Source organism: Nonomuraea turcica (assembly GCF_030718205.1).
In the GTDB taxonomy this organism is placed as follows: Bacteria; Actinomycetota; Actinomycetes; order Streptosporangiales; family Streptosporangiaceae; genus Nonomuraea.
This window is the reverse complement of sequence record NZ_JAUZQF010000009.1, coordinates 109,891-165,565: the sequence shown is the minus strand read 5'-3', so window position 1 is coordinate 165,565 and position 55,675 is coordinate 109,891. Positions and strand designations below refer to the sequence as shown.

54 protein-coding genes and 5 pseudogenes (2 of these 59 running past the window's edge) are annotated in these 55,675 nt (G+C 69.3%); 25 read left to right on the top strand and 34 right to left on the bottom strand.

The features are described 5' to 3' along the window. Both Q9G87_RS23985 and Q9G87_RS23980 read right to left on the bottom strand, forming a co-directional pair. A protein-coding gene (locus Q9G87_RS23985; protein ID WP_305918690.1) for a thiolase family protein crosses the window boundary here: on the bottom strand, positions 1-1,173 show its 5' portion. Its footprint begins 6 nt before the window's first position; only the first 1,173 of its 1,179 coding nucleotides appear in the window; it begins with the start codon at positions 1,171-1,173; the stop codon falls past the left edge of the window. A 20-nt stretch (positions 1,174-1,193) separates the two neighbouring features. Continuing rightward, a complete protein-coding gene (locus Q9G87_RS23980; protein WP_305918689.1) occupies positions 1,194-2,345 on the bottom strand; it encodes an acyl-CoA dehydrogenase family protein in 1,152 nt (383 codons plus the stop codon). Positions 2,346-2,448: 103 nt separating this feature from the next. Between Q9G87_RS23980 and Q9G87_RS23975 the strand changes: the two genes are divergently transcribed. Next, complete coding sequence (locus Q9G87_RS23975; RefSeq protein WP_305918688.1) at positions 2,449-3,120, top strand: TetR/AcrR family transcriptional regulator; 672 nt, start codon at positions 2,449-2,451, stop codon at positions 3,118-3,120. A 1-nt stretch (position 3,121) separates the two neighbouring features. On the opposite strand, the gene Q9G87_RS23970 is transcribed toward Q9G87_RS23975, so the two are convergent. The 4 genes from Q9G87_RS23970 to Q9G87_RS23955 form a co-directional block, all read right to left on the bottom strand. Continuing rightward, positions 3,122-3,886, bottom strand: coding sequence for a crotonase/enoyl-CoA hydratase family protein (locus Q9G87_RS23970; protein WP_305918687.1), 765 nt, complete (start codon positions 3,884-3,886; stop codon positions 3,122-3,124). A gap of 26 nt (positions 3,887-3,912) precedes the next feature. Beyond that, positions 3,913-4,755: a 3-hydroxyacyl-CoA dehydrogenase family protein gene (locus Q9G87_RS23965; RefSeq protein WP_305918686.1), complete on the bottom strand. Its 843-nt coding sequence runs from the start codon at positions 4,753-4,755 to the stop codon at positions 3,913-3,915. A 32-nt stretch (positions 4,756-4,787) separates the two neighbouring features. Next, the gene (locus Q9G87_RS23960) at positions 4,788-6,116 is read right to left on the bottom strand and encodes an amino acid permease (RefSeq protein WP_305918685.1); all 1,329 of its coding nucleotides are present in this window, start codon (positions 6,114-6,116) and stop codon (positions 4,788-4,790) included. 295 nt (positions 6,117-6,411) lie between these two features. Beyond that, positions 6,412-7,947, bottom strand: coding sequence for an ISL3 family transposase (locus Q9G87_RS23955; protein ID WP_452449834.1), 1,536 nt, complete (start codon positions 7,945-7,947; stop codon positions 6,412-6,414). Between the two features lie 8 nt (positions 7,948-7,955). Between Q9G87_RS23955 and Q9G87_RS60750 the strand changes: the two genes are divergently transcribed. Beyond that, positions 7,956-8,306, top strand: a complete 351-nt coding sequence (locus Q9G87_RS60750) for a TniB family NTP-binding protein (protein ID WP_371825817.1) — start codon at positions 7,956-7,958, stop codon at positions 8,304-8,306. 73 nt (positions 8,307-8,379) lie between these two features. Here Q9G87_RS60750 and Q9G87_RS23950 read toward each other — a convergent pair whose 3' ends face one another. The 5 genes from Q9G87_RS23950 to Q9G87_RS23930 form a co-directional block, all read right to left on the bottom strand. After that, a complete protein-coding gene (locus Q9G87_RS23950) occupies positions 8,380-9,072 on the bottom strand; it encodes a type 1 glutamine amidotransferase domain-containing protein (protein WP_305918684.1) in 693 nt (230 codons plus the stop codon). Positions 9,073-9,134: 62 nt separating this feature from the next. Continuing rightward, positions 9,135-9,794: a TetR/AcrR family transcriptional regulator gene (locus Q9G87_RS23945; protein WP_305918683.1), complete on the bottom strand. Its 660-nt coding sequence runs from the start codon at positions 9,792-9,794 to the stop codon at positions 9,135-9,137. 67 nt (positions 9,795-9,861) lie between these two features. Continuing rightward, positions 9,862-10,635: an SDR family NAD(P)-dependent oxidoreductase gene (locus tag Q9G87_RS23940; RefSeq protein ID WP_305918682.1), complete on the bottom strand. Its 774-nt coding sequence runs from the start codon at positions 10,633-10,635 to the stop codon at positions 9,862-9,864. 36 nt (positions 10,636-10,671) lie between these two features. Continuing rightward, positions 10,672-12,237 (bottom strand): AMP-binding protein, encoded by a 1,566-nt coding sequence (locus Q9G87_RS23935; RefSeq protein ID WP_305918681.1) that lies wholly within the window; start codon positions 12,235-12,237, stop codon positions 10,672-10,674. Further along, entirely contained in the window at positions 12,234-13,037 is an 804-nt protein-coding gene (locus Q9G87_RS23930; RefSeq protein WP_305918680.1) for an enoyl-CoA hydratase/isomerase family protein, read from the bottom strand. Before Q9G87_RS23930 ends, Q9G87_RS23935 begins: the two co-directional genes overlap by 4 nt. A gap of 48 nt (positions 13,038-13,085) precedes the next feature. On the opposite strand from Q9G87_RS23930, the gene Q9G87_RS23925 reads away from it, so the two are divergent. Continuing rightward, complete coding sequence (locus Q9G87_RS23925) at positions 13,086-13,895, top strand: enoyl-CoA hydratase/isomerase family protein (protein WP_305918679.1); 810 nt, start codon at positions 13,086-13,088, stop codon at positions 13,893-13,895. Positions 13,896-14,089: 194 nt separating this feature from the next. Here the strand turns inward: Q9G87_RS23925 and Q9G87_RS23920 are convergent. From Q9G87_RS23920 to Q9G87_RS23880, 11 genes and pseudogenes are all read right to left on the bottom strand, one after another. Next, a pseudogene (locus Q9G87_RS23920) lies at positions 14,090-14,326 on the bottom strand (LuxR C-terminal-related transcriptional regulator); the annotation flags it as partial. Between the two features lie 205 nt (positions 14,327-14,531). Then, positions 14,532-14,825 (bottom strand): hypothetical protein, encoded by a 294-nt coding sequence (locus tag Q9G87_RS23915; RefSeq protein WP_305918678.1) that lies wholly within the window; start codon positions 14,823-14,825, stop codon positions 14,532-14,534. A 58-nt stretch (positions 14,826-14,883) separates the two neighbouring features. Further along, a complete protein-coding gene (locus Q9G87_RS23910; protein ID WP_305918677.1) occupies positions 14,884-15,084 on the bottom strand; it encodes a CocE/NonD family hydrolase in 201 nt (66 codons plus the stop codon). 16 nt (positions 15,085-15,100) lie between these two features. After that, complete coding sequence (locus Q9G87_RS23905; RefSeq protein WP_305918676.1) at positions 15,101-15,979, bottom strand: alpha/beta fold hydrolase; 879 nt, start codon at positions 15,977-15,979, stop codon at positions 15,101-15,103. Between the two features lie 28 nt (positions 15,980-16,007). Then, positions 16,008-16,823 carry an oxidoreductase gene (locus tag Q9G87_RS23900; protein ID WP_305918675.1) on the bottom strand — a complete coding sequence of 272 codons (816 nt, stop codon included), beginning with the start codon at positions 16,821-16,823 and terminating at the stop codon, positions 16,008-16,010. A 75-nt stretch (positions 16,824-16,898) separates the two neighbouring features. After that, complete coding sequence (locus Q9G87_RS23895; protein WP_305918674.1) at positions 16,899-17,102, bottom strand: hypothetical protein; 204 nt, start codon at positions 17,100-17,102, stop codon at positions 16,899-16,901. Positions 17,103-17,175: 73 nt separating this feature from the next. Next, positions 17,176-17,352: pseudogene (locus Q9G87_RS60745) on the bottom strand (TetR family transcriptional regulator); the annotation flags it as partial. A 142-nt stretch (positions 17,353-17,494) separates the two neighbouring features. Further along, the gene (locus tag Q9G87_RS23890; protein ID WP_305918673.1) at positions 17,495-18,064 is read right to left on the bottom strand and encodes a TetR/AcrR family transcriptional regulator; all 570 of its coding nucleotides are present in this window, start codon (positions 18,062-18,064) and stop codon (positions 17,495-17,497) included. A 177-nt stretch (positions 18,065-18,241) separates the two neighbouring features. Beyond that, positions 18,242-18,496 (bottom strand): hypothetical protein, encoded by a 255-nt coding sequence (locus tag Q9G87_RS60740; RefSeq protein WP_371825811.1) that lies wholly within the window; start codon positions 18,494-18,496, stop codon positions 18,242-18,244. Between the two features lie 126 nt (positions 18,497-18,622). Next, positions 18,623-19,498, bottom strand: coding sequence for an MIP/aquaporin family protein (locus Q9G87_RS23885; protein ID WP_305918672.1), 876 nt, complete (start codon positions 19,496-19,498; stop codon positions 18,623-18,625). Next, positions 19,482-21,356: a glycoside hydrolase family 15 protein gene (locus Q9G87_RS23880; protein WP_305918671.1), complete on the bottom strand. Its 1,875-nt coding sequence runs from the start codon at positions 21,354-21,356 to the stop codon at positions 19,482-19,484. The genes Q9G87_RS23885 and Q9G87_RS23880 overlap by 17 nt, the downstream gene beginning before the upstream one ends. Between Q9G87_RS23880 and Q9G87_RS60735 the strand changes: the two are divergent. Next, positions 21,340-21,543 (top strand): annotated as a pseudogene (locus Q9G87_RS60735) (hypothetical protein); the annotation flags it as partial. The gene Q9G87_RS23880 and the pseudogene Q9G87_RS60735 overlap by 17 nt on opposite strands. A gap of 3 nt (positions 21,544-21,546) precedes the next feature. Here Q9G87_RS60735 and Q9G87_RS23875 read toward each other — a convergent pair. After that, positions 21,547-22,110: a YkgB family protein gene (locus Q9G87_RS23875; protein ID WP_305918670.1), complete on the bottom strand. Its 564-nt coding sequence runs from the start codon at positions 22,108-22,110 to the stop codon at positions 21,547-21,549. A 1,774-nt stretch (positions 22,111-23,884) separates the two neighbouring features. After that, on the bottom strand, positions 23,885-24,751 hold the full coding sequence (locus tag Q9G87_RS23870; protein WP_305918669.1) for a sensor histidine kinase: 867 nt from the start codon (positions 24,749-24,751) through the stop codon (positions 23,885-23,887). 251 nt (positions 24,752-25,002) lie between these two features. Between Q9G87_RS23870 and Q9G87_RS23865 the strand changes: the two genes are divergently transcribed. Next, positions 25,003-25,695, top strand: coding sequence for a TetR/AcrR family transcriptional regulator (locus tag Q9G87_RS23865; RefSeq protein ID WP_305918668.1), 693 nt, complete (start codon positions 25,003-25,005; stop codon positions 25,693-25,695). A gap of 589 nt (positions 25,696-26,284) precedes the next feature. On the opposite strand, the gene Q9G87_RS23860 is transcribed toward Q9G87_RS23865, so the two are convergent. Together Q9G87_RS23860 and Q9G87_RS23855 are read right to left on the bottom strand one after the other, a co-directional pair. Beyond that, positions 26,285-27,556 carry a cytochrome P450 family protein gene (locus Q9G87_RS23860; protein ID WP_305918667.1) on the bottom strand — a complete coding sequence of 424 codons (1,272 nt, stop codon included), beginning with the start codon at positions 27,554-27,556 and terminating at the stop codon, positions 26,285-26,287. Between the two features lie 294 nt (positions 27,557-27,850). Continuing rightward, entirely contained in the window at positions 27,851-31,978 is a 4,128-nt protein-coding gene (locus tag Q9G87_RS23855) for a phospholipase A2 (protein ID WP_305918666.1), read from the bottom strand. Positions 31,979-32,196: 218 nt separating this feature from the next. On the opposite strand from Q9G87_RS23855, the gene Q9G87_RS23850 reads away from it, so the two are divergent. From Q9G87_RS23850 to Q9G87_RS61355, 3 genes and pseudogenes are all read left to right on the top strand, one after another. Then, positions 32,197-33,255 (top strand): amidohydrolase family protein, encoded by a 1,059-nt coding sequence (locus tag Q9G87_RS23850; protein WP_305918665.1) that lies wholly within the window; start codon positions 32,197-32,199, stop codon positions 33,253-33,255. 59 nt (positions 33,256-33,314) lie between these two features. Then, positions 33,315-33,767: pseudogene (locus tag Q9G87_RS61360) on the top strand (Clp protease N-terminal domain-containing protein); the annotation flags it as partial. Between the two features lie 66 nt (positions 33,768-33,833). Next, positions 33,834-34,025 (top strand): annotated as a pseudogene (locus tag Q9G87_RS61355) (Clp protease N-terminal domain-containing protein); the annotation flags it as partial. Between the two features lie 14 nt (positions 34,026-34,039). Here the strand turns inward: Q9G87_RS61355 and Q9G87_RS23840 are convergent. Beyond that, on the bottom strand, positions 34,040-34,702 hold the full coding sequence (locus Q9G87_RS23840) for a response regulator (RefSeq protein WP_305918663.1): 663 nt from the start codon (positions 34,700-34,702) through the stop codon (positions 34,040-34,042). Next, complete coding sequence (locus Q9G87_RS23835; protein WP_305918662.1) at positions 34,699-35,826, bottom strand: sensor histidine kinase; 1,128 nt, start codon at positions 35,824-35,826, stop codon at positions 34,699-34,701. The genes Q9G87_RS23840 and Q9G87_RS23835 overlap by 4 nt, the downstream gene beginning before the upstream one ends. A 219-nt stretch (positions 35,827-36,045) precedes the next feature. Between Q9G87_RS23835 and Q9G87_RS23830 the strand changes: the two genes are divergently transcribed. After that, the gene (locus Q9G87_RS23830) at positions 36,046-36,513 is read left to right on the top strand and encodes a DUF6223 family protein (protein ID WP_305918661.1); all 468 of its coding nucleotides are present in this window, start codon (positions 36,046-36,048) and stop codon (positions 36,511-36,513) included. Positions 36,514-36,834: 321 nt separating this feature from the next. Here the strand turns inward: Q9G87_RS23830 and Q9G87_RS23825 are convergent, their stop codons facing one another. After that, on the bottom strand, positions 36,835-38,043 hold the full coding sequence (locus Q9G87_RS23825) for a cytochrome P450 (RefSeq protein WP_305918660.1): 1,209 nt from the start codon (positions 38,041-38,043) through the stop codon (positions 36,835-36,837). Between the two features lie 158 nt (positions 38,044-38,201). Then, positions 38,202-38,699 carry an FBP domain-containing protein gene (locus tag Q9G87_RS23820; protein ID WP_305918659.1) on the bottom strand — a complete coding sequence of 166 codons (498 nt, stop codon included), beginning with the start codon at positions 38,697-38,699 and terminating at the stop codon, positions 38,202-38,204. A 72-nt stretch (positions 38,700-38,771) separates the two neighbouring features. On the opposite strand from Q9G87_RS23820, the gene Q9G87_RS23815 reads away from it, so the two are divergent. Continuing rightward, positions 38,772-39,350: a TetR/AcrR family transcriptional regulator gene (locus Q9G87_RS23815; protein ID WP_305918658.1), complete on the top strand. Its 579-nt coding sequence runs from the start codon at positions 38,772-38,774 to the stop codon at positions 39,348-39,350. Positions 39,351-39,394: 44 nt separating this feature from the next. Here the strand turns inward: Q9G87_RS23815 and Q9G87_RS23810 are convergent, their stop codons facing one another. Beyond that, complete coding sequence (locus Q9G87_RS23810; RefSeq protein WP_305918657.1) at positions 39,395-40,297, bottom strand: LysR family transcriptional regulator; 903 nt, start codon at positions 40,295-40,297, stop codon at positions 39,395-39,397. Between the two features lie 70 nt (positions 40,298-40,367). On the opposite strand from Q9G87_RS23810, the gene Q9G87_RS23805 reads away from it, so the two are divergent. After that, positions 40,368-41,081: a CTP synthase C-terminal region-related (seleno)protein gene (locus tag Q9G87_RS23805; RefSeq protein WP_305918656.1), complete on the top strand. Its 714-nt coding sequence runs from the start codon at positions 40,368-40,370 to the stop codon at positions 41,079-41,081. 190 nt (positions 41,082-41,271) lie between these two features. Here Q9G87_RS23805 and Q9G87_RS23800 read toward each other — a convergent pair whose 3' ends face one another. Continuing rightward, a complete protein-coding gene (locus Q9G87_RS23800; RefSeq protein ID WP_305918655.1) occupies positions 41,272-41,721 on the bottom strand; it encodes an SRPBCC family protein in 450 nt (149 codons plus the stop codon). Positions 41,722-41,789: 68 nt separating this feature from the next. On the opposite strand from Q9G87_RS23800, the gene Q9G87_RS23795 reads away from it, so the two are divergent. Genes Q9G87_RS23795 through Q9G87_RS23785 form a run of 3 tightly spaced genes read left to right on the top strand, consistent with a single transcriptional unit; the run spans position 41,790 to position 43,196 of the window. Further along, entirely contained in the window at positions 41,790-42,131 is a 342-nt protein-coding gene (locus Q9G87_RS23795; protein WP_305918654.1) for an ArsR/SmtB family transcription factor, read from the top strand. Further along, positions 42,121-42,717, top strand: a complete 597-nt coding sequence (locus Q9G87_RS23790) for a TIGR03086 family metal-binding protein (RefSeq protein ID WP_305918653.1) — start codon at positions 42,121-42,123, stop codon at positions 42,715-42,717. The genes Q9G87_RS23795 and Q9G87_RS23790 overlap by 11 nt, the downstream gene beginning before the upstream one ends. Then, positions 42,714-43,196, top strand: coding sequence for an SRPBCC family protein (locus Q9G87_RS23785; RefSeq protein ID WP_305918652.1), 483 nt, complete (start codon positions 42,714-42,716; stop codon positions 43,194-43,196). The genes Q9G87_RS23790 and Q9G87_RS23785 overlap by 4 nt, the downstream gene beginning before the upstream one ends. Positions 43,197-43,442: 246 nt before the next feature. Here the strand turns inward: Q9G87_RS23785 and Q9G87_RS23780 are convergent, their stop codons facing one another. Further along, a complete protein-coding gene (locus tag Q9G87_RS23780) occupies positions 43,443-44,114 on the bottom strand; it encodes a GntR family transcriptional regulator (protein ID WP_305918651.1) in 672 nt (223 codons plus the stop codon). A gap of 86 nt (positions 44,115-44,200) precedes the next feature. Here Q9G87_RS23780 and Q9G87_RS23775 point away from each other — a divergent pair, with 86 nt between their 5' ends. The 11 genes from Q9G87_RS23775 to Q9G87_RS23725 all read left to right on the top strand — a co-directional run bounded on the left by Q9G87_RS23775 (position 44,201) and on the right by Q9G87_RS23725 (position 54,996). Next, positions 44,201-44,740 (top strand): YbhB/YbcL family Raf kinase inhibitor-like protein, encoded by a 540-nt coding sequence (locus Q9G87_RS23775; protein ID WP_305918650.1) that lies wholly within the window; start codon positions 44,201-44,203, stop codon positions 44,738-44,740. 55 nt (positions 44,741-44,795) lie between these two features. Next, positions 44,796-45,080 (top strand): hypothetical protein, encoded by a 285-nt coding sequence (locus Q9G87_RS23770; RefSeq protein ID WP_305918649.1) that lies wholly within the window; start codon positions 44,796-44,798, stop codon positions 45,078-45,080. Positions 45,081-45,149: 69 nt separating this feature from the next. Further along, on the top strand, positions 45,150-46,448 hold the full coding sequence (locus tag Q9G87_RS23765; RefSeq protein ID WP_305918648.1) for an extracellular solute-binding protein: 1,299 nt from the start codon (positions 45,150-45,152) through the stop codon (positions 46,446-46,448). A gap of 7 nt (positions 46,449-46,455) precedes the next feature. After that, entirely contained in the window at positions 46,456-47,376 is a 921-nt protein-coding gene (locus Q9G87_RS23760) for a carbohydrate ABC transporter permease (RefSeq protein WP_305918647.1), read from the top strand. After that, positions 47,373-48,254: a carbohydrate ABC transporter permease gene (locus tag Q9G87_RS23755; RefSeq protein WP_305918646.1), complete on the top strand. Its 882-nt coding sequence runs from the start codon at positions 47,373-47,375 to the stop codon at positions 48,252-48,254. Before Q9G87_RS23760 ends, Q9G87_RS23755 begins: the two co-directional genes overlap by 4 nt. 18 nt (positions 48,255-48,272) lie before the next feature. Then, the gene (locus Q9G87_RS23750; RefSeq protein ID WP_305918645.1) at positions 48,273-49,655 is read left to right on the top strand and encodes a carboxylesterase family protein; all 1,383 of its coding nucleotides are present in this window, start codon (positions 48,273-48,275) and stop codon (positions 49,653-49,655) included. Next, positions 49,655-50,794, top strand: coding sequence for an ROK family transcriptional regulator (locus tag Q9G87_RS23745; protein ID WP_305918644.1), 1,140 nt, complete (start codon positions 49,655-49,657; stop codon positions 50,792-50,794). Before Q9G87_RS23750 ends, Q9G87_RS23745 begins: the two co-directional genes overlap by 1 nt. Before the next feature lie 59 nt (positions 50,795-50,853). Further along, a complete protein-coding gene (locus Q9G87_RS23740; protein ID WP_305918643.1) occupies positions 50,854-52,398 on the top strand; it encodes a GMC oxidoreductase in 1,545 nt (514 codons plus the stop codon). Beyond that, complete coding sequence (locus Q9G87_RS23735; protein ID WP_305918642.1) at positions 52,395-53,003, top strand: tRNA-specific adenosine deaminase; 609 nt, start codon at positions 52,395-52,397, stop codon at positions 53,001-53,003. The genes Q9G87_RS23740 and Q9G87_RS23735 overlap by 4 nt, the downstream gene beginning before the upstream one ends. Then, positions 53,000-53,944: a sugar phosphate isomerase/epimerase family protein gene (locus tag Q9G87_RS23730; protein ID WP_305918641.1), complete on the top strand. Its 945-nt coding sequence runs from the start codon at positions 53,000-53,002 to the stop codon at positions 53,942-53,944. The genes Q9G87_RS23735 and Q9G87_RS23730 overlap by 4 nt, the downstream gene beginning before the upstream one ends. Next, on the top strand, positions 53,941-54,996 hold the full coding sequence (locus tag Q9G87_RS23725; protein ID WP_305918640.1) for an isopenicillin N synthase family dioxygenase: 1,056 nt from the start codon (positions 53,941-53,943) through the stop codon (positions 54,994-54,996). The genes Q9G87_RS23730 and Q9G87_RS23725 overlap by 4 nt, the downstream gene beginning before the upstream one ends. Positions 54,997-55,259: 263 nt before the next feature. On the opposite strand, the gene Q9G87_RS23720 is transcribed toward Q9G87_RS23725, so the two are convergent. Next, on the bottom strand, positions 55,260-55,675 hold the 3' end of the coding sequence (locus Q9G87_RS23720; protein WP_305918639.1) for a carbon-nitrogen hydrolase family protein. The gene runs 454 nt beyond the window's last position; the window shows 416 of its 870 coding nt (coding positions 455-870); the start codon falls outside the window, past its right edge; it ends in the stop codon at positions 55,260-55,262.

Below are 55,675 nucleotides of genomic sequence, written 5' to 3'. Positions count from 1 at the left end.
GTGCTGGACGAGGACTGCAACGCCCTGCCCCGTGCCGACGCACATGGTCGCCAGGCCCTTTGTGGCGTTCGTGCGGTTCATGCGGTGCAGCAAGGTCGTGAGGATGCGTGCGCCCGAGCAGCCGAGTGGGTGGCCCAGTGCGATGGCGCCGCCGTCGGGGTTGACCTGGTCGGGGTCGATGCGCAGGTCCTGGAGGCAGGCGAGGGCCTGGGCGGCGAACGCCTCGTTGATCTCGGCTGTGTCGAGGTCGTCGATCGCCCAGCCGGCCTGGGTCAACGCCTTGCGGGTGGCCGGGATCGGGCCGAGGCCCATGACGTCGGGGTGCACGCCGGCGATCGTCCCTGCAACGTAGCGGCCCAGCGGTTCGAGGTCGGCGAGTGCCTGCTCGCTCACCAGCAGGAGTGCGGCGGCGCCGTCGTTCATGGGGGAGGCGTTGCCTGCGGTGACGGTACCGTCCGCGCGGAAGACGGGTTTGAGTGAGGCCAGGCGCTGGGGGCTGGTGTTCTCGCGGATGCATTCGTCGGCCGTCACCGTGACGCCGTCGGCGCGTTCGACCGGCAGGAGTTCGGCGTCGAAGGCGCCGGCACGGTGGGCGGCGGCGCGCTGGTGGCTGCGCAAGGCGAAGGTGTCCTGCTGGTCACGGGTGATGCCATGCCGCGTGGCGACCTCTTCGGCGGTCTCCCCCATGGACAGGACGCCGTGCAGGTCGGCCATCCGGGGGTTGGTGAGTCGCCAGCCGAGGCGTGTGTCGTGGGTATCGAGCGTTCGCGGGAAGGGTTCGTCGGGGCGGGGCAGCACGAAGGGGGCGCGGCTCATGGATTCGGAACCGCCGGCGACGACGACGTCCGCCTCGCCGGCGGCGACGGTGCGGGCGGCGATGATCACTGCTTCCATTCCTGAGCCGCACAACCGGTTGACCGTGGCTCCGGGGACGGTGTCCGGGAGGCCGGCGAGCAGGACGCTCATCCGCGCGACGTTGCGGTTGTCCTCTCCGGACTGGTTGGCGGCGCCCCAGTAGCCGTCGTCGATCCGGGCCGGGTCGAGTGCCTGTACGTCGGCGAGCAGGCCGCGCAGGACCGTGGCCGCCAAGTCGTCCGGACGGACGTTCGACAGCGAGCCGTGCAGTTTGCCGATGGGAGTTCGGCGGGCAGCGGCGAAGTAGACGGGACGCATCAGGAGTTCCTTTCACTGGCTCAGGTGAAGGCGGCGACGCCCGTCAGGGCCCGGCCGATCAGTAGCTTGTGGACCTGGCTGGTGCCTTCGTAGAGGGTCATCACGCGGGCGTCTCGCAGGTACTTGGCGACCGGGTATTCGTCGATGTAGCCATAGCCGCCGAAGATCTGAATAGCGTCGTTGGCGGCGCGCACGGCCGCCTCGCTGGCGTACAGCTTCGCCATCGAGGATTCTGTGGCGAACGGCAGGCCGCGGTCGATGTGGTCGGCGACCCGCCACACCAGCAGCCGGGCCGCGTCGACGTCCACCGCGATGCCCGCGAGCAGATCCTGCACGAGTTGGTGGGCGGCGATGGTTTTGCCGAACTGCTCGCGCTCTTTGGCGTACGCGACGGCCGCCTCCAGGGATGCTCGTGCCAGGCCCACGCATCCGGCTGCGACGGACATGCGGCCCTTGGCCAGCGCCGCCATGGCGATGGAGAAACCCTTGCCCTCAGGACCCAGGACAGCTGTTCGGGGCACGCGCACGGCGTCGAAGATCAGCTCGGCGGTGGGTTGTCCGCGCAGGCCGAGCTTGCCGTGCAATTCCCGGCGTTCGAGGCCGGGAGTGTCGGTCGGCACGAGGAAGGCCGTGATGCCCCGGTGGCCGGGTTCCCCGGTACGAGCGAATACCAAGGCGACGTCCGCCCAGGTGCCGTTGGTGATGAACATCTTGGAACCGCTGATCAGCCAATCCGCGCCGGCGCGCTCGGCCCTGGTCGTGAGCCCGGCCGCGTCGGATCCGCTGCCCGGCTCGGTCAGTGCGAAGCATCCCAGTGCCTGGCCGCTGGTGAGGGCGGGCAGCCATCGTTTCTTCTGGTCCTCGTCGCCGTAGGTGTTGATCGAATTGGCGACGAGGCCCAGAGAGACGGACACGATTCCGCGGACGGCGGAGTCGCCCCGGCCGAGTTCCTCCAACACCAGGGCATAGGCCAGATGATCGCCCGCTGAGCCGCCGTACTCCTCGGGGATCGTCAGGCCGAGAAATCCGAGGTCGCCGAGCCGGTCCACGATCGTCCGGTCGACGGATTCCGCGCGGTCCCAGTCACCGGCATGGGGAGTGATCTCGCGGGCGACGAATTCGGCAGCGAGTTGCCGTACGGCGATCTGTTCCTCGGACAGTTCGAGGTTCATCCCGTCCTCCAAAACTAGCAGTGCAAGTTTTGATTGCATCGTAATCCAGGTAAACTAGCGTTGCAAGTTTTCAAGGATGGCATCCAGGCGCAGGGAGAACGTCGTGGCGCGACCTCGTCAGCCGTTGCTGAGCCGGGAACGTATCGTGACCGCGGCTCTCGCCCTGGTCGACGCCGAAGGGCTCGACGCCGTCTCCACGCGGCGGCTGGCCACCGAACTCGGGGTTAGCGGACCGTCGCTCTACAACCACGTGGCCACCAAAGAGGAGCTGGTCGATTCCGTCGTGGACGCGGTGCTCAGCGAGGTCGACACGTCGATGTTCGCCCGGCTCGGTGGCGATGACCGTGACTGGCGCACGGCCTTGGCGGCCTGGGCGGAGTCCTACCGGGCTACGCTGGCCGCGCATCCCAACATCGTCCCGGTGGTGGCCAGGGGGCCCGGACGGCGTCCTCATGCGCTGCAGATCGCCGACGCCGTCTTCGGGGGGCTGGTCGCGGCCGGGTGGTCTCGCCGTGAAGCCACCCGGGTGGGAGCGCTCATGCGGTATTTCGTCACGGGTTCGGCGCTCGGCTCCTTCGCCGGCGGGTTTCCCGATGACGCGACCGTGTACGAGGGGAACTACGCGCACCTGGGGCAGGCGCATCTCCTCGCCGAGCGGCAGCAGGAGATCAACGAGAGCGCCTTCGCGGTCGGTCTTGAGTCCCTGCTCGACGGGCTTGAGCTGCGGTATCGGACAGTAACAGCAGGCGGTGACCCGTCGGAACGGGTCACCTGAGTCACTCCCCCGTCCACACCGGCGCCCGCTTCTCGGCGAAGGCGCGGGCGCCCTCCTGGGCGTCGTGTGAGGTGAAGATCGGGGCGATCAGCTCCCGCTGCCGGTCGAAGGCGACCTCCGCCGGCCACTCTCGTGACTCCACGAGGACCTGCTTGGTGACACGGACCGCCAGCGGCCCGTTCGCGGCGATCGCGGCGGCGAGCCGCCGGGCCTGCGCCAGTGCTTCTCCCGGCGAGGTCAGCCGGTTGACGAGGCCGAGCGCGTGGGCCCGTTCCGCGGGCAGGAAGTCGCCGGTCAGCGCCAGTTCCATGGCGACCTGGTACGGGATGCGTCCGGGGAGGCGCAGCAGCCCGCCCCCGGCCGCGACCAGCCCTCGACGTACCTCGGGGAGGCCGAACTGGGCGTTCTGGGCGGCCACCACGAGATCACTCGCCAGCACCAGCTCGCATCCGCCCGCCACGGCGTAGCCTTCGACGGCGGCGATGAGCGGTTTGCGCGGAGGCGCCTCGACCAGGCCCGCGAACCCGCGTCCTGGCACGTAGGGGCGTTCTCCGCGCAGGAACGCCTTGAGGTCCATGCCGGCGCAGAAGACGTCTCCTACGCCGGTGATGATGCCGACTTTCAGGTCCTGGCGGGCGTCGAGCTCGTCCATCGCGGCGGCGATGCCTTCGGCGACGGAGCTGTTGATGGCGTTGCGTGCCTTCGGGCGGTTGATGGTGATGACGGCGAGGCCGTCGGCGTACTCGGTGATCACTTCATCGCACATGGGTCTCCCATTCGGTTGGCTGCGGGTTATCGGCCGTTGGCTGCGCGGCTCGTCCAGGTGTAGAAGCCCTGTCCTGTTTTGCGGCCCAGGAGGCCGGCGGCGACCTTCTCGCGCAGCAGTCGCGGTGGCGCGAACCGGTCGCCGAGCTCACCGGAGAGGTATTCGGCGATGGCGAGCCTGATATCGAGCCCCACCAGGTCTGTCAGGCGTAGCGGGCCGATGGGGTGCCGGTAGCCCAGGACCATGGCGGTGTCGATGTCGTGCGGCTCTGCCACGCCCTCCTCCACCATGCGGATCGCCTCCAGGCCGAGCAGCACCCCGAGGCGGCTGGTGGCGAACCCGGGACTGTCGCGGACGACGACGGGGTGGCGTTGCCACCTCTGGCTCCAGCTCTTCGCCAGTTCCACGGTCCGCGACGCTGTCCGCTCACTGGTGACGATCTCGACCAGTGCCGACTTCGCGACCGGATTGAAGAAGTGCAGCCCGAGAAACCTGTCCGGGGCATGGACGGCCTGTGCCAGTCGGCCGATGGCGATGGAGCTGGTGTTGGTGGCGAGGATCGCATGGGGCGCCACCCTGCCGGCTGCGGCGAGCACGTCCGCCTTCAGCTTCGCGTCCTCCGCCACGGCCTCGATGACAAGGTCCGCTTCCGGCGGGGTGCGCGAGAGGTTCGTGGTCGTTTCCAGCCGGGCGAGCGCGTCGGCGTCGTCCGGCCACTCTCGGCGGACCCGTTCGGCCACCCGGCCGGCGGCCGCCTGGTCGACCTCGACCACGGTCACGGTGCTGCCCGTGGCGGCCATGAGGCCGGCGATGCCGCATCCCATGGTGCCCCCGCCGATGATCGTCACGTGACGCGGGTGATTCGTCATGTCTCCTTCAAGTGTTTGGCTGAAACCGCTGGTCACTGCGCCTTATCAGTCGCGAGAACGGACGCGGCCCTGGGCCGGAGCAGCCGCCGGAGGAGGTAGATCACCGCGATCCCGGCGGGCGCGACCAGCCCGAGCCCGAGCTGGCCACGCGTTTCGGGCAGGACGACCATGCTGACGGCGACCGCCACCAGAAGCCCCAGCGTGAACCAGCTCAGATACGGATGACCCCACATCCTGACGCGCAGCTCTCCACCCTCCTGCTCGACGAGTCTGCGCAGCCGTAGCTGAGAGATCGCGATCATGGCGTAGATGACCAAGGCGACACTGCCCGCGGCGTTGAGCAGGAACGCGAACACCGCCTCGGGGGCGAGGTAGGCCACCGCGACCGCCAGCCAGCCGGCCAGCGTGCTGAGCACGATCGCACGGATCGGCGTGCCGCGGGCCGTGGTCCTGGCCAGGGAGCGCGGCGCCTCACCTTGAGCGGTGAGAGCGAACAGCATGCGGGACGCGGTGTAGATGCCGGCGTTGAGCACCGACAGCACGGCGGTCAGCACGACGAGCTGCATGGCGACGGCCGCCCCCGGAACGCCGAGCCGCTCCAGGAGGGCGACGAACGGGCTCTCGCCCGGCTGGATCTCGGCATGCGGGATCAGCAACACGATGAGGCCGATCGAACCGACGTAGAAGATGATGACCCGCCACACCACAGTGGTGGCTGCCCTGACGACTGCCCTGACCGGGTCGGTGGCCTCCGCGGCGGCGATGGTGACGATCTCCGCACCGAAGTAGGAGAAGACCACCACGGTGATGGCGCTCAACACCCCGGCGGCGCCCATCGGGGCGAGCGGGCCGTCGCCGATGGCCAGAACGTGCGCCGGCTGTCCGGGCAGCACGCCGAACAACGCGGCGACCCCGATCGCCAGGAAGACCACGATCGCCGCCACCTTGACGGCGGCGAACCAGAACTCGGCCTCGGCGAATCCTCGCGCGGACAGCAGGTTGACCACGCTCATCACGCCCATGACGGCGGCGGAGATGACCCAGAGCGGAATGTGTGGAAGAAACTCGCCGATGATCTCGGCTCCGGCCACGGCCTCGAAGGCCACGACCACGACCCAGAAGTACCAGTACGTCCAGCCGATGATGAACCCGGCCCCATCTCCTAGGGCGAGCCGGGCGTAGTCCGAGAACGAGCCGACCGAGGGCCGTGCGGCGGCCATCTCGGCGAGCATGCGCATCACCAGGAGCAGGATCACTCCGCCCGCCGCGTAGGCAAGCGGAGCCAGCACGCCCGCCGTGTGGATGACGGCGCCGGAACCGACGAACAGCCCTGCCCCGATAACGCCTCCCAGCGCGATCATGGAGAGATGTCGAGGTCGCAGGGATCGCCGCAGCGCCTGTGGGGGATTCCAGTCGTTGTGGTGCGGCAAGGGTTCGCCTCCAGTAAGGCCGACCGCAGATGGGGGAAACGCGGGCGTGGGCAGCCTCGGCACGCGATGAGAGGGCCGCGGCTGCCCGGCGCTTGAGGCGGCAGCCTAATTGATTCGATCGATCGATACAATACTTTGCCAAGATCCGGCCATAGGAGCGTGTTCATGGCCGGGTCTGTCCAGTGATCGGCTCTGGCCCGTAATCGGTGGTGGCGTTGAGCGATCTTCACTGCAGCAGGATGCGGTGGCGCAGAAGGTCGAAGCCGGCACGGCCGTGCATCTGCCGCATGATCTTCTTCGTGCGGGTGTTGACGCCTTCGGTTCGGCCGTTGTGGTGCGGGAGGGTGAGGGCGGCGTTCACGGCGTCGCGGTCGAGTTCGATGCCGTTGGCGAAGCCGTGCAGATGGGGCAGATCCGCGGCTCGGACGGTGGTGATCCAGGCGGTGAGCTTGGTGTCGTTGCCTTCGGCTGGGGTGAGGAGTGCGGCGAAGCTGCGGACCAGGCGGGCAAGGGCGGTCAGTTCGGGACAGGCCGCGGTAAGTTCCTGCACCAGCTGGGTGTCGCTGTCGCGTAGCCGGTCGGGGTGGGTGAGCAGGAGACGGGCCAGGCGGCGCGGGGTGGTGACGGGCCGTTCTCCTTCGGCTCGGCCTTGGGTGATGTAGCGGTAGAGCAGGTTCAGGCTGCCGGTATAGCCGAGCTCTTTGATCTCGCGGAACAACTGCTGAACCGGCACGGCCGGGTCGGTGGCGCGCCGCTCGCGTAGGTGATCGCGGTAAGGATCGACGAGGGTGGGCCGGTAGCGCGGAGCACGGCGTAAGGCGTCCGGTTCGCGGGTGCGGGCATAGCGCTTGACTGTGTTGAGAGACAGATTCAGCCGGCGGGCGCACTCCAGCAGGCCGACGCCCTTGTCCAGCAAGTCGTGGATCTGCTGCCAGCGCTCGCGGGTGGTCTGTTCGCGCACGCCGGCGGGCCGGGGCGGGTTGACCGTGGCCCAGCAGGCGCTGTGGGAACGAATCTCAGCCAGGGTCTTGTCGCACAGGTTCGCCCACAGGTGCCACCGGTCGCTGACCTGCACCGCATCCGGCAAAGCACGTCGAATCGCCTCGCCGTAGGCGCCCGACCCGTCGCGGCACACGATCTCGACCCCCGGGTGGGAGCGCAGCCAGGCCTCCAGGGCGTCGGCACCGCGGCCGGGCAGGACATCGATCCGCTCGCCGGTCTCGGCGTCGGTGAGGATGGTGGCATACCGGTGGCGGCGCTTGAGCGCGAAGTCATCGACACCGAGCACGCGCGGGATCCGCAGCGGTGGCAGCGGCAGCCGCATCAGCAGGCGCAGTGCCGTGGATCTGGAGACCGTGACGGCCAGGACCGCCGAGAGCCGAGCGCCCGCCCGGCCGGCCAACTCGGTGACCACCGCGCCCAGTTGGCCGGTGAGCCTGCTTGTCCGACGCTGGTAGCGCTCGAGCAGCCCGGGCACTTGCTCACGAAACGTCTGCCGAGCACATTCCCACGCCGGGCAGAGCAGACGCCGTCCCTGTACCGAGATCACCACCCGCCGACCGTCGACCGGGACGTCGGCCACCGTCCGGCTGTAGTAGCCATGCACCCGGCCGGTCAGCCTCCCGCACACTGGGCATGGCACCGGCTTATCCCGAGTACGGGTCGTGACCCGAATGAGGTCGTCCTCGCCCTCCACACCCTCGATGACCAGGGCAGACAGGCCCGCAAACACCACATCCGTAAGATCGTCGATCTTCAGCACGGCCCAGCCTGATAGGTGTCACCCAGCGCCACCACCGATTACGGGCCAGAGCCGAAGACCGTACAGTCCCGAACAGCCCGCGGATCTCCCGGCGCCGGGCGGGTGATGTCGTTCTGGGCTACACCCGTGCCACCGAGGTGGCTGACCCAATCGAGACGTTGCTGGCCCGGCCGGAGAGTCAGCGGATGCGGAACCTGCGGCTATTCGTGTCCACCAACAACGGCAAGTCGGTGATCATAGAGAAGTTCCGGCGATCGCACCCACCGACCGCCCTGCAACTCGTGAATCGCCCTCTGAGGACGTGTTTCCGGCAGCTGGGCGACGGGGTTCCGGCTGGCGTGCGACAGGAGTTCCGATAGGTGTGCGACACCTCGGGGCGGCGTGTCGCGTGGCTTGGTTCGGCTCTTGGCTGTGGGTCGGCGCAACCTGGTCCTATGCGCACCGCGAGGCGAGTGCGGCCAGGAAGGCGCGCGAAGCTTCGTCGGCCGACCGCATGTTCTGCCCGGTGATCAGAGAGCCGTGGACCACGACGTGCGAGGTGAATTTGGCCGCCTCATCGAACTCGGCGCCCAGTTTCATGAGTCGGTCTTGCAACAAGAATGGCACGAGAGCGTCGCGTTCGAGTGCGGCCTCCTCCTGGTTCGTCAGTGCCGTCACCCTCCGCCCCTCGACAAGTGGTCGGCCGCTCACCGGATCGGTCCCGCACAATGCGGCAACACCGTGGCACACCGCGACAACGGGCTTGCCCGCGTTCAGCGCCGCGGCGATGAGGCCACCGACCACGAGATCATCGGGGAAGTCCCACATTCCGCCATGGCCACCCGCGAAAAAGAGGCCGTCGTAGTCAGTCGATGCCGCGTTCCGCAGGGGCAGCGACGCACGCAGTAGCGCTCGCGCGTCGACATCCTCATTCAACCTCCGCAAAGCCACCGTCTCGACGCCCTCGCCGAAGCTCAAAGGATCGACCGGCGGGTCGCCACCAAGTGGTGATGCGACGACAACCTCGACACCAGCCTCCTTCAGTGCGTAGTACGGCGACGCAAACGTCTGCAACCCCACGCCCGTCGCCTGCCCTGTCGAGCCCAGTTGCCCGTGAGACGTCAGGATGACGAGAACTTGTGACACCTGATGATCTCCCTTCCGCGCTGCAAAGAACACTCTCGCCACCAACCAGCGTGCTCCCGCGATCAGCTCACCAGGAACCGCGTAGGTTCGCCGATCTCCAGGTCCACGCGCCGCACGGGGCGACCCTCGCGTGCGGCGCGAACCATGGCCAGGCCCCCGTCGGCGTAGCTGTGGCACAGCTCCGGCAGGGTGAGGTCGCCGCTGGGCTGGAACCAGTGGGACACCGCGGTGCACATCTCCAGCAGGCCGATGGTCAGCGCTTTGGGATGCGAGACGGTGAACACGCCCTCGGCGACGCCTCCTTCCACTGTGGTCCGCCACACGTTCTCGTAGGAGTCGCGCAGGCCCACCACGCGGTCGCGACGCTCACCGGACAGCGCCCGGATCTCGGTGTCGCTGACGATCTTCGCCAGCCGGTCGGTGACGTGTTCCCACACATGCTGCTCGATCAGCATCGCCAGGCGTCGGCAGGGTGTCTCCAGCGCCTGATACGCCTGGTCGGCGGCTTGTTTGAGCGGGGCGGTGCTGGTGAACATGATGTCCACCAGCAGGTCGTCCTTGCTGCCGAAGTGGTGGTAGAGCGAGGACAGGGTGACGCCGGCCTGTGTGGCGATGTCGCGGATGCCCGTGCCGTGGAACCCTCGCTCGGCGAAGAGGCTGATGGCTGCCGAGCGGATACGACGGGGCGTTTCCGCCGCATCGGCGGCGCGCGGGCGCGGCATCGTTCGGCTCCTACCTGACGAGACCATCTCGTGTGCTGAACCTACCGGATTGCGATCACTGCTGCCGTCACCCGGCCATCGTCAGGCCGCCGCTGACGGACAGGATCTGGCCGGTGACGTGTGCCGGGGACGCGGCGAAGAAGGCGACCGCCTCGGCGATCTCCTCGGGCTGGGCGAGGCGCCTGTCGGGGGTGGCGCGGACGATCGCGTCCATGGTGGCCGCGGCGCGCTCGTCCTGCTTGATCTCTTCGAGCAGGGGGGTGTCGGTGGGGCCGGGGCACACGCAGTTGACGGCGATGCCGTGGCGGGCGGTCTCCCTGGCGATGGACTTGGTGAAGGCGATCGTGCCGCCCTTGCACGCGGCGTACACCGCCTCGCCGGAGGAGCCGACGCGTCCGGCGTCGCTGGCCACGTTGACGATGCGGCCTCCGCCGCGTGCGACGAGCCAGGGAAGGGCGAGGTGAGTGGCGTTGAACACGCCCTTCAAGTTGATGTGGATGAGCTTGTCCCACAGCGGCGGCTCGGTGTCGGCGAATCGCTTCACGTGATCCCAGCCGGCGTTGTTGACCAGGATGTCCAGGCCGTTCAGCCGTGTGCAGGCCGCCTCCACGACCTCGTTCATGGACGCGTGGTCGCCGACGTCGGCGGTCAGCGCGAAAGCGTTGGGCACCTCGTCGGCGAGCGCCTGCGCGGCTGCGGCGTCGAGGTCGATGACGGCGACGGCGGCGCCCGACGCGGCCAGTCTGCGGACGATCGCGGCGCCGATGCCCTTCGCGCCGCCGGTCACGATCGCCGTGGCGTTGCCGAGAGCGGGGTGGTTGAGGGAAGAGGCGTTGGTCATTGTGGAACCCTTGTCGTCGGTGGCGGAAAGCGGTGGTCAGTCGCGCGTTTCGCGGTCGAAGGTGTGGGGGCCGGTTCCGCGTGACTTGAGCACGCGCTTTTCGATCTTCTCGGTCGGCGTCTTGGGCAGCGGACCGGTGAACTCGACGTAGCGCGGCAGCATGTGGCGGGGTAGCCGGTCGTCGCAGTAGGAGAGCAGGGCGCGGGTGTCCAGGCTCTCGCCCGGCCGAAGGGACACGACCGCCATCACGTCCTCTTCTGTGAGGTCGCTCGGCACGCCGAACGCCGCCACCTCCAGCACGGCGGGATGCCGGCTGATCACCGCCTCGATGTCCAGGGCGGAGATGTTCTCCCCGCGTCGGCGGATCACGTCCGCGCCCCGGCCGACGAAGTAGAAGTAGCCGTCGTCGTCCCGGCGGGCGAGATCTCCGGTGTGGAACCACAGGTCGCGCCACGCCTGGACGGTGACCTCGGGCATGCCGAGGTACTCGTTCAGGATCACGTGCGGCTCAAGGGGCCGGATGCAGATCTCCCCCACCTCGCCGGTCGGCAGCTCGAATCCGTCGGGATCCAGAACCTTGACGTCGAACGGGTGGACGGGACGTCCGCACGCCCCAGTGCGACGTGCCTCACCAGGACGGTTGTACAGCACGATCCCGGTGTCGCTGAGGCCGTACACCTCGACGAGCTCGACGCCGAACCTGCGCTCGAAGTCACCTGCCCACTGCGGGAGCGGGACGCCCCAGCCGAGCCGGGCGGGGTTGTCAGCGTCGTCGGGTGCGGGCTCCTGTTTGTCCAGCATGGTCAGCGTCGCGCCCATGAAGTCGAAGACGGTCGCCTGGAAGCGGCGCACCTGGTCCCAGAACCGCCGCACCGAGAAGCGCTCCACCAGTGCCGCGGTCGCGCCGAGCAGGAGCGCGGGGGCGACGGTGAAGATCGCGGCATCGGCGTGGAACAGCGGGAAGGGGCAGAACAGCACGTCGTCAGCGGTCAGACCGAGCTGCTCGGAGAAGACCTCCGCCTGCCGGAGCACATACCGGTGCGGCAGCACACAGGCCTTTGAGCGGCCGGTGCTGCCGGAGGTGAACAGCAGAATGCTGGGGTCTCCCGGACGGGTGTCGTGACGGGGTGCAGAGGACGCGGGCGCCGCCAGGTCCTCCCAGCGCCGGAAGGAAGCGGCATCGGCGTGGGCATCGGCCTGGCTGCGGACGAAGACCGCGCGCAGGTTCACCTCGTTCAGCAGCGCTTCCCCCAGCGCCGGCAGGAACTGTTCATCGACGATCGCGACCTCGGCCCTGGACGTCCGCAGGGCGGCCGCGATCCCATCGCCCAGCAGCGCCGTGTTCACCGGCGCCGCCACGGCCCCGATCCGGCCCAGAGCCAGCCAGGAGATGACGAACTCGACGCAGTTCGGCAGGACGAGAGCCACGCTCTGCCCCGCGCACACGCCGTCGTCCGCCAAGCCGGCGGCCACCGACTGGACTCGCGCGGCCAGTTGGCGGTAGGTGAGTGCGTCGTCCTCGACCCGCACTGCCAGGTGGTCGGGCCGGGTACGGGCGTGCTGGTCGACGAGGTCGCTGAGGGTGCGCACGTCTTCGATCATGACCGAGCCTCCCTTCGCGCCCGGCGAGCCTCGAACTCGCGCAGGTTAGTCTCGGCCACGTCGGTGCGTCGCGCCTCTCCGACCGTGACCGCCTCGCGTTCCAGCGCACGCAGCAGATCCTCATGACCGCCGTCGCTGATCAACCGCCGGGTCAGCCGGACGGCCTGCGCGCGGCTCGCCAATTCCGCACCGAGTGCGACAGCCCGGTCGAGGACCTGGTCACCGGGCAGGACCTCGCTGACCAGGCCGGCGGCCAGGGCCCACGTCGCGTCGTAGGTCCGTCCGGTGAGCAACATGTCGCGCGCACGTCCGTGCCCGACCAGGGACGGCAGCAGCACCGACGCCCCATTCGTGCACACCAGGCCCCAGGCCACCTCCGGGCAGGCGAATACGGCGTCCCGGCCGGCCATCCGCAGGTCGCAGGCCAGGGTCAGTTCCAGGCCGCCGCCCATCGCCGCGCCGTTGATCGCGGCGACACTCGGCTTGTCGGAGGTGAGCAGCACTCTCGTAACGCGTTGCAGCCCCTCGATGGTCTCGTCGAAGGTCTCGGTGTCGGTGCGGGCCGCCTCCGACAGATCGTCGCCCGAGCAGAACGCCGAGCCCGTACCGGTGAGCACGATGGCTGCCGTCTGGTCGTGCCCGTCCGCCTCGACGAGCGCATCGATGAGGTCGCACACCATCTGGCGGGACAGCGCGTTGCGCCTTTCTGGCCGGTTCAGCGTCACCACCGACACCGGCCCTTGATGGTGGAGCAGCACTCGTCCGGCGTGGCTGTCAGCGGCTGGGATTGGGAATTCCATTGACACGAATGTATTGTATCGATCGATCGATACTATGCAAGGAGGATCATGGACGGGTATCCGGAATACCAGCGGCTGGACCTGAGCTGGGTCTCGGAAGGTGTCCTGCGGATCACCATCAACAACCCCCGCCGCGCCAACGCTCTGGATGCGGTTGGCCACGGGGAGATCACCCGAGTCTGGCGCGACGCCGAGGCCGACCCACGGGTGCGCGCCGTCCTGGTGACCGGGGCGGGCCGCACATTCAGCGCGGGCGGGGACCTCGACTGGGTCCGCAGCCTGGCCGACGACCCGCAGGCCCGGACCGCCGGGCTCCGCGAAGCTCGCGAACTCGTGACCAACCTCATCGAGTTCACCAAACCAGTGGTGTCGGCGGTACGCGGGGCGGCGGTTGGAGCGGGACTCGTCGTGGCCCTGCTCGCTGACGTCTCTGTGGTCGCCAAGGACGCCCGGCTGATCGACGGCCACACAAAACTGGGCGTCGCCGCCGGTGACCACGCGGCCCTCGTCTGGCCGCTGCTGTGCGGACTGGCCAAGGCCAAGTACTACCTGCTCACGTGTGACCCGCTGGACGGCGCGGAAGCGGAGCGCATCGGCCTGGTCTCACTCGCGGTCGACGATAGCGAGGTGCTCGACAAGGCCACCGACGTCGCCATCCGGCTCGCGGGCGGTGCTCCCACCGCGTTGCGCTGGACCAAACAGGCGCTCAATTCCTGGTTGCGAACTGCCACCCCGCATTTCGACGCTGCTTTGGCGCTCGAATTCCTCGGGTTCGCCGGGTCGGAGGTGCAGGAAGGCATCGCCGCGCTCCAGGAGAAACGTCCCCCCGTGTTCCAGCCGGGCTCTCGGTCGGCATGAGGCGGGTTCACGGTTGAGAGTGGAGAGGTGGGGTGATCGCCGTTCGGGGGCTGAAGGCGAGCAATTGCACGCGAAGGTCGCCAGCGCTGGGAGCCTCGCCGCGCCTCCACCCCACGCCGGGCGAAACGATCACAGCTAACACTACGGGCCGCTGGCGCCCCGGCCTGGCTGGCATCGGCTAAGACGTGGGTGTCCACCGTGCGGACCGACAGCACGAGCCAGTCAGCGATCTCGGCGTTGGTAAGGCCCTGAGCGAGGAGGCCGACGACCTCCACCTGGCGTCCACGGGCATCAGCAACGAGAACTGGGTTCCCCTCCCGCCTCCGGCTTCGGGTCGATCGTCTCGCTGGTCGGAGACACACGCGCGAAGCACCGCTCGTGCGATCGCGCTGAGGGCCTGTCAGCGTAAATGGCGGTGATAGGCCAGCCATCGGGTTGGGTGAGCTGCTTGCGGCAGTCATCAACAATGCTGGCCGTCATTACGGCATGCCGTCATGACGTCATGATCAAGGATCTGGCGGGGGGCGGGCTAGGGGCACCAGCCGTTGTGTTGGCAAGTCGGCTCGTGGAACAGGTCCGCGGTCTGCTCTTCTTCGAGCAGCCGGGCGAGCACGAAGTCGGCGAGAGCACCGGCGCTCATGGGTCTTGATCCAAAGCCCCCTGAGCCGTGCTATCCGACGGAACATCTACCAACAACCGCCGTACCTGCTCGTGCGACATCCCCGCATGCTGACCGATCCGACGCAACCCCCAGCCTTCCCCCCGCGCGTCCGCCATCGCTGCCCTCGACGCCGCCGCGACCACGCTGTCCAGCATCACCCGCAACTCCGCGAGCCGCCGCAACCTGATCGCCGGAGCCAACCCAACCAGCTCGGCACAGAACCGCTCAACATCCGACCGGATGAACGCGACACCCTCGAACTCCGCCATCCAGCAAGACTGACCTGGTCAACCCACTGGCGTCAACAAATGTGACAGTAACCCCGGTTCACCGGAGGTTTCCTACTCGAGGGCCCCACTCCCCCTCAGAGGCGAAGCGGCCACGGGTGTCCTGTAGGACGACCATGAAGCCGCGCCTGGCCGCCGCCGCGGGGTCGAGCACCATGGCCACCATGGGCGACTGCTTGCCGTACGGCAGCCGGCTCAGCAGCACCGGCCACGGTCCCGTACCGCCGGGCCGGGTGATCACTCCGGTCTCGGGCCGGTCACGCCACCGCGTTCAACAGGTCGGCCAGCATGTCGGGCCGTTCCAGAGCAATGAAGTGGCCCGCTCCCGGCACCTGCGTGAAATCGGCGGCAGGCAGCAGCTCCTTGTTGGCCTCCCGGTCCGACCACCGGGACCAGTCCTTCTCCCCGTAAACGAGATGAATGGGGGCCTTGACCGCGGTGTAGCGCGCGCGGGCCGCGATGAGGCTGGGCAGGCTCTGGTATACGGCCCGGGCAACAGTCGGATAGCCGGGCCGGCTGCCCACCTGGAGGAGCTCGTCCACGTAGTCCGCCCGCAAAGCGGTCTTGTCCACCAGCCCGCCCCGCAGGATCCTGCGGAGGATGGCCTTGGGCTCCACCCCGGCGACCACCGGGCCCACCCCCGGAGTGAGAACACCGCCGACCACCACACGGGCGAGGAGACCGGACCGGGCGATTCCGCCGCGGTAATCGTAGGTATTCACCGCAACGACGCGCCGTACCCGCTCCGGCAGATCGGCCGCGGTGGTCAGGGCGAGCACCGCACCCATGGACTCCCCGACCAATGTCACGTCAGAGAGGTCGAGTTCGGCGAGGAGCCGTTCGACGCCCGCGCGCATCGCGGGCTCCTGGTACGACGCACCAGGCACGATCTCGGAGTAGCCCATCCCCGGGAGATCGAGGACGTACACGGTGTACTGGTCGGAGATCAAGGGGATGAGGAAGCGGAAGTGCTCGGCCTGCGTTCGCACGGTGTGCAGCAGGACCAGGGGGGCACCCGTGCCCGCCTTGAGGTAACGCAGCGTTCCCTCATGGCTGTGGCGCCTTCCGCGCGGGGCGATGGTGTGGCTGGTGGTCCCCGGAATATGGATCGTGGGACGCGCCTCTTGGCTGGGCATATCGCCGGCTCCCTGTGGCGGGCAGGAGTCAACCGGCCAGCTGGTTGAGCTTGCGGATCTGCTTGTCGAAAACCCGGGCAGGAGCGATGCGACGCAGTGTGCTTGCGCGTCCGGCCAGGGATCCGGCGGTGTAGCGCAGCTTCGGCTTCGGGTCGGTCGCTGCCTCGACGATCACCTTGGCGACGACGGTGGGGTCGTCGCCGTCCTTGATCGCTGTCTCCATCATGCGGTCGAAGGCGCGCCGTTGGTCCGCGTAGACCTGCAGGGGCGTGTCGGGCCGCGGGCTGTTGGCCTCGAATCCGGTGGTGGTGTAGGCGGGCTCGACGAGAAGCGCCCGGACGCCGTACTCGCGGACCTCGTGGTCCAGGGACTCGGAGTATCCCTCGATCGCATGCTTGGAGGCGGCGTAGGCGGCCATGTAAGGCGAGGGGAGGAAGCCGACCACGGAGGAGAGGTTGATGATGCGCCCGCGTCCTTGAGCGCGCATTCGGGGCAGGACGGCCTTCGTCATCCGCATCACCCCGAAGACGTTGACGTTGAAGAGGTCCTGGGCCTGCGCGACGGAGCTTTCCTCAACGGCACCGATCGCGCCCATGCCGGCGTTGTTGACCAGCACGTCAATCCGCCCGAACCGCTCGAACATCTGCTGGACCGCGGCGGTGACCGACTTGTCACTGGCCACGTCGAGGTCGAGGAAGGTCACACCGTCGAGCGGGGTGACGCGCGAGGTGTCACGGCTTGTGCCGACCACGTCGAAGCCCGCTTCGACCAGCGCGAGCGCGGCCGCTTTTCCGATGCCGGATGACGCACCCGTCACGAGTGCTACCGGCCGATTTGTCGCCATCCTGGACTCCCTAGCTCAGTGAGAAAACCGATCGGTTTCCCTCACTGTAAACCGACCGGTTTCCCCGGTGCAAGCTCAAACAGGAAACAGATCCAGGCGCGTCACCCTTCGTTCACGTTGCCCCGCCAGCAGAGGGGTCAGGGTGCGAGCGTCGCCGGGGCCAGACGCATCCACCCACGCCACGATGGCACGGGCGATGCTCTCGGAGGCTTCAGGCGCGGGCAGGTCCTGAGGGGCGGTGGCGGCGGTGGCGGTGACGCCGCGCAGGAAGGCCATCACGGCGGACAGGACGTCTGCCGGCCGCAACCCCGTCCGTACTGAAGCCCGGGGATTCGGCCTGCGCCTTCGCCGTTCAGGCGGCGGGAGGCCGGTCCTCGCAGTTCAGTTCGCTCAGGGCAGGTGCGGCGTGGCGGCGCCACCCGGCGGAGATCGCCTCCTCCAGCAGTCGGGTCTTGTCCCGGAAGTGGTGGTGGACGGCGCCGCGCGTGACCCTCGCGCGGGCGCCGATGGCCTCGTAGGTGGCCTCTTCCCGCCCGTGCCGGCGAACACCAGGATGGCGGCCTCCAACACCCGGGCACGGGTGGCCGCCGCCTCTTCAGCAGTGCGCTTCATTGATACATCGCGCGACCTCCGGGCTCTGGCCCTGCTGCCCGACCCGGAAAGGTGATGCGTCAGTGCACGCCTGCCGCATCGAGAAGGGTGACCACGGTGGGCGCGATGAGCCCTGTCAGGGTGTCGGCTCCGATCCCAGCACGGGCGCTGGCGCCGTCGAAGACCACGCTGAGCTGGCGGGCCAGCAGGTCCGGGTCGCTCGCCCCACCGTGCTCGGCCTCGGCACGGAAAAAGGCCATCAGGTTCCCCTTGACCCGGTGCGCCACCTGGCTCGCAGGGTGGCTCTGGTCCTTGAGCTCGATCTGCACAGCGAGGTACTGGCAGCCTCGGAACTCGGGCGCACCCGCCTGCACCTCCACCTGCTCGAAGACGTGCAGGATCCGCTCGCGGGGTGAACGGCCATCGTCCGCCTCAGGCAGGAGCTTCTTCACGAAGGCAGACGAGCGCTCCTCCAGGCTCGCTGCCAGCAGTTCGTCCTTGCTCTCGAACAGCTGGTACATGGAGCGCTTGGACACCCCCGCCGCCTTGCACAGCGCCTCGATGCCGATGCCGACACCGTTTCGGTAGGTGAGCGTGGCCGCCGCCTCCAGCAGTCGCTCTCGGGGACTTAGCCTCACTTCGGTGGTCATACTGCGAGGTTAACCCCATTCCTGCGAAATGAAAACCGATCGGTTTCCAGCGTGTGCTGCGGCGATACCCGCTGCTGATAGCCGCCGGGCACTTCCTCGCCGCCGCGTCACAGGGGAACGCGACGAGTTCGGCGGAAGCTCGTGGACCGCACACCACCTCCGGCAGACGGACACTCGTCACCCCCTGAAGCCTGGCCTGCGTCCGGAACGCCTCCTCGAACGCCGTCGCGCGATCAGTCGCGATCCCGACGTAGTCCACCTGCAGGTCCAGAGCCTGCCGGGCGAGCGTCTCCAGGTTGCCGCCCCCGGGCCGAGATCGCCTTGATGCAAGCGGGCGCGGTTGCGCTCGATCACATCGATCGCCTGGGTGCCGATGGATCCAGTCGATCCCAGAAGGACCAGGCTGCGGGGCTCGGGGAGGACAGAAGTCATGATCGGACGCTACTGGCCTATGAGGCGTGACGGCTAACAGGTGATATATCACCGTCGGTGATGCGCAGTGCCGCCAGGTGGGTGGCCAGGCCGCCGATTCCTTCCGGGGATATACGGCGATCGCCTTCATCTTCGGTGCTCCCTCCGTGAGCGATGGTGACGGGCGCCCGGTCGCCACCGGCCGAAACCGATGGGCGACAGAGCTGCGGAGCGGGTGCGGACGGGCCGCTGGATGCGGTCCTCGGGTGAGGTGTAGGCGCAGTTCAGGAAGCGGCATGGGTAGGCCTGGTCGTGCATGAGCTTCGCGCAGGCCACGGTCCCCCACAGGCGCCGGTGCAGCAGCGCCGCGGTGAGCGCGCCGAGTGTCGGTGCCACGAGGTATACCCACAGTCCCGTCCAGGTGCCGCCGACCAGCGCGGGGCCGATGCTGCGGGCGGGGTTCAGGCTGGTGCCAGACACCGGCGCCTCGGTGAACACCAGTACGGCCACGAGCGATGACGCGGCGGCCGCGGTGTACGGCATCAGGCGCGGGCTGTCGACGAAGGTGAGGATCAGCGTGAGGAGCAGGAACGTCATCACGGCCTCGGCGACCAGCGCGGTGGCCGCGCCGCCGAGCCCGGGTACAGTCGCGCCGACCCGCACGCTGGCCGCCGCACCGTCCCACACCAGAAGCGCCGCCAGCGCGCCGGTGCTCGCGCCCGCCACCTGCGCTGCGGCGTACTTCAGCGCCGAACCGGACGTCATCTTGCCCAGCACCCAGAACGCGGTCGTGACCGAGGGGTTCAGATGGCCGCCGCTGATCCGGCCAAGTGGCGAGTAGATAATCCCCGCCGCCGCAGTAGAGGTCAGGACGCCCGTCAGGAGCCTCCGCAGGTCCTCGTTCGGCACCGTATCGACGAGCGGCGAGCCGGGTGCGAAGCCTGCGACGGTCGCGCTGACGACGAGCAGTAGCAGGAGCGCCGTGCCGGCGAACTCGGCGGTGACCTCACGCCATCCGACCATTGCCGTTTCCCCGGCCCGCGCCGGCCGCCCCGCCGGCCCGCGCGGTCCGTTCGGCCTCGTCGATGGCCCAGGCGGCGTTGATGAGCCCGATGTGGCTGAACGCCTGCGGGAAGTTGCCGAGCAGCTCGCCGCTCCTGGGGTCGGCCTCCTCCGACAGCAGGCCCACGTCGTTGGTGTACGCGGCGGCTCGCTCGAATGCCTCCCTGGCCCGGCCGACCTGCCCGGACATGGCGAGCGCCTGCGCCAGCCAGAACGAGCACAGCAGGAAGGTGCCCTCCTCGCCAGCGAGGCCGTCGATGCCGTCCGCGGTGCGGTAGCGGTAGACCAGGCCCTGGTCGTCGGTGAGCCGGTCCGTGACGGCGTCGATCGTGGAAAGCACTCGCGGGTCACCCGCGGGAAGGAAGCCGACGATCGGCACCATGAGGGCGCTGGCGTCCAGCTCGTCGGAGCCGAAGGCCTGCGTGAACGCCCCCACCCGATCGTTCCAGCCCTCGCGCAGCAGGGTTTCGCGGATCTCGGCGCGGGTCCGCCGCCAGGACTCGACACGCTCCTGCGCCCGTAGGAGGCCGGCGAGGGCGATGCCGCGGTCCAGCGCCACCCAGCACATGAGCTTGGAGTACAGGAAGTGCCGCGGCTCCCCGCGTATCTCCCAGATGCCCTGGTCCTTTTCCATCCAGCGCTCGGCCGCGGTGTCGGCGCAGGCGACGAGGAAGCGCCGGACGTCGTCGTCGATGTCGCCGATCTGGTGTTCGAGGCGCATGGCCGCATCGAGTAGCTCGCCGTACACGTCGATCTGCCGCTGGTTCCACGCGTCGTTTCCGACGCGTACCGGTCGGCTGCCGCGCCAGCCGCGCAGGTGCGGCAGAGTGCGCTCGCTCAGGTCGTGCTCGCCGCGGACGCTGAACATGATCTGCAGCGCGCGGTCCTTGCCCAGGGATGGGGCGGCGGTGGTGAGGAAGGCGAAGAAGTCGCCCGCCTCGTCGGGGCAGGCCGCGACCCACAGGGCGCCCATGGTCAGTGACGCGTCCCGTACCCACGTGTACCGGTAGTCCCAGTTGCGCTCGCCGCCGGCCCATTCGGGCAGCGACGTCGTGGCGGCCGCGACGATCGCGCCGCTGGGCTGGAAGGACAGTGCCTGCAGCACCCGCCCGCTGTGGTGCACCAGGTCGCGCCACGGGCCGTCGTAGGCCTGGTGGAGGCTGGACCACGACTGCCAGGCGACGATCGTGTCGTCCAGCCGGGCCGCCAGTTCCGCCTGGTCCCACACCCGCGAGGGAGTCTCCTGCAGCGTCGAGTGGTGCATCCCGAAGTGCCGTGTCTCGCCCTCTCGCACCGTGAACACGCCGTATCCGCTGCAGTCGCCGATGCCGAGGGGGACCGGCGTGGTCAGCACGAGCCACTCGGCACCGCCGCGGGCGGTCACGCCGCCGTCGACGACGGACAGGATCGGGTAGATCAGGCCGTACTCCGGCCGGGGCCGGTACTCCATCTCCATCGGCACCTCGCCGCCGACGCCGGACACCCGTCGGGCGAGCAGGTGCGGCACACCGACGCCAAGCCGGTGGCCGCCGTCGTCCGGGCCGGTGAGCAGGGCGTCGGTGAGAACGACCGTGCCGCTCCCGGTGCGGAAGGTGGTCTCCAGCACCATCGTCTGCGGTAGGTAGCGGCGCGTCGTCTCATACGGGACGGCCGGGCGGATCGCCCAGTGCCCGGCCTCGTCGTCCAGCAGGCTGGCGAAGACGGACGGCCGGTCGAACCGAGGGAAGCACAGCCACTCGGCCGACCCGTCCCGGCTGATCAGGCCGGCGGAATGGCGATCGGACACCAACGCGAGGTCGGCGATGGGTGTGCTGCTCATCAGTGCTCCCGGCTGCCATTGGCATCAAGAACTGGTCGAACTGTCCGCACTGGATCCTGGCGATGTCGTCAATCCCGACGCCTTGTTTCCGACCGACCGGCCCAGCGGCACGACCCTGCCCGGACGGCTTACGATCGTGGGCAGCGGATACCAGGGCATCGAGTTCGCCTCAATCGACCGCGGGTTCGGTTCACAGGTCACCGTGTTCGAAGCCGCTCCGAGAATTCTGGGGCGTGAGGACGCCGGGCGGCATGACCGGCACATCCCTCACGGCTGGGTCCGTCCTACGGTCCGCGCCACCGGCGGCTTGCAGGGCGTCCGCGGCCGTCAGCAAGGAGGCTCCGAGGAGCACGACGTCCTTCACCAGGAACTGCCCCGCGAGGGACAGCTTCGGTTCCCCGCGGGTCTCTTGCCACGCCTCGGGCGTCGTAGCCAGGAAGCTGAGGGTGGTGGCGAACACGCCGACGGCGGCGAGGCTGCCGAGGGCTGACGCCCTCGGCGCAATCGGTTTTGCTCCGATCAGCGCGCCCAGAACGATTTCAGTGACGCCGATCAACCTAGCGACCTTCTTCTCCCCCAATCTGGCGATAAGCCACGAGAGTGGGGGGCTTGAGGTTACGAGGGGACGAATATTCTCTACCTCGTAGTCTTCAAATTTTATTCGCCCAATCTCCAGAAGGTTGATCGCAAGTCCATACCGAACGGTCGAAATCCCCACACTACGTACTATGTTTCCGATGCGGTGCATTTCCATGGAATCCTCCCCTAATACGTCGTTTATATCGCCCAGTGTAGGATTCGAAACATCAACCAACACTGAGCATCAGGTCATGCTTCACCATCGGTGTCGAGGCCACCGCCGATCACCGCTACGCGGTCGGCGACGACCACGCGGCCGGGCCGTGTCCGTGCGGCTGGTCCGGGACGTGCCCACGGGCAGCCCGTATGGTGACCAACCGACCCACCACCGCGCGGGCCGCGTGCTGGACCTGTGGCAGACGGGTCGGTAAGACTGCTGCTACCAGGTGCACGCGTTGCGTTAGTGCAGGTAAGCCCTCTTGCTTCGGGCCGAAACGGCCCGGAACTTCTAGGGGCGCAGACCAAGTAACGGTGAAGGGGACAGCCCCCTGGTCGCGGCGGGGTGCGCGCGAGGGTTCCGGCTCGAACATGGTGGGATAAGTCCGGCGCGATAATGCGATCTTCGGCGTTTTCGCAGGTCGCGTTGCTCGATATCCACCGGCTGCCCCTTCCAGCCGTACTTGGGCTGTGGGCCTACGTCTTACCCCAACCGGACCCCGCCGCCGGACGTCCCACCGACGCGGAAGTCCTGACCTCAACCTGCGAAGTCCGAGGAACAGGGAGCTGGACCGTCTCTGCCGGACCTGCAAGACTATGCCGCCCAGGACTGGTGACATGGTTGTCATGATGTGGGTGGAAGACGGGGTAGCCGTCCACCAGCTCCACACCTCTGACTGCGGCGACTATCTCGAGCGGCAGCTGTGGATGGAGATCGACGCCGAGCAGGTGCGCCAGGAGGAGGAGCACGCCGAACAGCTCTTCCCCCTGCCGCCAACCGCTAGCGTGCCGCGGTGGCCGCAGCGGGAGCCTGGACGGTCACCAGGCCACAGGCCAGCCGGCCCTCGCGCGTGCCACGGAGTCCACGTGGTCAAGTGCATCGTCCATGCTCAGCGGGGGCCTGGGCCCGCTGGGGAAAATGCTTCGGCATCCTCGCCCACATGCTGGCGAGGGTGCCGAGGGACAACCGTTCAGCGTCGAGTTCGGCTGCGGCGGCGGCGCCTGGAGCTGGGGCCTCGCCGGCGCGGCAAATCGCTGTCCGAGCCGATCGTGCGGAGCGCGATGGGCAGGTAGTGCTGGATGGACATGACATCTCCCAGTTCATTGGTGTGCCGGTCGGGATGTGGACCGGCTTATGTGCATTCATTTAAGTTTCAAAGGTCCCCCAACCGGGGATGCGGGCGGAGGCTTCCCCGAAATGGGCCACTTTTGGGGCATTTCTCCTGGCGTTGGCCGCTTGCCGACCTGATCTGATCGTCCTTGGGTGTTGCTGGGACCGGTCTGCTACCTAAATGGGGCGCAGACCAAGTAACGGTGAAGGGGACAGCCCCCTGGTCGCGGCGGGGTGCGCTAGGGTTCCGGCTCGAACATGGTGGGATAAGTCCGGCGCGATAATGCGATCTTCGGCGTTTCCGCAGGTCGCGTTGCTCGATATCCACCGGCTGCCCCTTCCAGCCGTACTTGGGCTGTGGGCGAAGCTGACCCGCGAGGACGGCAAGTCCTTCGCTTTGAGTTGGCCCACCGCGCTGCCAACGCCGCGGATCGAGGGCAACAAGGCTGTCTACGAGGGCGCCGCCGGTCTGCCAGGCGCCGACCTGGTGATTACCGCCCTGCCGACCGGTTTCCGTCACGATGTGGTCTTGCGGAAGCGGCCCACCGGTCCAGTGGAATTCAAGCTGCCCGTCATCACGGACGGCCTGACCCTCAGCTTCTCCGTGCTGGCTCACCGGGCATCATGCCCGTACCGTTCGTTTCGCTGGTGTTGTGGGATATCCGCTGATGAGCGGCAGCCCCAGCACGAACCTCGCTCCACGTGGCGAGTCCTCGACCGTGAGGGTGCCGTGGTGGGCGTGCGCGATGTCGCGGGAGATGGCCAGGCCGAGCCCGCTTCCGCCGGGATCGCGGCGGCGGCCGTCGTCGAGGCGGACGAAGCGTTCGAAGACGCGTTCGCGGTGCGCGGGCGGGATGCCGGGCCCGTCGTCGGTCACCGCGACCGCGACCCCGTCGTCGGCCGGCTCGACAGTGACCTCGACAGAGGATTCGGCGTGCCGCTGCGCGTTGGCCAGGAGGTTGCCCAGCACGCGGATCAGCTGCATGCGCGAGCCGCTGATCTTCAGTCCGGCGGGTGCGTGGAGGGTGATCGGCACGGAGATCGGCGCGGCCGAGGACTGCTCGCTCACCTCGGCGGTGACGAGCTCTCCGAGGTCGATCTTCTCCGGGGGACGCGGGTCGGCGGCCGGGAGTCGGGCCAGCAGCAGCAGGTCATTGACGATCGCCTCCAGCCGGCCGGCGGTGGTCAGCGCCGTCTGGAGCGTTTGTCGGGCGTCGACGTCGTCGGGGTAGAGCAACGCCTCCTCCAGTTGCGCGCGCAGCCCGGCGATAGGGGTGCGAAGCTCGTGGCTGGTCGTGGAGGCGAACCGGCGTAGCTGCTCCACCGCACCGTCGAGCTGGCTGAGGGTCTGGTTCGTGGTGGTGGCGAGCTGGGTGATCTCGTCGTCGCCCGGCGGTACGGGAACACGCAGGCTGAGGTCGCTCACCGTGATCTGGGAGATCTGGGTCCTGATCGCCTCGAGCTGAGCAAGTCTGTCTGTAGCACTCATGGCTGCTTTCCCTTCAGGTGTCGGGAGTTCTTGGTCTTGATGTGCGGCTCACTGTGGCGTCGGCGGTGAAGCCGAACCCGCGAGGCAACGTCTTGTGGACGGCCGAGGCTCCCTCCGCTCGACTTGCGTTACAACAAATGACTGTAACGTAAGTATTCCCCATCCCTCCGGTAGCCGTGCTTGTGTTACGGTTACGATCTGTAACGTATCTCGTACGGCATGGGCCCAAACCGTCATCCGCGAGGTGAGCCATGGTCCGAGGACGACAACCGCAGGGCGGACAACGTGGCGGCAATGGCACGACAGGCGAGACCGAACGTACGCATCAGGGAGGCCGGCCTCGCGACACGGCCATCGACGAAGCCATCATCCGGGCCACCCGCGAGCGGCTCGTACGCGACGGCTACTCGAGGATGACCATCGGTGACATCGTCGCCGACGCCAAGGTGACCCGACCCACGCTCTATCGCCGCTGGAAGAACAAGTTCGACCTGGTGATGGACGCGCTCGATTATGGGTTTCGCAAGCAGCGCGAGACATACACCGTCGACCTTTCCGAGTTGGATCCTCGAGACGCGCTCGTCGAAGCCGTCCGCCGACTCGACCCCGCGTACTTCAATCCCGACGCCATGGTGCTGATGGGCAACTTCGCCGGCGAGGCGCCCCGTACCCCGGAGTTGCTTGAGATTCTGCGCGAGCGCGGTGTCGAGCCTCGCGTCGCCCTGGTGGAGGAGGTGCTGAAGCAACTGCAGGAACGCCACGCGGTCAACGCCGACATCGATACCCGCACGATCGCGATGATGTGCTTCGGCAGTTACTTCGCCGCGTTCTACTCCGGCGAGCCGAAGGAGGAGCTTCCCGAAAGCGTCGTGGCCGTACTTTGGCCAGCCATCGCCACCTCACCGCGAGGGCGTTCCGGCACTGGAACCGGACGATCTAAGTAGTTCTCATGGACGGCCGTGGCGGATGTAGCCGGGGTGTGCGCGAGATCGGTGTAGATCCCATGCCGGACATGCGCACTCCAACGGGCGGTGATCACCCGCTCGTATCGGTCGAGGCGTCGCCGCAGCTCAAGGTTTTCGCCTTGGGCCACTTCCAACGCTCTGCGCAACTCCGCCACCTCGTTCCGTCGAGCGCGCCGCTCCACTTCGAGCTTGCGCGTGAGAACCCGCACGGCGGATAAGGACGAGGAGCCGGGCTCGTCATCCGTGGCCGCATGGCGCGGTGAGCTGCGGAACTTGGCTCGTTGTCGTTCGATCTGCGCGCGCAGTTCAGCGTGGCGATGGAGGAAATCGGTGCTCACGCCGGCGGCCTTCGCGACGGCGGTGAAGCTGACGGGCTCGCGCGATCTGGACAGGCGTCGCAGTGCGCGGCGGGCCTTGTCGCGTGCAGGCTCCGCGGACCGCGTGTGCCTGTCCATCTCGACGCACGACAGAGAGGGTTCCGTGCTGCGGGGGGCTTGGCGAACCTGCCTGAGGACGAACTGTCCCGAGCAGTCTTCTTCGCTGCCGCCCGTGGCGTCACTTCGCCTGCCTACGTGAAATCGTGGGCCGACGCCGAGCTGCACGAGGTCGCGCCGGGCACGCCCCTCGCGGGACCGAGAACCACCGGCAGCCTGACCGGTCCCTCGGTGATGATCGACGAGTTGTAGACGATCTCGTCCGCCCCGACCGCCAGGCGCAACTCGGGGAACCTGCCGAACAACGAGGCCAGCGCGATGCGTGTTTCCAGCCTGGCCAGCGGCGCACCGAGGCAGAAGTGCGGACCGCGGCCGAGCGCCAGATGCATCTCCGGCTCCCGTGTGACGTCGAACCGCTCGGCTTCCCGGCCGAACCTGGCCGGATCCGTGCCCGCTCCGGCGAGGCCGACCATGATGGCCTCCCCGGCCGGGATCGTCACCCCGGCGAGCTGCACATCATGCCGCGGGTAGCGCAACATGATGCCCACCACCGAGGTGCGGCTGCGCAGCGTCTCCTCGACCACCTGCTCCCAGGCGATCTCCGTACGCGCCTGCGCGAGCTGCTTCGGGTCCGAGCACAGGGCGATGACGGCGTTGCCGATCAGGTGCACGGTGGTCTCGTGACCGGCGATCAGCATATGCCACATGATCCACAACATCTCGTCCTCGGACAGGCGGTCGCCGTCGTCCTCTTGTGCGCGGATGAGCCCGGTGGTGAGGTCGTCGCCGGGTTCATGGCGCTTGCGCTCGATGAAGGCGGCCAGGTAGCCGAGCACCCCGTTGTTCGCGGCGAGGGACTCCTCCGGAGTGGCGATGTGCGACACCAGCACGTTGCCCCACTCGCGGATCTGGGGCCGCTCGTCCTCGGGAACGCCGAACAGTTCGCAGATCACCGTGAGGGGCAGCGGGGCGTTGAAGGAGGACACGAGGTCGACCACTCCACCTTCGGCGGCCATCCGGTCGAGCAACGCGTCCGTCATCTTCTGGATGCGTGAGGTCAGCCCCTGCACGCGGCCGGGCGTGAAGGCGTGGTTGATGAGACCTCTCAGCCGATGGTGGTCCGCACCGTCCTTGGTCAGGAGATGTTTGCCTTCGATGATCTGGCGCAGCGGCCAGTCGGGAGGGATGCTGCCATCGTGCAAGGCCGCGAAGTTCCTGGGGTCCTTGCTGTAGAGGATGCCGTCGTTCGCGAGGACCTCGTTGATCATGTCGTACGAGGTCACCAACCAGACGGGCACCTTGCCCGGCAGTTCGACCCGCAGGACGGGGCCGATCTCGTCGCGATAGCGGCGGATCGTTTGGGATGTCCGCTCGTTCGGAGCCGGCAGTTGGAGGGGGATGTGCATCGGCAACAACTCCTCTGACTGAATGTCATACTTACTGTGCGTGTCACTGTTAACCACGCCAAGTAGCGAACGGTCTTACCTCCGAGCAGCTTCCACCTGCCGACCAGGCCACATTCCGTGCCGGTCGCGTCTTGGGAATGAGCACCGGCGCCTGGTTGCCGCCCGGCACCACGCCGGCGCGAGCCAGGGAACCCAGGGGGTGAGGCCTGCGGCGGCTCGGGCCGGCGGGGCATGTGGTGAGCGTGGTCTCGCATCGGTGAGCCGGTCCCGGCAGGCACCGGGACCGGCTCAGCGTCACGTGCCGAGCTTCAGGACGGCCGCGTAGTACACGTGGGCCAGCCCGATGCACTTGACGCCGTGGTGCACGATCTGCGCGTCACAGGCGACCAGCATGTCCCGGTAGAACATCCGGTCGATGCGCAGTTTCCGGTTGTAGTCGAAGGCGCCCATGGCCTTGTAGTTGCGGTAGCCGAAGTCATGACGCGCGCACTGCTTGCGCCAGTCGACCCGTTCGAACGGGGCGAGCCCGAGGACCGGCCGGTCCGGGCTGCCCGAGCACAGGTCGGTGCTGTGGTCCCAGTCGTAGCCGTCGATGTAGTAGGCGTCACCGCCGTCGAGCCCCAGCCAGCGATTCCACCCGGCGGTCGAGATCTCCGTGAGCATCGCCAGCATGTGGGCTTTCGACGGCTTCAGGCGGATCGTGATCGTGGGGCTGGCGGCGCTTTCGCCTCTCATGTTGACGGCGGTCACCCTGACGTCGTACCTGCCGATCGGCAGGTACTTCAGGGTGATCTCCGACTGGGCGAGGGGGTAGCGGGCCCGGGTCCAGGATCCGCCGCCCGCCGGCCGGTAGTACAGCCAGTACATGACGTCGGAGCCGCTGTCGTTCCAGGAGATCCGTGACCACCCGGGCCCGTCGGTGTGATAGAGGGCGCTGGGTGGCTGGGGCTTCGGGTAGTCCGGCACCGCGGAGACGGAGGAGCTCGGCGGGCTCTCGCCGTCGCGGTTGACCGCGATCACCCGGAAGTCGTAGGAGTAGCCGCGCCACAGCGGCGCGCCGATGCTGGCCTCGTGCCAGGTGGCCGGCCAGGCGAGCCGGTACCACGTGCCGGTCCCGCTCGGCTTGAACTCCACCCAGTAGAAGTCCTCCTCGGCGGTCTGCGTCCAGAGCAGGTCCACGCCGTTCGCGGTGCTGCCCACTGTGAGGCCGGTGGGCCGGGGCGGCGGCGACCCGCCGAGCGCCGAGCGGACCGTGTTCGTCGGGCTGGAGGCGCCCGTCTGGTTCTCGGCCACGACGCGGAACTCGTACTGGAAGCCCGGCCACAGCGGCTTGCCGACGTGGTAGGTGACGTTGAGCGTCGGGTAGGTCAGGTTGTACCACTCCGAGCGGCCCACCGACCGGAACTGAACCCAGTAGTAGACGCTGCCGTGGTCAGGGCTGGCATCCCACTCCAGGGCGACGAAGTCCCGGGTGCGCTGGGTGACCCGAAGGTTCGTGGGCGGCCGCGGAAGGGCGGCGGCCGCTTTCACCGATGCCTTGGCCGCCGGTTTGGGCATCGACACCTTGCCGAGCGTCGCGCTGCCCAGGATGGTGACGCGGACCGGGTCGGACGGCGGCCCGTCGCCGCCCGGGTTGGTGGCCGTGACCAGGAAGTCGTAGGCATGGCCCCCGGTGAACGGCCCGATCTGCGCGCTGTTCGTCGTGGCCGGGTACTCCAGCCGCGTGTAGGACGTCTGGCCGGCGGTCGTGTCCCGGTACGACAGCCAGTAGAAGGAGCCGTCGATCGGGGTCCAGGTCAGCTTGACCGTGCCGTCCTGCTGGGGCTGCGCGCTCACGCCGGTGACCTTGGGCGGAGCGGGCGGCTTGGGCACGACGCTGACGACGCCGCTGGCCGGTCCCTCGCCCGCGTCGTTGATCCCGGTGATCTTGTACTCGTAGGTGTGGCCGTTGACCAGCCCCTGCAGGTCGGCCGAAGGCTGCCCGGCGGGGTAGGCGAGCCGGGTGAACGTGCTCTCCCCCGCGGTGACGTCGCGCTGGTAGACCCAGTACATGCTGGCGCCCACGGGTGCGGTCCAGCTCAGCCGTACCGTGCCGTCGCCCGGCTCGGCGCGCAGACCGGTGGGGGCCTGCGGCGGCGTGACCCGTGAGACGGCGCTGACGACCGCGCTCGCCGGACCCTCGCCGCCGTCGCCGACGCCGGTCACCTTGAACTCGTAGGTGTTGCCGTTGAACAGGTCGGCGATGACCGCGCTGGTGCCCGAGGCGGGCAGGTGATAGCGGGAGAACTCGGTGTGCCCGAAGGTGACGTCGCGGCGGTAGATCCAGTAGGTCTTGGCCCGCGCCGCCGCCGTCCACGTCAGCTTGACCGAGCCGTCCGCCTGCGGCGTGGCCACGAGCCCGGTGGGCGCGTCCGGCAGCGCGACCTTGGCGGTGGCGCTGGCCACGTTGCTGGCCGGGCCCTCGCCGCCGTCGTTGCCCGCGGTGACCTTGAACTCGTAGGCGTTGCCGCTCAGCAAGTGCGTGAGCGTGGTGGTCGTGCCGTGGACGGGCAGCTCGATCTTGGTGAAGTCGGTGGCGCCCGAGGTCACGTCGCGCAGCCGTACCCAGTACCGATCGGCGCCCGCGACCGCGGTCCAGGTGAGCTTGATCGACCCGTCGGATTGGGCGGTCGCGGCCAGGTTGCCCGGCGCACCGGGCGGGGTGAACACCGCGGTCGCCCGCGCCAGGTTGGACGGCGGGCTCTCGCCGATGTCGTTGACCGCGGTGACCTTGAACTCGTAGACATGCGTGGCGATCAGGTCCCGCAGGGTCGCGCTCTCGAGGAGTGGGTCCTCCGTCGCGCTCTCGGTGAACACCGTCTCGCCCACGGTCACGTCCCGCTGGTAGACGCGGTAGGTGACGCCGGGGTCGGAGGCGTTCCAGGTCAGTTTCACGTCACCGGCCACACCGGCGGTCGCGACCAGGCCGCTCGGCGCGGGCGGGGCGGTCTTGCGGCTCTCGGTGTTGACCGTGTTGGACGGCGGTCCTTCGTGCCCTGCGGTGGTGATCGCCCTGACGTGGAAGGCGTAGGTGTGGCCCTCCTTGAGGAACGGGTCGCCGTAGCGGGTTTCTGTGACGGGGTTGCCGGTCCTCGTGAAGTGCGTCTGCCCGGCCGTCAGGTCCTTCTTGTACACCCAGTAGTTGAGGCCGGAGCCCGGCGGCGCCGTCCAGGTGAGGTGGGCGGTGCCGTCACCGGCCATCCGCACGCTCAGGTTCGTCGGCGCGCCCGGCAGTTTCGACGGGTCGGGTACGGCCGGCGGCCACTGGACCTCCACGAAGCGCGGCCGGTAGATACGCACGTCCCGGTACAGATCCTCGGGGTCCCAGGCGTTGACGTCGTAGGTCAGGAGCAGCTTGCCGGGGTCGGACAACTCCGGATGGTGGCGGCCGACGTAGACGAACTGCCGCCGGTTGCTGATCTCCGGCTCCGGCGCCTCGTACAGGTACGTCGGCCCACTGAACGGCCCGGTCGGCGCGTTGGACACGTACGCCACGATCCAGCCGCTGAACAGGTCGTTGTTCTCCTGCGTGATCATCGCGTACTGGTTGCCGACCTTGCTGACCGACATGCCCTCGCCGACGCCGCTGATCAAGCGCGCGGAGTCGCTTTCCTTGTCTGACCAGCCGCTGCCGGTCCAGAACTCCCACGGGCCGCCGAGGTCGCCGGCCTTGGCCCTGGCCAGGTGGACGAACTTGGCGCCATCGGCGTACTCGCTGCCGTAGATGTAGCTGTAGCCGCCGTCCTCCATCAGCGCCGAGCCCCAGGTCATGGAGTCGCTGACGGGCATCTGCCGGACCGAGATCACCCGTAGGTCGGGCAGGCTGAAGGTGGCCAGCGCGGTGCCCTGGCGTTTGAACCCGAGCGGAGTGCCGTCGTTGGTGCTGAGGTAGCGGCCGTAGATGACCTTGAGGGTGTTGCCCTCGACCGTGCCGTCGCCCACCCAGTAGAAGTCGTCGGAAGACAGGTCGGTGTCGATCAGCGAGGTCGGCGCGGCGGCGGTGCCCCCGTGCAGCGTTGGGCCGAGGTTGGAACCGTTCTGGATGACCATCGAGTTGCGCAGGAACGGGGCGTCCTGGGGACGGGAGTAGTCGGGGTTGACGGCGCCGAGGAAGGAGTCGGAGAAGATCCAGGCGATGCGGCCGTCGGGGAGCGGGATGGAGACGGTGGCGTCGCCGCCGGTCCAATGGCCGCCGGCGTTGCCGTACCGGCCCCACATCTCGGCCAGGTCGAGGGGCGGCGTGAGAACGGTGGCGGAGGCTGAGGTAGCGGTGGCGGAGGCGGCCGTGGGGGGCGCTTGGAGCAGCCCCATCATGACGATCAGCGACAGGGCTGCAGTGAGTAACCGGGATAACGCCCGGCTGCTGCGAGATCTGGTGATCACGCCAGGATATTAAGTCATTAGATGACTTCTTACTATATGTCTGACACAGCGTGGAGGGCCATCGCAGGTCAGAGCGCCAGCCGCGTTCCTTCGCCCGGATGGCCGCTTGGAAGCCAGTGCCGATCGGCATGACGAATCAACGGTAACGCAAATATGTTTCCACTGATGTTATCTGTGATACCGTTAAGAGGAAACGACGGAAACAGAAGGAGCATGGCATGCCAGAGAAGGTGCGCATCGTAGGTCTCGAAGAACACGTGGTTCTGCCGGTCCTGCTCGATGCGTGGGCGAAGGCCGGGGTCCCGCGGATCCCGCAGCTCGGTTTCGGCGACGAGCCGTTCGCGCGGCGGCTACGGGAGACCGGCGACCAGCGCCTGGCCGACATGGACGATCAGGGCCTGGACGTCGCGGTGCTGTCGCTGGCCACACCGGGCGTACAAAACCTCGAGGCGGCGGACGCCGTGAGCGTCGCGCGGGACGCCAATGACGCGCTCGCCGAGATCGTCGACGCGAACGCGGACCGGTTCCAGGCGCTCGCGGCCATCCCGACGCCGTCCCCTGAGGCCGCCGCCGAGGAACTGGAGCGCGCCGTCACGCAGCTCGGCCTTCGCGGCGCGATGTTGTACGGGCGCACGGGCGCCAAGCCGGCCGACGCGCCGGAGTTCGACGACCTCTACGCCACCGCCGAGCGGCTCCGCGTGCCGCTGCATTTCCACCCGCAGACCCCGGTGCAGGCGGTTCAGGAGGCGTATTACTCAGGACTGCCCAACGGTGTGGGCCCCATGCTCGCGACCGCCGGACTGGGCTGGTACTACGACCTCGGCGTCCAGTATCTGCGGATGATCTTCTCCGGCGTGTTCGACCGTCATCCCGATCTGCAGGTGATCGCGGGACACTGGGGCGAGGTCGTCCTGTTCTACCTGGACCACATCGGAATCCTGCAGAACGCGGCGAAGCTGGAGCGGCCCCTGGCCGACTACTTCCGCCAGAACTTCTGGGTGGCCGGCAGCGGCACGGTGAGCGAGCGCTACCTGCGGTGGACGGCGGAGGTGGTCGGGACCGACCGCATGTTGTACTCGACCGACTATCCGTACACCTTTGGGACGCGGCCCGGTGGCTTTCCCTTTCTGGACACCAGTGGCGGGGTCGCCCGGTCTTTCCTGGAGCGCGCGCCGTTCACCGAGGAGGAGAAGGCCGCGATCGGGTCCGGCAACTGGGAGCGGCTGACCGGTCACGTGGCCGGCCGCCGCGGACGACACGACGCCACGCTCGGGTAGCCGCCCACAATCGTCAACCTCAGGTTGACGATCCTCTATCGTCAACCTATGGTTGACGTATGGATCAGATCGTACGCCTCGACGACCTCATCAACGCGATCAAGAGCAGGCACCCCGGCAGCGACCCCCTGGAGCAGCTCTCCGACGCCGTGACGCTGGGCGAGCACCTGGGCGAAGTGGCCGATCACCTCATCGGCCACTTCGTCGACCAGGCCCGCCATTCCGGCGCCTCCTGGACCGAGATCGGCCGCAGCATGGGCGTCACCAAGCAGGCGGCCCAGAAGCGGTTCGTGCTCAAGGAGGGAGGGCTGGCCGCGGAGCTGGCCTCCTACGGCCGCTTCACCCCTCGTGCCCGCAACGTGGTTGTGGCGGCGGAGAAGGAGGCCAGGGAGGCCGGCAGCGAGACCGTCGAGCCGGAGCACCTCGTTCTCGGCCTGTTGCACGAGCCGGAGGCGCTGGCGGCCAAGGCCATGGTGACGCTCGGTGCGCCGCTCGACCAGGTCAAGGACGTCATGAAGGCGATGCTGCGCCCGGGCGGCCAGGCCGCGCCCGACCTGCTGCCGCTCGCCCCGCAGACCAGGAAGGCCCTGGAGCTGACGCTGCGCGAGGCGCTGCGGCTCGGCCACAACTATGTCGGCACCGAGCACATTCTGCTCGGCCTGCTGGCCCTCGGCGAAGGGGCGGTCGTGGCCGCGCTCAACGGGCTCGGCCTGACCACGGAGACCGCGGAGAGGGAGATCAAGCGCATGCTCCACACCCTCGCCGGCTAGCCCTACCGTGGAGGTCAGGAGGTGCGGGGGACCACCAGGCCCGATTCGTAGGCGAGGACCACGAGTTGGGCACGGTCACGGGCATGGAGCTTGGCCATGGCCCGGTTGATGTGGGTCTTCGCGGTCAGTGAGCTGATCATCATGCGGTCGGCGATCTGGTCGTTGGACAGGCCCTGCGCGACCAGCGTGACGGCCTCGCGTTCACGGTTGGTCAGTTCTTTCAGCCCCGTGCCGGCGCCGGCGCGGAGCGGCTGGGTGACGTACCGGTTGATCAGCTTGCGGGTGATCGACGGTGCGAGCAGGGCGTCACCGCGCGCCGCGACGCGTACGGCGTGGAGGAAGTCCTCCGGCACGATGTCTTTGACGAGGAATCCGGCCGCGCCGGCGCGCAGCGCGTTGAAGACGTATTCGTCCAAGCCGTAGTTGGTCAGGATGACGACGTGCACCCCGGCCAGGGCCGGGTCCGCGGCGATGCGCCGGGTCGCCTCGATGCCGTCCACGACCGGCATCTGGATGTCGATGAGCGCCACGTCGGGCAGGTGTTCCTTGACCAGGGCCAGGCCCTCCTTCCCGTCGGCGGCCTCGGCCACCACCTCGATGTCGTCCTCGAGGTCGAGGAGCGCCCGGAATCCACTGCGAAGGAGCGGCTGGTCGTCGACCAGCAGGACGCGGATCACGACGTCCGGTCCACGGGAAGTTCGGCTTGGACGGTGAAGCCGCCCTCGCCGCGCGGTGCCGCCCGCAGGCGACCGCCGAGGGCGGTGACGCGCTCGCGCATCCCGAGCAGCCCCACGCCGGGCACCAGGGCGGCGTCCGGTGTGGCCTTGCCGTCGTCATCGATGCGGATCGCGAGGGCGTCGGGACGGTAGTCGATCCGGACCGACGCCGTCGCGGCCGCGGCGTGACGGGCGATGTTGGTGAGCGACTCCTGAACGATCCGGTAGACGGTCCGGTCCACCGCGGCCGGCACGTCGTGTCGTTGCCCCCCGATCGTCAGCGTTGCGTCCAGGCCGGTCGACCGAGCCCGTTCCACCAGCTCCGCAACGTGGTCGAGCCCACGCGGCGGACTCGTGTCGTCCTCGCGCAGCGCCTCCAGGGTCGCGCGCAGCTCCCGGGCCGCCTCACGTCCGGCCTCCTGGATCGCCAGCAGGGTCTCCGGCACCTGTTCACCCCGCCTGCGGGCCACGTGGACGGCGACTTCGGCCTGCAGCTTGATGATCGAGATCTGGTGGGTGAGTGAATCATGCAGCTCCCGCGCGATGTGGAGCCGCTCCTCGTCGGCGCGGCGCCGCGCGGTCTCCTCCCGGGTGCGCTCGGCCTCATCCGCCCGCCGCTCGGCCTGCCGCAGCGCTTCGCCCGCGGCGCCGGCCGCGATCAGCCAGGCCAGCTCGAGGGCGCCTCGGGCCTGCGCGAACGCCTCGCCCGTGTCATGCAGGCCCGAGGCCAGGGCCGCGAGGGGCAGAAGTCCCAGCATGACCACGCTCGCCGCCACCGTGATCGTCCGGTGTCCCGCCCGCACGGCTGCGTACACCGCGAACAGGTACGCGACGGCCGGCACGTCGAAACCGGCCGCCTGATAACCCACCGCGCACAGCCCGGTGACGGCCAGGACGGGAACCGGAGCCCGGCGGCGCGCGGCCAGCACCAGGCCGCCGGCCGTCAGGAGCACGTAGCCGAGCAGGTCGAGGAACGTGGCCGAGTGCTCACCGGACAGCCCGGTGACCAGCAGAGCCGCCGCCACGCCGACGGCGATCGCCCAGTCTGTGACACCTGCCGGGACACCGGACCGTCCTGTGCTCATGCGCGCACCCTAGCCGGATGTTCGCCCGGGCAACACCTGCGCACGGATGACCAGCCGCCTACCGCGCACGCAGTACCTTCCGCTGCTCCTGCGGCTTCCGCAGCACGCGGGTGCGGCATCGGCGGCAGCGTGAATTGCCTGCCTCCGGGGGACGATCGGCGGTGGGTCCAGCGGACATGCTCAGGCGAGGTTCAGTCGCAGCAAGAGAAGGAGCACCTCATGCCCGTCCGTCACCTCGTTGCCGCCGTCGCAGCCGCCCTGCTGGGAGGTTTCGGGTTCGCCGCACCGGCGGCCGCGCAGGTCATGGTCCCGGCGGCCGACGTCGGTGCCTACACCTTGACCGCCGGGCGTCTCTGGTCCGTGGTGGCCGCGCTGCTGGGACTGGCCGGCGTGGTCATCGGCGGGCTGGCCCTGGCCCGCGCGGCCGGTCGGATCGGCACCGGCAACGGGCGAAGGGGGGCCATCGTGGCGCTCGTGGCGGGGCTGGCCGGCGCGGTCACCGGCGGGCTCATTGTGGCCGCCGCCGACGGTGGCCCCGGCACCGGCTACGGAATAGTCGGCGGCTTCATGGCCCTGGTGGTCGGGCTGATCGCCATGGTCCTCGGCGGGCTGGCTCTGGCCCGCTCCCGCCGCGGGCCGGGGCCGCGCTCGGCCGGCGTGCGCGCCTCGAGCTCAGCGCGTAGCTGAGGCGTCAGGACGAAGCGCGGGCCATGCGCTCGTACATCTGGGAGGACGGCGGCGGATTCTTCGGTGTGCCCCTGGTAGGGGACCGCCGCGACGTTCGTCATCGCCTCCCTGACCGGCGAGCGCACCACCGTGACCGACGCTCTGGGACAGACGTGGCGTAGCTCAACCTCCCCCGGCGAAGCGCCGTCGGCCCGGCGAACCCGCCGGGCACCTCCCGCCATGCCAGCCCCGCAAGCACCCCGGCCGGCTCCGCGACCTGAGGTGCGGAGCCGGGCGGCACGCCGGGGCAAACCCGAAAGTCGGGGACCACGCCGGTACCGGTCACACGTCCCAGGTGACCGGGAGGCTCTTCACCCCGTAGATGTCCGCGGTCTCCGGACGGAGGGCAACCTCGTCGGCCGGTACGGCCAGCCGTAGCGTGGGGAAGCGGTTGATCAGCGCGGGGAGCGCGACGCGCATCTCGACGCGGGCCAGCTGCTGGCCCAGGCACTGGTGGATGCCGTGGCTGAAGGCCAGGTGGCCGCCGTCCTGCCTGCGCAGGTTGAGCGCGTGGGGGTCGGTGAAGCGTTCGGGATCGCGGTTGGCGGTGTTGAGGGACAGGATGACCGTCGTACCGGCCGTGATGGTGTGGCCGCCCAGCTCGACGTCCTCCAGCGCGACCCTGTGGAACTGCTTGGCGACGCTCAGATACCGCAGCAGCTCTTCCACGGCCTGGTCGGTGAGCGTGGGGTCGGCGCGCAGCGCGGCGAGCTGCTCCGGGTTCTGCAGCAGCGCGAAGGTGCCCAGCGCCAGCATGTTCGCGGTGGTGTCGAACCCGGCCGACAGCAGGATCAGGGCCATCCCCTGCAACTCCTCGTCGGTCAGGTCGCTGTCGAGCAGGTCGCTGAGCACGTCGTCGGTGGGGTTCGCGCGCTTGGCCACCACCAGCTCGGCGAGGTACTGCTGGGTCGCCGTGTAGGCCGCGATCAGCTCCTCGTCGCTGACCTCTCCGCCGAGGAACTTGTCGATGTTCTCCTGGAAGAGGCCCCGGTCCTCGTACGGCACCCCCAGCAGCTCGCAGATCACGATGGCGGGGATGGGCTTGGCGAACGCGGTCACCAGGTCCACCGGCGGTCCGGCCTTCTCCATGGCGTCCAGATGCTCGGCGGTGATCTGCTCGACGCGCTCGGTGAGCAGCCGCATCCGCCGGACGGTGAACTTGCCCACCAGCGGTTTCCGGTACCGGCCGTGCTGAGGCTCGTCCATGAGGAGGAACTCGCCGGGCGGCGCCGGAGGGACCTCGATGTCGCCGTAGTCGATCAGCGGGTGATGGCGCATGAGCTCCTTGCGCGAGCTGAACCGCGGATCGGCCAGAACCGACCTGACCAGGTCGTAGCCGGTGATCAGCCAGCCCTGGTGTCCGTCGGGGAAGGGGAAGCGGCTGATCGGGCCGTGCTCGCGGGCGTCGATCAGCTCCTTGGGCGGGTCGAAGGGGCAGCCGAGCTGACGCGCCGTCGGCATCGTCGTGACGGTGTGGAGGGATTCACCCATGGCTATTCCTCATCTCGCGAAGGATGCGTTGCAATGGCCGTGCGGCGCGAGGACGCAGTCGCTGAGCCGTTCATGGCATCCACGATCGCCGACCGCTCTGATATCGGGCTGTTGCCGTGCTGACACGGCCACTGACACGACACCGCCTCAGAAGGCCGTTACTTGATCACTTTGTCGATGAAGGCGGTCAGGTTGACCTGAGTGCGGGCGATCTTCTCCTCCACGGAGAGGGTCTCGTCAAGGTCTCCCCCGGCAGCCGGCTGCTTCTTGCCCCGGGTGTAGAGGGAGCAGGCCAGATCGCTGCATACGTACTGCCCGACCGTGTTGCCCTGGCGTCCGGCCTCCCCGGTGCGGCGTGCGGTCATCAGCGCCACGCCGCCGCTGGTGTGGGTGGTCAGGCACAGCGAGCACATGCTGCGCGAGGTGAAGCCGCGAGAGGTCCCCGGGGCCGCCCGGAGCGCGATCCCGACCAGACCACCGTCGCGTTCGGCGACCAGGTAGCCGCGTTCCGGTGCGCCAGGATCTCGCCATCCGAGAAAGTCGAGGTGGTCCCAGGGCTGCTCATCGAGGTCGCGGGGGACGCCCAGGCGCTGGGCCTCGCCCTTGGAGCAGTTGACGAAGGACCGGCGGACATCGCTCTCTGTGAGGGGTTCCATGTTCCGCGAGGCTAGCTTTCCTAATATAATTAGGCAAATCACTTATTTGATTAGAAAACGATCGGAGGTCCCGTGGCCCGCGAGGGAATCACCGGCGAACGGCTCACCCGGACAGCGGCGGAGCTGGCCGACGAGATCGGCTTCGACAAGCTGACCGGCTCGGCGGTCGCCCGCAGGCTGGGTGTCAAGGACCCGAGCCTGTACGCCCACATCCGCAACGCGCGAGAGCTGAAGGTGCGGGTGGCGCTGCTGGCCCTGGAGGAGCTGGCCGACGTGGCCGCCGCCGCGCTGGCCGGGCGGGCGGGCAAGGACGCGCTGGTCGCCTTCGCCAACGCCTACCGCGACTACGCCAAGCAGCACCCGGGCCGGTACGCCGCCGCCCGGTTCGAGCTCGACCCGGAGACCGCGGCCACCAGTGCGGGGCCCCGGCACACGGAGATGATGCGGGCGATCCTGCGCGGCTACGACCTGCCGGAGCCGGACCAGACCGACGCGGTGCGTTTCCTGGGCAGCACCTTCCACGGATACGTGAGCCTGGAAATGGCGGGCGGCTTCCGCCATACCCCGCGCGACGCCGCCGCCTCCTGGGCGTGGGCTCTCGACACCCTCGACTGCGCTCTCAGAAACCGTTCACGGAAACCGGGCCCGTAACGGGCGCAGGAGAGCCGCCGGCTCGGCCGGAGCGCGGATCGCCGTCAGCTCGACAGCGCCCGCGCCAGGTCGGCCGCCGAGCCAGGAGGCAATGCGCCATGCAGCAGTTCGACCCGGTGCACTAGACGCGGCCAGGCCAACGGCACGCCGCACGCCGCCGGCGGTGCCACGGAGCCCGATGGCCCAGGCGCCCATCCGGGCAATGCGGAGGCAGGCAGGAGAGTCAGGCCGTGGCCGGCGGCCACGAGGTTGACCACCGTGTGCACGTCGTCGCCCCGGTACTCCAGCGCCACCGGGAACCCCTCCCCCACCAGATCCCGCAGCCGCGCCAACGGGCACAGGTCCGTCTGCAACCAGCGCGCGTCCACCAGGTCGCCCAGCCGCAGGGCCGTCCGCCCCGCCAGGGGGTGATCGGCGGGCAGCGCCACCACCAGTTCCTCCTCGCTCACCCCCACGGTCGTCATCGGACCGGTGTCGGGCAGCCGCAGTGGATCGCTGGGCGCGGCGATGCCGTCGGCCAGCCCCAGATCCGCCTCTCCTTCGGCCACCAGGGCGCCGACGTGCTCGCGCCCGCACGTCACCAGCGTCACTTCCAGCCGCGGCTGAGCGGCGCGCGCCCGGGCCAGGCGGCCGGACAGGACCGCGTTGATGGCCAGCGGTGTGGCGGCCAGGCGCAGCCGGTGCCGGGGTGCGGCCGCGGCGCGCAGCACGTCGGCGCGGGCGGCGCGCAGCCGCAGCAGCAGCGGCCCGGCGTGCTCCAGCAGCCGCCGGCCCGCAGGGGTCGGCTCCACCGGGCGGCGGCTCAGCAATGCCAGCCCCAGGTCCGCCTCGAGCGCGGCGACCTGCTGGGAGATCGCCGATTGCGTGTAGCCGAGCTCGGCGGCGGCCGCGGAGAACGAGCCGTGCCGGGCGACGGTGACGAACGTCGTCAGCAAATGAGGATCCATCAGCGTTGCTTATAGCAGATGCAGATTTCATCGTTGGCGCTTAACTGGAGCGGGCGGCCACCATAGGGGCATGAGAATCGCCCTCGTCGGGGACCGCTCCCCCACCGTCCGCTCGCACACCCGCATCCCGCTGCTGATGGAGGCGCTGCGTGAGCGCGACGGCATCGCGCTCGACCCGTACTGGATCCCCACCACCGACGTGGCCGGGCTGGACGCCTTCGACGGCATCTGGATCCTGCCCGGCAGCCCGTACCGCGACGAGGCGGGCGTGGTGGAGGCCGCGCGCGTCGCCCGCGAGGAGCGGATCCCGCTCTTGGGCACGTGCGCCGGGTTCCAGCACATGCTTCTGGAGTTCGCGCGGCACGTGTGCGGGCTGGACGTGGCGCACGCCGAGAACGAGCCGGGCGCCCGCGACTTCCTGCTCACGCCGCTGGCGTGCTCGCTGGCCGGCCACGAGAACCTGGTACGGCTGACGCCCGGCACGCTCATCGAGCAGATCATGGGCACGCCTGCCACCATGGAGGCCTACGTGTGCTCCTACGGGCTCAACGAGTCTTACACGCAGACGCTGGCGGCGGGCGGGCTGGTGTTCTCCGGTCACGCCGCCGACGACGGCGCGGTGCGGGCGGCCGAACTGCCCGGCCACCCGTTCTTCCTCGGCACGCTGTTCCAGCCCGAGCTGGCCGGCGACGGGCGGCGGCCGCACCCGGTGATCTCGGCGTTCGCGGCCGCGGTCGCCCGCCACGCCGGCCACGGCCAGACGACGTACGCTGGCACGCCCTGACGGCCAGACGACGTACGCCGGCACGCCCTGACGGCCTGCCGGCGTACGAGGGTCGGACCGCAGCCCGGGATCGGTTCGCGACGAGCGCCAAGAGCGGCGCCCGCAGCCGAGCGGCTCGCCCGACGGGAGGCCCGAGAAGGGCCGGAAAGAAAGGAGCAGGGCCGCACACGTAGACCCGCGAGCTGGGCCATCAGGTCGAGCTCGGCCGGCCACCGCCGCGCTCGGCCAGTACGGCGAGTCTGCGCAGGGAACGGCGGGCGAACGCGGCGCCGACCAGGCGGACGATCGGCCACACGGCGCGGCCCAGCGGCCCGAACGGCAGCGACAGCTCCTCGGCCCAGATGACCCGGCTGCCGCCCGCCCGCGGACGGACCCGGATGGAGCCCCGGCCGCGCACGACCCGGCCGGTGTGCTCCACCCGCACCAGCGCGGGCGGCTGCCAATGGGTGATCGTCATCGTGTCGAGGAAGCCGAACGGCCGCACCCCGGTGTAGGCCTCGATCGTGCCGGGGCAGGCCTGGCGGGCGGTGGTCAGGGTCATCCACTCCCGGTGCCGCGGCCAGTCGGTGATCAACGCGAACACTCGCTCCGGCGGCGCCGCCACTTGGACGGCGGCGGCCAGGTACACGGGCCTGCTCATGATCCGATGCTAGCCCAGAACACACTCCTTGACATACCGGTTGGTTATATTAACAATCGGCTATGGACGTGGTGGAGACAACCCTGGACGCCACCTTCGCGGCGCTCGCCGATCCGACGCGCCGGGCGATCCTGGCCCGGCTCAAGGAGGGGGAGGCCACGGTGACGGAGCTGGCGGCGCCGTTCGCCATGACCCAGCCGGCGATCTCCAAGCATCTCAAGGTCCTGGAGCGCGCGGGCCTGATCTCGCGCGGCCGGGACCGGCAACGACGGCCCTGCCGGCTGCGCGCCGACGCCCTCAAACAGGCCACCGACTGGCTGGAGGGCTACCGGAGCTTCTGGCAGGACCGCTACCAGAGTCTCGACACCCTGCTGGACGAGCTGAAGGAAAGAGATGTCCGTGAGCAGTGAGATCGCCGACCGCTACCGGCGCCGGGCCGACGCCTTCGAACGCAAAGTCGTGTCCGTCCGCCCCGACCAGTGGTCGAACCCGTCCCCGTGCGCGAAGTGGACCGCCAGGGACGTGGTCCGGCACATCGTCGACATGCACGCCGCGATGCTGCGCCCCTTGGGCCGTTCGCTCAGCCCGGCGCCCACGGTCGACGACGACCCGGTGGCGGCGTTCCGCGCCGCCCGCGCCGACGTGGAGGCGATCTTGACCGATCCCTCGCTCGCCACCCTGCCCTGCGACACGCCCACCGGCCCGATGCCCGCGCAGCAGCACATCGACCAGGTCGTCAGCGACGACTTCCCGCTGCACGGCTGGGATCTGGCCCGCGCCACGTCGCAGGACGACACGATCGATCCCGGCGACGTGGAGCGGGCCTGGTCGGCCATGACGACGCTGCCCGCCGAGCTCATCGAGAAGTTCCGCACGCCGGGCGCGTTCGGGCCGGGCATCGAGGTGTTCGGCCCGCAGGTGACGGTCGGACAGGACGCCTCCCCGCAGGACAAGCTGCTCGCCTTCATCGGACGCGATCCGCGGTGGCGGCCGTGAGCGCGGCCGTGACGGTCGCGACGCCGTCGGACCGCGCGATCGTCATGACACGCTCGTTCGACGCCCCCGCCCACTTGGTGTTCGCCGCCTGGACCCGGCCGGAGCTGGTCTCCCGCTGGTACGGCGCCCACGGCTGGACCATCGTGGAGGCCCGGATCGATCTGCGCGTGGGCGGCGCCTGGCGGTTCGCCTGGCAGGGGCCCGGCGGCGCGACCATGGCCGCAGGCGGCCTCTACCGCGAGATCGTCACACCCTCCCGGTTGTCCTACACCGAGTCGTTCGACGACCACTGGTACCCCGGCCAAGCGCTGGTCGGCCACGACTTCACCGAGCAGGGCGGCACGACCACGCTCACCACGACCCACCTGTTCGACTCCCGGCAGGCGCGCGACCTGGTGATCGCCTCCCCGATGGCGCGTGGGGTGTCGGAAGGCTACGAACGGCTCGACGAGGCCCTCCACGCGACCATCGGCGGCTGACGGCGGCAGGCTGCACGCACTTCCCGCTCGAGGAGTGCCGATGAAGTACCTGCTCATGATCGGGCTCGACGAGTCCGACGTGCCCGAGGAGATCGCCCTGCGACGTGCTGCTGACCGACGGCCCGTTCGCCGAGACCAAGGACCAGATCGGCGGATTCAGCCTGATCGAGTGCGGCAGCGTGGAGCCGGACCGCGCCGCCGCAGGACTGGCGGCCGTATGCGCGGCGAGCGGAGGCGTCACAATCCTTAGGTGCAGGAGGTCAGGCCGGCGGCGGTCAGAGTCAGATGTTGGGCCAGCACTTCGGCGGCGGTGTCGGCGTCGCGGGCCAGGGCCGCCTTCTCCAGCCGGCGGTGTTCGGTGGCGCCGTCGCGGTCGGGCCTGCGGTGGGCCGACCAGCGGCGGGCCAGTTCACTGGCCGTCCACAGTCTGTCGGAGGTGTCCAGCAGCACAGGGTTGCCGCATCCCTCCAGCAGCGTCCGGTGGAAGACGCGGTGGGCTTCGGACCACGCGCTGCTGTAGTACTCGCCCTCGTCCGGCACGTACGCCGGGGTGCGGACCAGCCGGTGGTGGGCCGCGCGCACCCGTGCTTCCCAGTCGACGTCGCCGCGCTCGATCGCCATGCCCAGCACGACCGGTTCGAGGGTGCGGCGTGCCTCGGCGATCTCCTGCCAGCGTCGATCGGAGAAGTCGGGGACCGCGAAGCCGCGGTTGGGCAGCCGCACCGCGATGCCCTCGCCGACCAGCCGTACCAGGGCCTCGCGGACGACCGCCAGGCTGACCTGGTGTTGCTGGGCGAGCTCCTGCGGCTTGAGTGCTTGGCTCGGGGCGTACTCGCCCCTCATGATCGCTTCCCGGAGCCGGGCGTGAACACGTTCGGAGAGCATCTGCTTCGTCGATGTGCCGGCCGTCTGCGTCATGCCCACAGCATAGACGATTCCGTAAATAATCGATTATTCGTGTTATGGTCGATTGTGTCCCGCCATCTCCGTGAAGGAACAATGCGATGAGCACCAACGACCCCTTTGCCCGTCTTCCCGACGTGCCCTCCTTCATCGTCACCAGCACCACGCTGACCGACGGCGCCCCCTGGCCCGCTGAGCAGATGTCCGGCGCCTTCGGCATCCCGGGCGGCAAGGACGTCTCCCCGCACCTGTCCTGGAGCGGCGCCCCCGAGGAGACGAAGAGCTATGCCGTGACCGTGTACGACCCGGACGCGCCGACCGGCTCCGGGTTCTGGCACTGGGCCGTGGCCAACATCCCCGCCACCGTCACCGAGCTGCCTGAGGGTGCGGGCGACGAGACCGGCTCGGGCCTTCCCAAGGGCGCCTATCAGCTGCCCAACGACGCCCGCATGGCACGATTCATCGGCGCGGCCCCGCCAGCAGGGCACGGCCCGCACCGCTACTTCATCGTGGTGCACGCCCTCGACGTCGAGACCATCGGCGTCCCGGCTGAGGCCACCCCTGCCTACCTCGGCTTCACCATCGCCGGCCACATCCTCGGCCGCGCGGTCCTGACCGCCACCGCCGAGATCCCCGCCTGACCACCGAAACCGGCCACCCTGGGAAAGCCCTGAGTGAGCGCCTCAGCCCTGGCCCGTGCTGCGTGAACAGCTCGGCGAACCGGTCGGCCATTGGCATGAGCCGGGGCTCCCGTTCCATCTGTCGCTCTCTGTGACTGCAGCGCTTGTCATCCACCGTCCCATCACCCGCTACCCCCGGATCGACCAGGCCGGCGAGGCGATGGTGATCGCAACGGAGAGTAGCGAACGGATTTTGCTACAAGTTCCGAAATTGTTCCGTGACGAGTCCGCCGTGCAGTCGAAACACGTCGTACATACCGTCCGTCCGTACAGCTGCATAGGCGCCATCGGATCCGTCTGATCAAAAACGCTACTTTCGCCGAAAATCGCCTCACCATGGTCAGCGCCTTCATGTGACAGGAGCCCCCCAGTGTCCAACCTCTCCCGACGCGGTGCCCTACGGCTGACCGCCGGCATAGCTCTCACCTGCACCCTTACCCTGGCGGGCTGCGGACGCGGCAGTGACGCCCCCGCGACAGGCACCGCCAAGCCCATCGACGCGTCCGCTGCCACCGGCACCGTCAACGTCTGGGCCGCCCAGGGCGATGCCGACGTGCTCGAGAAGGTCATCGAGCCCTTCAAGGCCGCCAACCGCGACCTCACCGTGAAGCTCACGCTGATCCCGAACGCCGAGTACTACACCAAGCTCCAGTCGGCGATCGCGGCGGGAAATGGACCCGATGTCGCCCAGTTCTTCCCCGAGTCGCAAGCGCAGTTCCTCAGTCCGTCGATCCTCCAGCCCGTTCCGGACGACCTCATCGACCCCGGCGCCTTCTTCAAGAGCCTCTGGGACGCGGGCGTGGTGAAGGGCGTCGCCTACACGGTGCCCTGGTACGCCTACACCTATGCGCTCGTCTACCGCTCCGACCTGGCGAAGAAGGCGGGTGTCAAGGCGCCGGCCACGTGGGAGGAGCTGGTGCCGTTCCTCAAGGCGCTCCAGGGCGCCGGTGCAGGGCACGGCCTCGGGGCCGACATCGGCTGGGACATCTTCAACGGCCAGGACGTCGCGATGTACGCCTGGCAGGCGGGCGGCTCACTGCTCTCCTCCGAGGGCAAGTGGACGCTCGACACGCCGGCGATGGTCGAAGCGCTGAAGTTCAACGCGTCGTTCTTCACCTCGGGCGTCGCCGACACCAGCGGACCCGGATTCCTCGACTCGCAGCCGTACTTCGTCGCCGGCAAGACCGCCTCCATGATCACAGGCCCGTGGGTGATCGGTCAGCTCGACACCGCCGCGAAGAAGACCGGCTGGACGGCGTCACATGTCGCGACCGCACCGCTGCCGGCCGGGCCGTCGGGCAGCGTCTCCTTCTCCGCGGGCGGCAGCTGGGGCGTGCTCGCCACCAGCGGCAACGCGGCCGCGTCGTGGAAGCTCATCCGGCACATCTCGCAGCCGAGCACCCAGGTCGCGCAGTACAAGGCGTACAGCTCGCTGCCGGCCGTCGTGTCCGCCTGGGACGACCCGGCCATCAAGGACCAGCCGCTCCTTGACGCCTTCTTGACCCAGCTGAAGAACACCCGGTCGTTCCCGCAGGCGAGCACCTGGCAGCAGGTCGCGACCCGGCTGGGCAAGGAGATGGAAACGGTGGCCAAGGGCAAGCAGAGCGCCGAGAAGGCCGCCGCGAGCATCCAGGCGTACGCCGAGAGCCTCGGCACGGGCACGAGGTGATCACCGGATGACCCCCACCGCCGTCCCGGGGGCGGCGCGCACGGCGCGTCGATCCCGGGGCTCCCGCCGAACGGCCGTCGCCTGGCTGTTCCTCGCACCGTTCACTGTCGTGTTCCTGCTCTACACGGCGATCCCCACCGTCGCCGCGCTCGGGTTCAGCCTCACCGACCTGCGGGGCACCGATCTGCGCAATCCGTTCGCCGTCGACTTCACCGGCCTGGAGAACTATTTCCGCCTGTTCCAGGACGAAAGCTTCCTGCGGGACATCCTCACCACCGCCCTCTTCGTCGGGGTCGGTGTGCCGCTGACCATGGGGATCGGATTCGCGCTGGCCTTCGCGCTCAACATAGGCATCCGCCGCCTGCGCCGTACCTTCCGCATCGTCTTCTTCGCCCCGGTCGTCACGAACATCGTGGCGGTCGCACTGATCTGGCAGTACGCCTTCAACGCCAACGGCACCGTCAACAAGGTGCTCGGCGCGGTCGGCTTCGCCGGACCGAACTGGCTGGACGACCCGAACCTGGCCATGCCCGTGGTCATCCTGCTCGGCGTCTGGCGCAACTTCGGCACCGCGATGGTGCTGTTCCTCGCCGGACTGCAAGCGGTTCCGCAGGACGTGTACGAGGCCGCCTCCATCGACGGGGCCGGCCGGTGGCGGCAGCTGAGGCACATCACCCTGCCGCTGCTGCTGCCCACCACGCTCATGGTGTCGGTACTGCTGACCGTCTTCTACCTCCAGGTGTTCGACGAGCCGTACCTGCTGACGAACGGCGGCCCGCTGGGTTCCACGGAATCGGTGGCGCTGTACACCTACCACCAGTTCGGCTCCGGCGAGTTCGGGATGTCCTCGGCCGCGTCCTTCGTGATGCTCGTGCTCGTGATGCTGGTCAGCATCGTCCAGTTCCGGCTGCTGAGGCCCCGCGCATGAGCACCGTCGCCACGGTGCGGGACACCGAAATGATCAGCGACCGGGTCGCCGTGCGCCGCCGGTCCGTCACCTCGCCCCTGCTATACGGCGCGCTGGTGCTGTGCGCGCTGCTCACCCTGCTTCCCTTCGTCTGGGTGATCAGCGGCTCCCTGCGCAGCCTCGACGAGATCCGCTCCGATCCCGGCGCCTGGCTTCCGCACGACGTCACCCTCGACAATTTCACCCGGCTGTTCGCCACCGAGGGCTTCGGCGGGTTCATGGCCAACAGCATCATGGTCGCGATCATCGTGGTGGCCGGCAACATCGTGGCGGCGTCAGCCGCCGGCTACGCGCTCGCCAAGCTCGACTTCGCGGGCAAGCGGCTCGCGTTCGGCGCCGTCATGGCGGCGCTGATGGTGCCGTTCACCGCGGTGTTCGTCACGCAGTTCGTGATCACGGTCGACCTGGGTCTGGCGGACACCCTCGCCGGCATCGCCCTGCCGAGCGTGGCGATGCCGCTGTCGGTCTTCATCATGCGGCAGTACGCGATGTCGATCCCCGGCGACCTGCTCGAAGCGGCCCGCATCGACGGCGCCGGCGAGTTCCGGATCTTCTTCCGGATCTTCCTGCCGTTGGCCGGCCCCGCTGTGGCGACGATCACGATCATGTCGTTTCTCACCTCGTGGAACAACTTCATCTGGCCGCTCATCGTCGCTCAGAGCATGTCCAGCTACACGCTCCCGGTGGGTCTGGCCGCCACCAGCCAGGCCGCGTCGCACGTCACCGACTACGGGCTGCAGCTCGCGGGTGCGATCGTCGTGATGCTGCCCGTGCTGGTGCTCTTCCTGTTCCTGCAGCGTTACTTCGTTCAGGGCATCGCCGGAACGGGAATGCGGTGACCGGTGTTGGATGATCGGATGGACTCCCTCGACGCGCCCGGCGAGCCGGTCACCGTACATGCTCCCGCAGGCACGATCATCGGCCGTCACAGCGGCCGGGTACGGCGCTTCCTCGGCATCCCCTACGCCGAAGCCCCCGTCGGTGCCCGGCGGTTCGCCCCGCCGGTCCCCCGTGGCCGGTTCCCCGAGCCGTTCGACGCGTCCCGGCACGGTGCCACCGCGCAGCGGGTGCCGCTGTACGCCACGACGACCATCCCGGAGCCGTCGATACCGGGCGACGACGTGCTCAACGTCGGCATCGTCGCCCCAGCCGCGGACGACGACCGCAGACCCTTCCCCGTCCTGGTGTGGATCCACGGCGGCGGTTTCCTGGCCGGAAGCCCGGCCAGCCCGTGGTACGACGGCCGCGCCTTCACCCGTGACGGCGTCGTCTGCGTCACCGTCGGCTACCGGCTGGGTGTCGACGGGTTCGCCCCGCTGGACGACGTCCTCCCCAACCTCGGGCTACGCGACCTGCTGCTCGCCCTGGACTGGGTGCAGGAGAACATCGCCGCTTTCGGCGGCGACCCTGACCGGGTCACCATCGCCGGCCAGTCGGCCGGTGGCGCGGCGGTGCTCGCGCTGCTCTCCTCACCCGCGGGCAGCGGCCGCTTCCACCGCGCGGTCAGCCTGTCCGGCGCCCTCTTCAACGTAGGCACGGGCGCCGCACGCGACCTCCTCGAACGGCTCGGGCACAGGCTCGGCGTGCCGCCGACCCGCACCGGATTCGGCAGCCGCACCGTGGAGCAGATCCAGCAGGCTGTCCTCGACCTGCGGAGCGAGCGGAGCGACGACGCGCCGGTGCTCGTACCGTGCGCCGGCGACGACATCCTGCCGGTGCCCATAGCCGACGGACTCACCGTCCATGGGCACGACGTCCCTGTGCTGCTCGGCGCGACGGGCGACGAGTTCGACAGCGGGGCCGGGCCGGAGGCCACAGCCGCCGCCCGCGCGGCGGGCACCCGCGTCACGGACACCCTGTTCCGCTCCGCCTGCGCGCGCACGGCGGCCGCCCGCCGCCAAGCCCTCGCCGGCACCTGGCTGTACTCCTTCGAATGGCCCTCCCCCGTGCTCGGCGGCGCCGCGCACTGCGTCGACCTCCCGTTCTTCTTCGACGTGCTCGACGCGCCTGGAGTCCCCCAGGCGCTCGGACCGAACCCACCCGCCGAATTGGCCACGCTGATGCATGCCGATCTGGTCGGGTTCGTACGGGGCCAGGAGCCGGCCTGGGCACGGGCGACCGGCGTGCTCGGCGACCCGGCGCGCGAATACGGCCGGCCCGGCGCAGCGCTCGCGTCCGACACCACGGGCGTGTTCGACCCCGTGGCACGGGCGATGGTCCCGGCGGCGGAGACGTGCTGATGCCCGGGATGAATCAGAGCGCCGTCCGGCGCGTCAACACCTCGGTCACCCTCCGGGCACTCGCCGTGTCGGCCGAGCCGATGACGCTGGCCGCGCTCGCCGAGCAGACCGGCCTGTCCCGCCGCACCCTCGAGCTCATCATGGACTCGCTCGTGGAGGCGGGCTGGGTGACCGAGCTGGACCGCGTGCCGACCAGCGGCAACGCCGGGCGTCCCGCCCGCCGCTACGAACTACGGGCCGAACACGCGCTGCTGGCAGCCGTGTGCATCACCACCTCGGACGTGTCCGCGGTCGTCGCCGATGTGCGCGGCCGCATCGTCGGCCGGGCGCACCGGCTGCTGCGCGCCTACCAGGATCCGCACGTCACGCTCGACGACGCCGCGGCGCTGGTGCTGGAGGCGCTCGACGACGCCGGCGGGTCAACGGACCGGCTGCGCGCCGGCGCGGCCGCCAGCGGTGGCGCGATCGACGACCACGGGGTCGTACGGCGCCTGGTGCACACGACGCGTTGGGAAGGCGTGCACCTGCCCGGAGAACTCAGGCAAAGGATCCAGGTGCCCTGGTTCGCGGACAACGACACCAACCTCGGTGCGCTCGCGGAGCGCTGGCGGGGCGTGGCCGGAGACCACGACAACGTCGTATGGGCGATCCTCGGGAACCGCACGGGCCTCGGCATCCTCATCCGCGGAGCCGTGCACCGCGGTCTGGACGGCGCCGCAGGAGAGATCATCGAAGCACGGTCGATACCGACAGCCTCGATTGAGCACCACCCCGTGGCCATGCTCACCTCACCGGAACCGGCCGAACGCAGGGTCGCGCTCAACCGCTTCGCCGCCGCTCGGGCCGGCGATACGACCGCGCTCGCGGAGGTCGACGAACTCGTGGAGAACATCGCCTCGATCCTCACCACCTTGTCGTGGACCATCGCACCATCGCTCATCGTGCTCGGCGGCGGCCTGGAAGACGCGGCCGACGTGCTGCTGCCCCGGGTGCGCGCGGCGTTGCGCGAGGCTCGCACCCCCGCGGTCGAGTTGCGCGCCACCGTCCTGGGCCGCGACGCCCCGCTCATCGGCGCCGTCAAGCTGGCCCTCGACCGCATGGACACCGAACTGTTCGGCCCACTCACCCCGCGCGCGTGAACGGGCACGGAGCACCCGCGCCTCCCCATCACCCGTGGCACAAGACAGGGAGCATCACCGTGACCGACACCTCCCGCACCGATGTCCTCATCGTGGGCAGCGGCATCATGGGATCTGTCGTGGCCCGACTACTACGAGAGGCCGATCCGGCGTTGAAGATCACGATGGTCGACGGCGGCACCGCGATCGGCGAGGCCCCCGGCCTGCACCTGCACGACCTCGACGACCCGGTCCTCTGGTCGCGCTACAACGAACAGGTCGCCACCGGCATCCAGGGCATGTACACAGGCGCCGACGTGGTGCGCGAGGTCGCCGGCAGCCTCACCGACCTGACGCCCGGCATGTTCCACGCGCTCGCCTTCGGCCAGGACGCCGAGGCTATGCCCGCGACCGCGCTCGCATGGAACGCGGGCGGCATGGGCGTGCACTGGACCGCCGCGACGCCGTGGCCCGCCGGAGAGGAGGTGTTCGACTTCGGCGACCCGGACCGCTGGGCGGCGGACCTGGACACCGCCCGCCGGTTGCTCGCGGTCACGCCGTCCGCGATCGGCCCAACCGAGGTCGGCCGGATCGTGCTCGACGTCCTACGCCGGCGCTTCGACGCCGTCGGGCCGGGCGACCGGCGACCGCAGCCGATGCCCATGGCCGTCACCGCGACCGCATCGGGTCCCATGCCGCGCACCGCGCCGGGGACGATCTTCCCCGCGATCGCGACAGGCGGGGACCCCGGGTTCACCCTGACGACCGGCACGCTCGCCACGACGCTCCTCCTCTCCGATGGCCGGGTCGCCGGGGCCCGGCTGCGCCGCATCGCCGACGGAGCCGAGGGGGAGCTCCTGGCGGACGCCGTCGTGGTGTGCGCCGACGCGCTGCGCACCCCGCAGCTGCTGTTCGCCTCGGGCATCCGGCCCGCGGCACTGGGCCGCTATCTCAACGAGCACGCGTTCGTCACCGCCCGGGTGCTCCTCGACCTCGACCGGTTCGGCATCGGACTCGACGCCCTGCCCCTGCCGCGCCCCGGCGAATTCAGCACGGACTCGCTCTGGCTGCCCCAGAACGGAGCGGCACAGCCGTTCCACGGGCAGATCATGGACCGCACGTACGTGGACGAGAACGGCCACCCGCTCGCCCACTCCGTGGGCTTGTCGCTGTACGTCCCCGTCGAGTCACGCCCCGACAACCGGCTCCTGTTCTCGGAAACCCAGACCGACCTCGCCGGAATGCCGCGGATCACCGTCGAGTTCGGCTACTCCGACGCCGACCGCACGCTGATCGGCCGCGCGCTCGACGACGTCCGGTCGATCGCCGAGGAATTCGGCTCCTTCGATCCGGCGACCGAGCGTGCGCTGCTGCCGCCCGGCTCGTCGCTGCACCAGACCGGCACCGTCCGGGCCGGCCTGGCCGACGACGACACCAGCGTGTGCGACCCGGACGGCCGGGTGTGGGGCTTCGACAACCTGTACCTCGCCGGCAACGGCGTGATCCCCACCGCGATGGCCGCCAATGTCACCCTGACCGGCGCGGTGACCGCCGTACGGGCCGCCCGCGCCGTCGCCGGACGACACGCGGCACCCGCCGCACACCGAGAGGAAGCACGACTGTGATCGACATCCCCACGGAATACCGCGTGGCGCTGCCCGCGTGGATCGACGACGAACTGGCTGCCGTGCCGGCCTTCATCCCTGACCGCGCCGACCGGATGCGCCTCGTACACCGCCTCGCCGACCGTAACTGGCGCGAGGGCAACGGCGGCCCCTTCGCCGCACTCGTCGCCGAGCAGGACTCCGGCCGGATCGTCTCGGTCGGCGTGAACGTCGTGCTCGCCTCCGGAGTCTCCAGCGCACACGCCGAGGTCGTCGCGCTCGGACTCGCCCAGACGGCCGTCGGCGGCTGGGACCTCGGCGGCGGCGGGTTGCCCGCACACGAGCTGGTCGTGAACTGGCGTCCGTGCATTCAGTGTTACGGCGCGGCCATGTGGTCCGGGATACGCGCACTCGTGGTCGCCGGCGAGGGCCCGGAACTGGAGGAGATCACCACGTTCGACGAGGGCCCGCTCGGCGCGGACTGGGCCGAGCAGTTCGAAGCACGCGGCATCAAGGTCACCCGGGACGTCCTGCGAGAGGAGGCGCTCGCCGTGTTCCGCGACTACCGCCAGGCCGTCGACGCCGGCGGCGTCACCGTCTACAACGCTCGCGGAGGTGCCGAATGACGACGCACGACACCACCGAACCGTGTTTCGCCACCGACATCATCACCTTCTATCACCCGAAATTCTGGGGACTCGACTCCGCCGACGCCTTCCGCGACTGGGCCGTCAAGAACCCTGACCGTTTCTGGGAGCGGGTGATGGACGCGCTGGCCGAGGCCGGTGTCAGCGGCATCGAGCTGACCTTCGCGCCCGGCGACATCGACTCGGTCCTGCGGGCCTTCGGCGACGCGCCGTCGTTCCGCCGCGAACTCCGGGCCCGGGGCCTGTCCGTCGTGAGCGCCTTCATGGCCGCGAGCGCGTCACCCGACTGGCGGTGCGGCGAGAACCTGCACGCGATCGTCGCCGAGGCCGAGCGCCACGCCGCCTTCCTCGCCGACGTGGGCGCGGACCTCCTCGTCGCCGGACTGCCCATGCGGACGACGTTCGGGACCCGCCCGCCCTTCTTCGTCGACGCCGCGTACATGACCCGGATGGCCGACATCGCCCACGTGGTCGGCGAGGCCGTCGCTCAGCAGGGTGTGAAGCTCGCCTTCCATACGGAGTCCAACAGCACCCTGTGGTACGAGAGGGACATCGACCTGTTCATGATGATGACCGATCCCCGCTACGTGTGGCTGTGCCCCGATTCCTGCCACATCGCGCTCGGGGGAGGCGACCCCGCCGCCGTCGCGCGCCGCCACACCCAGCGCATCGCACTGGCGCACTGGAAGGACGCGGTCAAGCCCATCGACGTCGAACTCACCATCGACGAAACGGTCTTCGCTCAGCAGCAGCCCTACATGACCGAACTGGGCACGGGCATCGTCGACTGGCGAGCGTGGGCCCAGGCGATGTCCCGCACGCCCGGCGCCGGAATCGTCCTCATCGAGCTGGACGAGGCGGCCGATCCCGTCGCCGCGCTCCGGGCGGGGACGGCCGTCGTACGGGAGGCCCGGGCATGATACGAGCGCCTGAGCACTTCACCGTTCCGGCCGTCGACATATCCCCCTACGTGCATGCAGGGCCCGAAGCGGAGCGCCGCAGGGTCGCACAGGAGATCGACGATGCCTGCTCCAGCGTGGGCTTCATCCAGATCCTGGGCCACGCGATCCCGGACTCGGCGATCGCCGGCCTGGCCTCGGCGATGAACGCCTTCTTCGGCTTGCCCCTCGAGACGAAGAAGACCTACCGCGTCACGGGCGCCAACCGCGGCTACAGCCCGCCCAAGAGCGAATCCCTGAGCCTGAGCCTCGGCGTCGAGTCGGCCGGCCGCATGAACGACTTCTTCGAGGCCTTCAACGTCGGCGTGGAGGCACGCTCCTTCGCCTCGCTGGAGCTGTCCGAGGAGGACTACGGGATCAACGTGTGGCCCGAGATCGGCGGTTTCACCGACGCCGTCCAGGCCTACTTCGATCACGCCGGCCGGGTCGCACGCACGCTCACCCGGATCTTCGCCGACGCCCTCCACCTGGATCCCGAGTTCTTCGCCCGGCTCACCGACCACTCCATCGACGTGCTGCGCATGAACAACTACGCCCTGCCGCAAGGAACGATCACCCTCGACGGCGACCTCGTCGGGATGGGGGAGCACACCGACTTCGGGATCGTCACCGTCCTGTGGGCCGACCAGGTCGCCGGCCTCCAGGTCCTCGGCCGGGACGAACGCTGGCACGATGTCGCGCCGGCCGACGGCGCCCTGCTGGTCAACCTCGGCGACCTCACGGCCCGCCTCACCAACGACCGATGGATGTCGACCCTGCACCGCGTCAAGCCCCCCATCGTGGACGGCACGATCAAACGCCGCCGCTCTGCCGCCTTCTTCCACGACGGCAACCCGGAAGCCGTCATCGAGACGCTGGCCAGTCACCAGGACGCATCCGGGCTGGCCTACGAACCGATCACGGTCCGGGACCACATCAAGGCCAAGCTGGCCGGGTCACGGCAGGGCAAGAAGAACCTCGCCGCCGTACGCGAAGCCGCGCGCGTCCTGGCCGCCACCGAGACCGACCTATGAATCGTTGCCGCGAGCAGGTCACCTAGGAGCACGCGCATCGGTGATCCTGAACTCCTCAGTGCGCGCCTGCCCGCCCTCGGACGCCCTCATGGAGGTCAGCGGGTCAGACACCGTCCACGGTCACCGCCCCGAGCGGTCGCAGGCCCTCGCTCCGGCGCCGGGGAGGCGATCGCGTCGGGCAGCACCAGGCCGCCGGACGGAACGGATGACGACAAGGCCACAGGGGGCCGCCTGACCCGCGAAGGATCGGTGCCGACAGGCGGCTAGCCCCGTGACGGGACCGGGGACAGGGTGATTCGCTCACGTGGCTCAAGGGCCGGGTCGCGCAGGTCGTTGAGCATGGAGTGGGCGTTGCGGGCGCGGCGCAGGCAGTCCGGGTCGAGGTCGGCGACGAGCAGTTGCCGGCCGTCGGGCCCGGCCTCGGTGACCAGGCGGCCGGTCGGGTCCCAGACGGCGCTGCTGCCGCACGTGGCCCAGCCGCCCGTGGAGCCGACGTGGTTGGACAGCACCGTGTACATGGTGTTGTCGAAGGCCCGTGACGGGAACCACATCCGGGACTCGTAGTAGCCGTTGCCGACGCTGAACAGCGCACCCACCACGTAGGCGTGGCAGCCGTCGAGCGCCGCCGCGCGGGCGTGCTCGGGGAAGCCGGAGTCGTAGCAGACGCCAAGGCCCAGCC

What these genes read in the sequence shown, in the direction of transcription:
- Q9G87_RS23780 (WP_305918651.1), bottom strand. Translation starts at nt 44,114, where the DNA reads ATGACGCAGACGGCCGGCACATCGACGAAGCAGATGCTCTCCGAACGT.
- Q9G87_RS23805 (WP_305918656.1), top strand. Translation starts at nt 40,368, where the DNA reads ATGAGAATCGCCCTCGTCGGGGACCGCTCCCCCACCGTCCGCTCGCAC.
- Q9G87_RS23860 (WP_305918667.1), bottom strand. Translation starts at nt 27,556, where the DNA reads ATGCACATCCCCCTCCAACTGCCGGCTCCGAACGAGCGGACATCCCAA.
- Q9G87_RS23865 (WP_305918668.1), top strand. Translation starts at nt 25,003, where the DNA reads ATGGTCCGAGGACGACAACCGCAGGGCGGACAACGTGGCGGCAATGGC.
- Q9G87_RS23900 (WP_305918675.1), bottom strand. Translation starts at nt 16,823, where the DNA reads ATGGCGACAAATCGGCCGGTAGCACTCGTGACGGGTGCGTCATCCGGC.
- Q9G87_RS23755 (WP_305918646.1), top strand. Translation starts at nt 47,373, where the DNA reads ATGAGCACCGTCGCCACGGTGCGGGACACCGAAATGATCAGCGACCGG.
- Q9G87_RS23890 (WP_305918673.1), bottom strand. Translation starts at nt 18,064, where the DNA reads ATGACCACCGAAGTGAGGCTAAGTCCCCGAGAGCGACTGCTGGAGGCG.
- Q9G87_RS60740 (WP_371825811.1), bottom strand. Translation starts at nt 18,496, where the DNA reads ATGACTTCTGTCCTCCCCGAGCCCCGCAGCCTGGTCCTTCTGGGATCG.
- Q9G87_RS23820 (WP_305918659.1), bottom strand. Translation starts at nt 38,699, where the DNA reads ATGGAACCCCTCACAGAGAGCGATGTCCGCCGGTCCTTCGTCAACTGC.
- Q9G87_RS23930 (WP_305918680.1), bottom strand. Translation starts at nt 13,037, where the DNA reads ATGGAATTCCCAATCCCAGCCGCTGACAGCCACGCCGGACGAGTGCTG.
- Q9G87_RS23745 (WP_305918644.1), top strand. Translation starts at nt 49,655, where the DNA reads ATGCCCGGGATGAATCAGAGCGCCGTCCGGCGCGTCAACACCTCGGTC.
- Q9G87_RS23850 (WP_305918665.1), top strand. Translation starts at nt 32,197, where the DNA reads ATGCCAGAGAAGGTGCGCATCGTAGGTCTCGAAGAACACGTGGTTCTG.
- Q9G87_RS23830 (WP_305918661.1), top strand. Translation starts at nt 36,046, where the DNA reads ATGCCCGTCCGTCACCTCGTTGCCGCCGTCGCAGCCGCCCTGCTGGGA.
- Q9G87_RS23825 (WP_305918660.1), bottom strand. Translation starts at nt 38,043, where the DNA reads ATGGGTGAATCCCTCCACACCGTCACGACGATGCCGACGGCGCGTCAG.
- Q9G87_RS23885 (WP_305918672.1), bottom strand. Translation starts at nt 19,498, where the DNA reads ATGGTCGGATGGCGTGAGGTCACCGCCGAGTTCGCCGGCACGGCGCTC.
- Q9G87_RS23960 (WP_305918685.1), bottom strand. Translation starts at nt 6,116, where the DNA reads ATGATCGCGCTGGGAGGCGTTATCGGGGCAGGGCTGTTCGTCGGTTCC.
- Q9G87_RS23965 (WP_305918686.1), bottom strand. Translation starts at nt 4,755, where the DNA reads ATGACGAATCACCCGCGTCACGTGACGATCATCGGCGGGGGCACCATG.
- Q9G87_RS23945 (WP_305918683.1), bottom strand. Translation starts at nt 9,794, where the DNA reads ATGCCGCGCCCGCGCGCCGCCGATGCGGCGGAAACGCCCCGTCGTATC.
- Q9G87_RS23725 (WP_305918640.1), top strand. Translation starts at nt 53,941, where the DNA reads ATGATACGAGCGCCTGAGCACTTCACCGTTCCGGCCGTCGACATATCC.
- Q9G87_RS23835 (WP_305918662.1), bottom strand. Translation starts at nt 35,826, where the DNA reads ATGAGCACAGGACGGTCCGGTGTCCCGGCAGGTGTCACAGACTGGGCG.
- Q9G87_RS23925 (WP_305918679.1), top strand. Translation starts at nt 13,086, where the DNA reads ATGGACGGGTATCCGGAATACCAGCGGCTGGACCTGAGCTGGGTCTCG.
- Q9G87_RS23905 (WP_305918676.1), bottom strand. Translation starts at nt 15,979, where the DNA reads ATGCCCAGCCAAGAGGCGCGTCCCACGATCCATATTCCGGGGACCACC.
- Q9G87_RS23800 (WP_305918655.1), bottom strand. Translation starts at nt 41,721, where the DNA reads ATGAGCAGGCCCGTGTACCTGGCCGCCGCCGTCCAAGTGGCGGCGCCG.
- Q9G87_RS23875 (WP_305918670.1), bottom strand. Translation starts at nt 22,110, where the DNA reads ATGGAAATGCACCGCATCGGAAACATAGTACGTAGTGTGGGGATTTCG.
- Q9G87_RS23775 (WP_305918650.1), top strand. Translation starts at nt 44,201, where the DNA reads ATGAGCACCAACGACCCCTTTGCCCGTCTTCCCGACGTGCCCTCCTTC.
- Q9G87_RS23730 (WP_305918641.1), top strand. Translation starts at nt 53,000, where the DNA reads ATGACGACGCACGACACCACCGAACCGTGTTTCGCCACCGACATCATC.
- Q9G87_RS23760 (WP_305918647.1), top strand. Translation starts at nt 46,456, where the DNA reads ATGACCCCCACCGCCGTCCCGGGGGCGGCGCGCACGGCGCGTCGATCC.
- Q9G87_RS23750 (WP_305918645.1), top strand. Translation starts at nt 48,273, where the DNA reads ATGGACTCCCTCGACGCGCCCGGCGAGCCGGTCACCGTACATGCTCCC.
- Q9G87_RS23915 (WP_305918678.1), bottom strand. Translation starts at nt 14,825, where the DNA reads ATGGCGGAGTTCGAGGGTGTCGCGTTCATCCGGTCGGATGTTGAGCGG.
- Q9G87_RS23880 (WP_305918671.1), bottom strand. Translation starts at nt 21,356, where the DNA reads ATGAGCAGCACACCCATCGCCGACCTCGCGTTGGTGTCCGATCGCCAT.
- Q9G87_RS23980 (WP_305918689.1), bottom strand. Translation starts at nt 2,345, where the DNA reads ATGAACCTCGAACTGTCCGAGGAACAGATCGCCGTACGGCAACTCGCT.
- Q9G87_RS23810 (WP_305918657.1), bottom strand. Translation starts at nt 40,297, where the DNA reads ATGGATCCTCATTTGCTGACGACGTTCGTCACCGTCGCCCGGCACGGC.
- Q9G87_RS23870 (WP_305918669.1), bottom strand. Translation starts at nt 24,751, where the DNA reads ATGAGTGCTACAGACAGACTTGCTCAGCTCGAGGCGATCAGGACCCAG.
- Q9G87_RS23935 (WP_305918681.1), bottom strand. Translation starts at nt 12,237, where the DNA reads ATGATCGAAGACGTGCGCACCCTCAGCGACCTCGTCGACCAGCACGCC.
- Q9G87_RS23940 (WP_305918682.1), bottom strand. Translation starts at nt 10,635, where the DNA reads ATGACCAACGCCTCTTCCCTCAACCACCCCGCTCTCGGCAACGCCACG.
- Q9G87_RS23970 (WP_305918687.1), bottom strand. Translation starts at nt 3,886, where the DNA reads ATGTGCGATGAAGTGATCACCGAGTACGCCGACGGCCTCGCCGTCATC.